This window comes from Methylobacterium persicinum (assembly GCF_022179525.1).
GTDB lineage: Bacteria > Pseudomonadota > Alphaproteobacteria > Rhizobiales > Beijerinckiaceae > Methylobacterium > Methylobacterium persicinum.
On the sequence record NZ_BPQX01000028.1, the window covers coordinates 109,129 to 164,825 of the forward strand.

The window sequence follows — 55,697 nt, forward strand, 5'->3', positions numbered from 1 at the left end:
AGCGGGAGCGCCAGCACATCGGGCTCTCGATGATCTCGTCGCCGATCACGAGGTACGGGTCCCGGGGGCAGGCCACGCAGAAGCCCCGGGAGGACCAGCGCGGCGCCTTGAACTTGCGGGAGAAGTCGACCGTATCCGGCCGGCGTACCTTCACGCCCTCGCCCGCGAGGATCGTGATGAAGTTGTCGAGCTCGGCCTGCGCGAGCTTCTTCATGAACTTGGGATACTTCCAGCCGGAGGCGAGCCGATAGAACGGCTGCGCGGCCCGCGGCAGATTGAAGATCACCGTGAGATGGTGGGTCGGGATCGTCGCGCCGTCGAGCGAGCCGACGATCACCTCCTCCAGGGGATCCCATTCGTTCCACGCCATGACCGGCGAGTTCGGCGAAGGCGCCGCCGGTTCGCGCGAGGAGGAATAGCCCTCGACTCGTGCGCCCTCGTCCACGGCCTCGGCGGCCGTGATCGGTGATTCGCGCTCCATTGACGTGTGCCCCTTCTGCGACGTTTCGCGGTCTCATGTCCGGGACACCTAGCCCGTCCGCCGCTTTGCCCCTCGGTGTAGCAAACGGGTGATAGACACGGCTCATCCGTGCTGCAACGTGACGGAATAGCTTGTCGGGGCCGCTTGGACCTATTTCCGCCGCGACCGTGACCGATTTCCCGCATCAAGCCACTTGCGAGCTTGAAAGACGAAGATGAAGCGTCTCACGACACTGGCCTCGATTGCCGGTCTTTGCACCGTCGTGGGCCTATTCGCGTCCTCGGGGATCGAGGACGTGTCGGCCGCGGTGGTGAGCGCCGGATGGGGCGCGCTCCTTGTCCTGCTGGCTCGGGTCGTCGCCGTGGCTTGGGCCGGGCTCGGCTGGTACGTCGTCTTCCCGAAGGCTCCCCTGCCCCGCCTGCGCGACTGCATCTCCCTGCGCTTCGTGCGTGAGGGCATCAACACGCTACTGCCCGTGGCGACCGTGGGCGGCGACTTCGTCGGCGCCCGCCTGCTCGCCAAGCGAGGCGTGAGCGGCTCCATGGCCGGGGCCAGCATGTTCGTGGACCTGATGACGCAGGCCGTGACGCAATTGCTGTTCACCGTGCTCGGCCTCGGCCTGCTGATCTGGCTCGACGGCGACGGCCCGGTGGCCCGCACGGTCGCCGGCGGGGTCGCCGTGGCCATCCCAGCCCTGGCCGCCTTCTACCTCGTGCAGCGCCGGGCCGGTCACCGGGTGATCCAGGCCCTCCTCACCCGCTTCGCCTCAGGCCGCGAGTGGCGGGCGCTCGGGGCCGTCGATCAACTCTACGACGGCCTGCGCCGTCTCTACGGTGCGCCGGGACGGGTGGGCGCGGCCATCGTCGTCCACTTCGGCGGGTGGATCGTTGGGACTTTCGAAGTCTATCTCTGCCTGCACTTCATGGGTTACCCGGTGGACTTCACGCAGGCACTGGTGATCGAGAGTCTCGCCCAAGCCGTGCGCGGAGCCGCCTTCGCCGTGCCGGGTGCGCTCGGTGCCCAGGAGGGCGGCCTGATCGCCCTGTGCGGCCTGTTCTCCATCCCCGCCGAGGCGGCCCTGGCCCTGTCCCTGGTGAAGCGCTTCGCCGATCTCGGCGTCGGCCTGCCGAGCCTTCTGGCCTGGCACCGGATCGAGGCCTCCCTGCGCGCCAAGGGCGAGGAGGACGAGGCCGAGGCGGAAGTGGAGGCCGACCATGCGGACCGGTCCGTTCGGCGACCGAAGGCGGCCCCCCAGGCGGCCACCCTCGGTCCCTTCTATAGCTACGCTCCGCCGCGAATGGCGTCCCGGCTCGACGAGAAGGACCTGAAACGGTGCGCCTGATCCGCCGCTTCGCCGCCGCCCTCGTCCTGGCGCCGCTCCTCGCCGCCCCCGCCCTGGCGGGGGACGAGGCCGCGATCCAGACCGTGCGCGACCTTTACGCGTCGTTTTCCGCCGCCGTGAAGGACGGTGCCGGCCCCCTCCCCGCCCGGGTCGAGGCCGTGACCCCGGCCATCGACAAGGCGTTCGACTTCCCGGCCATGGCCCGGATCGCCGTCGGCTCGAAATGGTCCGGTTTCACGCCCGAGCAGCAGCAGGCGGTGACCAAGGCCTTCAAGCGCAGCCTGACGGTGACCTATGCCAACCGCCTGAGCCAGGCGGCCGGCGGCAAGTTCGACGTCATGCCGAAGGTCGAGATGCGCGGCGCGCAACGGGTGGTGCCCACCAAGGTCACTGCCAAGGACGGCGACGATTCGGCCGTCGACTTCGTGGTGAATGCGAACGATAGGGTGCAGGACGTGCTCCTCAACGGCGACGTGAGCGAGATCGCTTCCCAGCGGACCATGCTGGCGAAGCCCCTCGCGAGCGGCGGCGCGGATGGGGTCGTCAAGTTCCTCAACGAGCGTGCCGACGGCATGCTCGCCGCCAAGCCTGCCGCGAAGCCCGCGCAGTAAGCCGCCCTTCACGCCGCAGCCGGCGGCCCGACACCTCACGGACCCGACGGATGGATCTGACCACCCTGGCGTCGCAGGCGCTGCTCTGGCTCTCGCCGCTCTGCCTCGTCGTCGCAGGAGCCGGCTGCCTCTACGGGCTCGCCGCCGCTGTCTTCGTCACCCGCTACGGCGCCCGCCGGTCTCCCGGGTTCCCGCCCGGCCAGGAGCGCCCGGCGGTGACGGTGCTGAAGCCCCTCTGCGGGCTGGAGCCGAACCTCTACGAGAACCTCGAGACCGTGCTGCGCCAGGACTATGCCGGCGAAGTGCAGGTGGTGTTCGGCGTCCAGAATGCGGGGGATCCCGCCATCGGCGTCGTGCGGGCCCTGTGCGACGCCTATCCGCAGGCGCGGATCGACCTCGTGATCGACGCCCGCCAGCACGGCTCGAACCGCAAGGTCTCGAACCTCATCAACATGGCCGAGAAGATCGCCCATCCGATGATCGTGCTGGCCGACAGCGACATGGTAGTCGCGCCGGACTATCTCGACCGGATCGTCTCCGAACTCGCCCGGCCGGGCGTCTCCGGGGTGACCTGCCTCTATCACGGCGTCCCGGCCTTCCAGGGGGCGATGGGCCAGCTCTCGGCGCTGGCCATCGACGTCCAGTTCCTGCCGAACGTGGTGATGGGCTTGAGCCTCGGGCTCGCCAGGCCGTGCTTCGGATCGACCGTGGCGTTCACCCGGGAGAACCTGGAGGCCGTCGGCGGCTTCCGCCGCTTCCGCAACGACCTCGCGGACGATTACGCCATCGGTGCGGCCCTGCGCAGCCTCGGTGGGCGTGTCGTCATCCCGAGCTTCACCATCGGCCACACCTGCGTCGATACCGAGCTACCGGGCCTATGGCGCCACGAGCTGCGCTGGAACCGCACGATCCGCACCGTCGATCCGGCGGGCTATGCGGGCTCCGTGGTGACGCATGCCTTCCCGCTCGCGCTCATCGCCGCCATCCTGCCTGGTGCAGGCACGATCGCCCTCGCCGTGGCGGCGAGCGCGCTGGCCTGCCGGATCGTCCTGTGCCGGCAGGTGGAGCGGGCCTTCGGCCTGCCGCCGCACGCCTACTGGCTGTTGCCGATTCGCGACATCCTCTCCTTCATGAACTTCTCCTTCGCCTTCCTCTCGGGGTCGGTGACATGGAAAGGTCATGATTATCACGTGGTTGCGGACGGTACGCTGATCCCCGACGCGGACCTCGGCCGAGACGCCGGGGCGCCGACCGCCTGATCCGCCCGAACCCGACCTTCCGCCCAGCATCGAGGCCTTGAACCCCATGCGCACGCTTTTCCTCCAGGCCCCCACCTTCGACGGGTTCGACGGGGGCGCCGGCTCCCGTTATCAGGCCAAGCGCGAGATCAAGTCGTTCTGGTACCCGACCTGGCTGGCCCAGCCGGCTGCACTGGTGCCGAACTCGAAGCTGATCGACGCCCCGCCGCACAACATCAAGCTTGATGAGATCGTGGCCCAGGCCAACGATTTCGACCTCGTGGTGCTGCACACCTCGGTCCCGTCCTTCAAGTCGGACGTGAAGACCATCGAGGCGCTCAAGGCCGCCAACCCGAAGCTCATCGCCGGCCTGATCGGCGCCAAGGTGGCGGTCGACGCCGCCGGCGCCATGGCCCAGGCCCCAGCGGTCGACTTCTGCGCCCGCAACGAGTTCGACTTCACCGTCAAGGACGTCGCCGACGGCGTGCCGATGGCGGAGATCAAGGGCCTGTCCTACCGCAAGCCCGACGGCACCGTGGTCCATAATGAGGACCGCGAGATCATGACGGACATGGACCAGCTGCCCTTCGTCACCAGCGTCTACAAGCGCGACCTGGAGATGGAGAAGTACTTCATCGGGTACCTGAAGCACCCCTACATCTCGTTCTACTCCGGCCGGGGCTGCAAGAGCCGCTGCACCTTCTGCCTGTGGCCGCAGACGGTCGGCGGCCACACCTACCGCACCCGCTCGGTCGCCCACGTGATCGAGGAGATCAAGTACTGCCTGAAGGAGTTCCCCCAGACCAAGGAGTTCTTCTTCGACGACGACACCTTCACCGATAACCTGCCGCGCGCCGAGGAGATCGCCCGCGAGCTCGGCAAGCTCGGTGTGACGTGGTCGTGCAATGCCAAGGCGAACGTGCCCCGCGAGACCCTGAAGGTCCTCAAGGAGAACGGCCTGCGCCTGCTGCTGGTCGGCTACGAGTCCGGCAACCAGCAGATCCTTCACAACATCAAGAAGGGCATGCGCGTCGAGGTGGCGGAGAAGTTCACCAAGGATTGCCACGAACTCGGCATCGCTATCCACGGCACCTTCATCCTCGGCCTGCCGGGCGAGACGAAGGAGACGATCCAGGAGACGATCGCCTTCGCCAAGCGGATTAACCCGCACACGATCCAGGTCTCCCTGGCAGCGCCGTACCCTGGCACCTTCCTGTACAAGCAGGCGGTGGAGAACGGCTGGCTCGATGTCGAGAACGCCGAACTGGTGGACGAGAACGGCGTGCAGGTCGCGCCCCTGCATTACCCCCACCTGTCGCACACCGAGATCTTCACGTCGGTGGAAGAGTTCTACAAGAAGTTCTACTTCCGTGCGCCGAAGATCGCCTCCATCGTCAGTGAGATGGTGCGCTCGCCCGACATGATGAAGCGCCGCCTGCGCGAGGGCGTGGAGTTCTATCGCTTCCTCAAGGAGCGTCAGGGCACCGCCAAGGCTGCGTAATGAAGGCCGCATAACGACCGGGGGTCCGGGGCCTCAGGCCCCGGCGGGGTATGCGGGGCGGCGCCCCGCATTCTTTCCAGGGCCCTACCCTGGACCCGCGAGAGGGCTCGCCCTCTCGACACCCCTGACGAGGTTTCCGTGAAGCGTCTGGTCGTCACCGCGGATGATTTCGGGCTCAGCACCGAGGTCAACGAAGCCGTCGAGCAGGCCCACCGGGACGGCATTCTCACCGCCGCGAGCCTGATGGTCTCGGCGCCCGGCGCGGCCGATGCCGTAGCGCGGGCCCGGCGCCTGCCGTCCCTGAGGGTCGGGCTGCACCTCGTCCTCGTCGAGGCGTGGCCGACCCTGCCGGCCGCCGAACTGCCCGACCTCGCCGAGCCGGATGGCCTGCTGCGCGCGGACATGGCACGCCTTGGCCTCGATCTGGCCCGCCGACCCGCGGCCCGCCGGCAACTCGCTGCCGAGATCGCCGCGCAGTTCGAAGCCTTTCGGGCCACCGGACTGCCCCTGGACCACGTCAACGCCCACAAGCATTTCCACGTCCACCCGCTGATCGCGGGCGCGGTGCTGGCCATTGGCCGGCGCTACGGTATGCGCGCCCTCAGGGTGCCCCGGGAGCCCCGCGAGATCCTCCGCAGGGCTGAGCCTGGTGCTCGTCCCCGCGCCGCCCTCGATATTGCCCCTTGGGCCGCCTTGCTGGCCGTGCGCGCCCGTCAGGCGGGGCTGCTGATCCCCGATCGCACCCTCGGCCTGGCATGGTCCGGCGCCATGACGCCGCCGCGGGTGGCGGGGCTCCTGGCACATCTCCCCGATGGCCTGACAGAAATGTACACCCATCCGGCAACCGGGTGCGGCTTCCCCTGCGAGGCGGCGGGTTACCTCTACGCCCAGGAGCGCGATGCGCTGATCGCGCCGGCTTCCCTCGCTGCGGCCAAGGGTATCGCGAGGGGCGGGTTTTCAGACTTTTCCTGAGCCCCTCGTCATTGCGAGCGAAGGCGAAGCAATCCAGCGGCGCGACGTCCGGAAACGTCTCGCCACCCTGGATTGCTTCGCTGCGCTCGCGATGGCGGATGCGCGTCGGGCCGCGCCGGCTACTTCACCGGCACCGGCTCGGACCGGCGCTGGCCGAGGATCGGGCTCTTGTTGGCGGCCTCGCCTTCAGGGCGGTCCCGATCCGGCTGGGCCGGCGGCTCGCCCAGCGTCGCGGGCACCACGAAGAACGCCGCGAGCAGGGTGAAGAACAGGGACAGGGCCAGCAACTCGCCCATGCTCGCCGTGCCCGGGTGGCTCGACAGGACGAGTGAGCCAAAGGCGCTGCCCGTGGTCATCGCCGAGAAGAAGATCGCCCGGGTCAGGCTCGAGGCCAGCATGTCGGTCACCCCCGCCCGCCACGCGATGACGTAGTAGATGTGGAAGGCCACACCCACCGCCAGCATCAGTGGCAGCGCGATGATGTTGGCGAAGTTGAGCGGCATGCCGATCACCCGCATCGCCATCAGCGTCCAGAGGGTGGCGATCACCAGCGGACCCAGCGTCATCGCCACGTCCCAGGGCTTCCGCAGCGCCACCGAGAGGATCACGAAGATCAGCACCAGGGCGGTCACGGCGGCCTGCACGAAGGCGCCCAGGATCGTATAGGTCGATTGGGTCGTGGAGACGGGGGCGCCCGTCGCGTGCGGAGCGACCTTAAGGACTTCGTCGGCGAAGTTGCGCAGGACCTTGTCGTCGTTCGAGTTGCCCTTGGGGTGCACCTCGACCCGCGCCCGGCCGTCGGCGGCGACCCAGTCGGCCTTCAACTGCGGCGGGAGATTCTCCAGGGTGATCTTCTCCGGGTGGAGAAGGTCCCGCAGGCCCGAGAGCAGCGGGCCGAGATCCTTGGTCAACGCGACGGACGCCGCCTCACGCTTCTGCACGGGGCCGTCGGCAAGAGTATTGAGGGTGCCGGACAGTTGCTTGGCCGTTCCTGCCCCCGGCGTATCGGCCTTCGCCTCGTCGGCCGTGGTCTTGAGGGCGGCGGCGGCGTCCTTCAACGCTTTGACGTTGTCCGCATCGGTGGGCGGCGGCGGCTTCCGCGCCGGGTTCAACACCGGATCGAGGAGCTGCGCCGTATCGGCGACCTGCGCCAGCTTCTTGTCCTGGTCCGGCGGCACGAAAGTGTCGATGCTGGTGATGGAATCGGTCGCCGGAAGGGCGGCGAGCTTCTTCGTCAGCGCGGGGATGGCGGCGACGTCCGGGGCCAACACGTCGATGACGTTCGGGCTCGTCTCGGGATTCTTGATGAGGTCGAGGTAGGTCGCGATCGATTCCACCTTCGGGCTGCGCAGGTGCATCGGGTTCGAATCGAACGGCAGGGACCACAGCAGCGGCGTGCCGGCGAGGGTCACCAGCCCGACCGCGATGAGGATCGGCTTGCGGTTGCGGATGATCCACGGATCGACGCCCACGAGCCAGCGGGTCTCGACGGCGGCCTTCTCGCCTTTTGGCCGGAACACGGCGATCAGCGCCGGCAGCAACGTCAGCGAGAACAGGTAGGCCACGATCATGCCGACGCCGGCGATCAGGCCGAGTTCGGACACGCCGCGGAAGGCCGTCGGCAGGAAGGCGAAGAACCCGGCCAGCAGGGATACCGCCGCCAGGGTGAGCGACCAGCCCACGCCACGGGCGGCGGCGCGAATTGCACCCTGCAGGGTCGGCTGCTCGTAGCGGTCGGCCCGGTAACGCACGGAGAACTGGATGCCGAAATCGATGCCGAGGCCCACGAACAGGGCGGCGAAGGCCACCGAGATCGGGTTCAACTCGCCGACCAGCAGCAGGCCCAGAGCCGCCGTTACGATCAGGCCGGCGAAGGTCGTGATGATCACCCCGATCACCAGCGGGCCGGAGCGGAGCGCCAGCCACAGGAACAGGACGATCGCTCCGACGATAATGCTGTTGTTCAGCAGCGCATCCTGCGACAGCGTCGCGAACTCTTCGTCCGCGACGGCCACCGGGCCGGTCAGGCGCATCCGCAGGCCGTTCGCGGCATCGATCTTGAGGTCCTTGGCGACCTCCCGAATCATGCGCGTCGCCTCATAGCCCGGCTCCAGGGCGTTGAAGTCCAGCACCGGCTGGATCATCACGAACTTCAGCCGGTCCGTGACCCGGGTCTCGCCGTTGGACAGCAGCGTCTGCCAGGAGAGCCTGGCCGGCTCGCCCTTGAGGACCTTCTGAAGCGTGGCGTCGATCTGCGCCATCGGCTTGTCGAGATCCTCCAGCTTCGCATCACCCGACTTCACGCCGCGGGCGCCGAGGGTCAGGACGCGCATGATACCGCGGAGGGATGGGTCGGCGGCGAGCGGCCCGAGCAGCCCCTGTTGCTGCGTGAGCTGGTCGAGGGTCTTGTCCATCTCGGCCTGGGGCATCAGCAGGAGGCCGTTCTTCTGGAAGAACGGGCCCCCGTCGGGCCGGTAGACCGTCTCGATGAGGTTCTTGCGCTCGGACAGGGCCCGGGTGAGAGACGAGGCGGCCTCTTCGGTCTCCTCCGGCGTCTGACCGTCGATCACCGCCACGATGAGGTTGGACCGTTGCGGAAACGCCTTCTCGAAGGCGATCTCGTCCTGCCGCCACGGCTCCTTCGGATCGATCAGCCGTTCCACATCGGTGTTGATCCGGAACAAGTGGGCGGCGATCCCGAGGCTCGCGACCGTCATCGCCGCGACGAGGGCGATCACGATCCAGCGGAAGCGGACGGAAGACGCGACGAGACCTTCGATCACGAGTACCCTGCCAGTTCGTCCGGTCCGGGGGGCCGATCCTCCCGTTCCGGTAACGCTTTCCGGGCCGAACCGGTCGGAGGACCGTCGGGACCCGGGGTCGTCAGGCGACCACGCGCGGAGCAAGCCCGCAGCCGGTGCGAGGTTCCCGCATCCGGTGCCGACTTGCGGCGCAGTCGCTTGGCTCAGTAAAGACGCGGGCCGTCGATTGCAACGCGAGGGGCCCTGTCCGTCTCTTCCGTGTCACATCGGTGCGTTGTCGCACCGCTTTCTGGCCCCGCCCTTCATCTCCAGGGCGAATGGCCGTAATGCCGTCGCATTGTGCGCGTGGTAGTCGCGCCATCGTCCGGGGTTTCGCCCCGTGGCATCTGCCATGCCTGCCCTGTGGCGCGGTTGCGTCAGCCCTGGACTAAAGAGTTCGCCGCATCCCTGCACACCGTAGTTTGAGAGCAGTTCCAAGCTACGTTGCTGGAAATCGATAACTTATCGCGTTAAGCACCCCGATCATCCGGGGCCGACGAAGCTAAGGAGCCGCAACTTGGGTATCCCCCTCCGGTACGTCGCGAAGATCGGCGGCTACATTCTCAAGCAGCACCTGACGGGCCGCAAACGCTACCCGCTCGTGATGATGATGGAGCCCCTGTTCCGCTGCAATCTGGCCTGCGCCGGCTGCGGCAAGATCGATTATCCCGAGGAGATCCTCAATAAACGGCTGCCCGTGGACGAGGCTCTCGAGTCCGTTCGCGAGTGTGGTGCTCCGGTGGTGGTGATCGCCGGCGGCGAGCCGCTTCTCCACAAGGATCTTCCGCAGATCGTCGAGGGCATCATCGCGCAGAAGAAGTTCGCGATCGTCTGCACCAACGCCCTGCTCCTTGAGAAGAAGATCAAGGAATACAAGCCGAGCCCCTACTTCACCTGGTCGATCCATCTCGATGGCGACAAGGACATGCACGACCAGTCGGTCTGCCAGCGCGGCGTCTATGACAAGGCAGTCGCGGCGATCGCGAAGGCCAAGGAGATGGGCTTCCGCGTCACCATCAACTGCACGTTCTTCAACAACTCGAAGCCGGAGAAGATCGCCGACTTCTTCGACAGCGTGACCCGGATGGGCATCGACGGCATCACCGTCTCCCCCGGCTACGCCTACGAGCGCGCCCCCGATCAGCAGCACTTCCTCAACCGCAAGGCGACGAAGGACCTGTTCCGCGGCGTGTTCCGGCACGGCAAGGAGAAGGGCCGCGAGAAGTGGACCTTCCAGCAGTCGGGTCTGTTCCTCGACTTCCTGGCCGGCAACCAGACCTATCACTGCACCCCGTGGGGCAACCCGACCCGCACCGTCTTCGGTTGGCAGAAGCCCTGCTACCTCCTCGGTGAGGGCTACGCGGCGACCTTCAAGGAGCTGATGGACACCACCGATTGGGATTCCTACGGCACCGGCAACTACGAAAAGTGCGCCGACTGCATGGTCCATTCCGGCTACGAGGCGTCCTCGGTGGTCGATTCGGTCCGCAAGCCGTGGAAGCCGGTCGTCCAGATGCTCCGCGGCATCAAGACCGAGGGTGACATGGCCCCGGACGTGAGCTTGGAGAACCAGCGCCCGGCCGAGTTCGTGTTCTCGCGGAACGTCGCGCAGAAGCTGTCGGAGATCAAAGCCTCCGGCGTCGACACGAAGCAGGAAGCCCGCAAGCGCACCGCTGCCTGAGGGCATTCAAGACGCTGACGACACAACCGCCGCGGGAAACCGCGGCGGCTTTTCTTTGGGCCTGACGGTCGTCATTCACGTCGAAGACTGCGTAAGTCGTAAGGCGCCCTGCCGCACCGCCGTCATTGCGAGCGCAGCGAAGCAGGCCGGTCCCGAAGGTGGCGCTTCCCTGGATTGCTTCGCTGGCGCTCGCAAAGACGAGAGGGGTGACGGCCAGGAGGACGATGCCGGCGGCCCGCGCTCAGGCGGCTTCCGGCGGCTCGTCGTCCTCCGGTCCCCCCGGGGAGTTGAGGAGATCCTCCAACTCGTCCACGAGGCGGTCCGCCTGATCTTCGGTGGCGAGCACCTTCAGCACCTCACCGGTCTCTGCCTCGACGGCCAGCTCGATATGCGGGCCGACCCGCGTGGCGAGAATCCGGGCAAGGATCTTGATGGCACTCATGGGACGACATCCTCCGCGATGAGCCCGACCGCCACGGCCGGGCCACAGGTCGAGATCCAGGACGATACGGAACCGGCAGCTTCGACGCCGGATCGCGCGTGGAGCAATTCGGAGAGGCCCGTCCGCCGCCGGCCGAGCCTTGCGGCCAGCCTGTCGCCGAGGAAGGCCCCTGCGCCGCAGGTGACGAGGGGGGCGTCAGCCGGCAAGTCGGGGCGTGAGAGCAGCACGGCGGCGGCGTCGTGCAGCAGGCGCAATTGTGTCTCGGCGAAGTGGCCCGCCAGCGCCGCCCAGGCCGTACCGTCGCCCTCCCCCCGGTCGCGGCCAACCACACGGGCAAGGCGCGCCTCGCTCTCGGCGACGGACTTGCCCTTGCGGTCGCCGGTCCCCTGCTGGTCGGCGTCTGGCGGGAGGTCGCCCAGGATGCGGTAGACATCCCCGGCATGGGCGAACGTCTCGGTCATCAGCCGGGTGCGGCGGCCCCGGAAGGGCGCATGATCCGTGAGGCCGATGAGGGGCGTGCGTACGACACCGGTATAGACGAGTTCGCCGGTCTCCAGACGCTCGGCGTCGCTGTAGCCCGTGGCCGCCGGACGGCCCGCCAAGACGGGAATCAGGTCGGCGGTGGTCGAGCCGACATCCACGACGAGTGCGTCCGGGACGAAGCGTCCCACGAGGAGGGCGGTGGCGTACCAATTGGCTGAGGCGATGTCCCCGGCGACCCCTGCGGCGTCTGCCGGGGCGACGAAGCCGCCCCTGCCCGCGAAAATCCGCACCGGCCCGGCAAGCCGCGCGGACGCCCAGTCCGCCAGTGCGGCCACACCGGCTGTCCGGTCTGCGAAACAGTCCGTCAGCTCGCCGGTCATGGTGACGGCATGGACGGCGTCCTCCCTCGCCCAATCCGGCAACGCTCGAAGGGCGCCGTCGAGGGCGGAGACGCCTTGCCAGAGGGGGCAGGGAACCTGCACCGCCTCCACGACCCGGCGCCCATGGACCAGAGCGGCCTTGACGTGGACCCCGCCGAGGTCCCACCCGATGGTTTTTGCGATCGACATGCGCGGATGACGGGTTTCGACATCTCAGGGGGCGCGTCCGGCGAGGCCGGTTTCGCGGTGATTCCGGTGCTGGATCTGCGCGGGGGGCGCGTGGTCCGGGCACGCCGGGGCGAGCGCGCTTCCTATGCCCCGATCGAGACCCCCTTGGCAAAGGGATCCGATCCGGCGGCGGTGGCCGCCGGGCTGCTCAGGGCTTGGCCGGCGCGAATCCTGTACGTCGCCGACCTCGACGCGATCATCGACGGTGCCGCGCCCGATCACGGGGCCCTGCGCGCCATCGCCTCGTCCTGCCCAGGAATTGGACTCTGGGTCGATGCCGGCTTTGCCTCGGCGGACACCGTCGAGGCGTTTCTGGCGGCGGGCCTCGGGCGGCCGGTGATCGGAACCGAGAGCCAGCGCGACACCGCCCTCGTCGCCGGCCTGGGCGGACAGGCGGTCCTTTCCCTCGACACCCGGGGCAACGAGCGCCTCGGGCCCGATCCTCTGCACGACGACCCCTCCCTCTGGCCGCCGGACGTGATCGCCATGACTCTCGCCCGGGTCGGAGCCGGGGCCGGGCCCGATCTTGCCGCCCTCGCCGCCGTCCGGGCGCGGGCCGACGGACGGCGGGTCTATGCGGCCGGGGGGGTGCGCGGGCCGGGCGACCTGCTCGACCTCGCACGGGCGGGACTGGCCGGCGCCCTGGTCGCGTCCGCCCTCCATGACGGCACCCTCCGCCGGGAGCATGCCGGGGGTTTCGCCTGAACCTTCCGGGGCGGGCCCGGGGCTGCTACACCGGAGCGATTCCAGAAACCCCGCCGGCTTTCGAAGAGACGATGGACAAGTTCACGACCCTGGAGGGCGTCGCGGCGCCCATGCGGACGATCAATGTCGATACGGACAGGATCATTCCCGCCAAGTACCTCAAGACCATCAAGCGGACCGGGCTCGGCAAGAGCCTGTTCGCGGAGATGCGCTACCGCGAGGACGGCACCGAGAACCCGGACTTCGTCCTGAACCAGCCGGCCTATCGGCAGTCCAAGATCCTCGTGGTCGGCGACAATTTCGGCTGCGGTTCGTCCCGGGAGCATGCGCCCTGGGCCCTGGCCGACTTCGGCATCCGCTGCGTCATCTCGACGAGTTTCGCCGACATCTTCTTCAACAACTGCGCCAAGAACGGCATCCTGGCGATCCAGGTCGCTCAGGAGGATCTGGAGAAACTGTTCGAGGATGCCGAGCGCGGCGCCAACGCCACCCTCACCGTCGATCTTGCGGCGCAGACCATCCGGGGACCGGACGGGGGCACCCTGCATTTCGACATCGAGCCGGGCCGCAAGCATAACCTGCTGAACGGGCTCGACGAGATCGGCACCACCCTCGAACGCGGCGAGGCCATTGACGCCTACGAGAAGAAGCTCGCCGAGCGGGAATGGGCCTGAGGCCGGCGTAGGAGCGAAACGCTCGAGCACCTTTCGCCGAAGCAATCAGTGACGGGAAATTCAGCACAAGCAATGGTCTAGCGCTTTTTTTCTCTAATTCGAAAATTAGAGAAGATGCGCTAGCCGAACAGGTCGGTGACCATGAATCCGCGCGGTGCCAGACGCTCGGCCAAAAGGCGGCGGTGGCAACGCGCTGGGTCGCGCTCGAAGCAAAACAGGCAGGTCGCCGCACGACCCGCCAGGGTGACGAGTTCGTCGAGGGCGGCGATGCCATCGGCGCTTTCCAGGACGTCCTCGCAGTAGATTTTGCGAAGGAGCGCGGCGTCGTCTGCCCGGGCCGCCTCGCGCCCCGCTTTCGGCGTGCCGAGGGCGCGCAGGTGGGTGTAGCCTAGCCCCGCATCCTCCAGCCCCGCCTTCAGCGCGCCTTTCGAGAAGCCGCGCTTGCGTGAATTCGCGACCGCCCGCACGTCCGCCAGCACCGCGACGTCGGCCGCGCGCAAGGCCGCCGTCAGACGCTCCGGGTCGAGGCCTTCGTAGCCGATGGTAAACAGTGTCTTGCCCACGTCGCCCCGATCCAACTCCGCTTGCCCGTCTAGGACTTAGGCGCTTCGCCGCAGCGCTCCAAGCCCGTGGGTCGGGGACGATGTCGCTGAGAAGCAACGCGTCCCGGAATTCCGCCGCAATGTTTGCAAAGGTCCATTAACCGGACTGGGGGCATCGAATACCCCTGTCCTTGGCGCTTTTTTTGAGAAACGGGCGGTAGCGCTGATGTCGCGGGATCAAGTCTCTGCGCCGTATTTCGGTGGCGCCCTGGCGGGCTCGCTCTCGGCCGCGGTGCGCCTGTCGCGCCGGGCGGTGGCCGTCGCCCTCCTCGCCGGCCTCGCCGCCTGCGCGTCCAACAACGATTTTTACCCCACCAAGGGCGATGCCAAGCCCCACCCCGGCGTGGCGAAGGCCAAGCTTCATCCCATCCAGGGGATCGATATCTCCAAGTGGCAGGGGAACGTCGATTGGGCGTCCGTGCGGGCCGCCGGGACCCAGTTCGCGTTCATTAAGGCGACGGAAGGCGGCGACCATGTCGACGAGCGCTTCCGCGCCAATTGGGACGGCGCCGCCGCGGCAGGGATTCCCCGCGGGGCCTACCATTTCGTGTTCTGGTGCCGCTCCGCCCGAGAGCAGATGACCTGGTTCAAGAAGAACGTCCCGAACGATCCCGCCGCCCTCCCGCCAGTTCTGGATGTCGAGTGGAACGGCCATTCGCAGACCTGCCCGCACAAGCTCCCGAAGGATCAGGCCCTCGCTATGGTCCGGGAAATGCTCGAAGACATGGAGCGCTACACCGGCAAGCGCCCGATCATCTACACGGACATCACCTTCCACAAGGACGTCCTCGAGGGGGAGCTGCCCGATTATCCCCATTGGCTCCGGTCCACAGCCGCCGAACCGGAGCAGCGGTTCGTCAACCGCCGCTGGATGCTCTGGCAATTCACCTCGACGGGGCGGGTGCCAGGAGTCCGCGGCGACGTCGACCGCAACGCGTTCTACGGGACCCCGTCCGACTGGGCTTCGTTCCTCTCGACGGACTGTGATCCGCGGGACCATAAACGCCTTTCGGAACAAGGCATTTGTACCGATAAATAGGACCCATGTCTCTTTTCTGACGATTTTCAGAAATATTTTGAAATTTGTGGAACAATGGTCTGATCTTGCACAGACGGCGGCACGTCGATTGAGTAGGGAGATAGGAAGAACAACCCTTGTTTTGCGCCTATGCCCGTCGATCCTGCCGTCAGCCTAGAATCCAACCTCCTGCTCAGAGCTCTTCGCGGTGCAGACCGGGATCTCCTGAAACCGCATCTTGAGCCGATCACCTACGCCAAGGGCGCCACGATCTTCGAGGCCGGCGCGGCGGTGACCCATGTGACCTTTCCCTGCGAACACGCCGTCGCGACTCTGGTGATCACTACGAGCGACGGACGAAGTGCAGAGACGGCGACCATCGGGCATGAGGGCGCCGTCGGCGGTATCGTCAGCCAGGGCCACGTACCCGCCTCGACCCACGCCATCGTCCAGATCGCCGGGCCGATGCTTCGGATCGACGCGTATGCCCTGCAGGATGTGAAGCGGCAGTCGCCCTACGTCCGCGACCTCTTCGCCCGGTACTCGGATTGCCTGCTCGCGCAGGTGCTCCAATCCTCTGCTTGCAACGCGTTGCATCCCATCGAGCAGCGCTGCCTGCGCTGGCTGCAGACCCTCCACGACCGGATCGGCTCGCCCGTCCTGCCGATCACCCACGAGTTGCTGGCATCGATGCTCGGTGTGCAGCGCACTTACCTGACGCGGATCCTGCGGATCCTACAGGATCAGGGCCTAATCCGGGTGGGACGGGGGCGAATCACAGTCCTGGACAGGGCGAAAATGGAAATCGCATCCTGCGATTGCCATGCCCGCGTGCGGGATCACTACACCACTGTTCTGGGTGCAGTGTACGGCGATGGCGGCCTGGAGCGGATCGAGCCGCACAGCCTGTCGCGGTTCGCCGCGGTCGAAGTGCCATTCGACGAGCCGGGCGGGAAGAGGGCCAGCGAGATGGCTAAAGCCGGCCGCTAAGGAGGACGGCCGCTGACCCTAGTGTAAGACGTTCCGCCGGCCCGGATTGCGCCTAGCTGGATCGGCGTTCGAGCAACTCGATCAGCGCGCCGTCCGGTCCCTCGACAAAGGCGATGCGCAGGCCGGGGCCGCGCTCGGTGATGCCCGTCTTCACCGTGACACCCCGTGCTGTCAGGTCGGCAAGGGCTTCTTCGATATTCGGGACGGCGAGCCCGACATGCTCGATCCCGAGACAGGGGGTCGCCGCCGCCGGATGCGTGTCGGCCGGAGCCTGTTCAATGAAGACCGTGAGGCCGCCGAGATCCAGGATCACCCGCTGCACCGGGTTTTCCCCGACGCGGCCGGTTTCCCGGGCGCCGAACATCGTGGAATAGAAGGCCGCTGCCGCGACGGCATCTCGGCTGCGCAGATGAAGGTGGTCGCACAAATAGGTCATGGCATTTGGCTTACCCCGTGAGGCCGGGCTTGCAAGTCCCGGCTCTCGCCGTCCGTCAATAGACCGCCGTGAACTAGGCAGAATACGGGAGCCGGGCGGGTGCGCGTGGGGACCGCTTGACGCAAGCCGTGTTCGCGCGGACTTTCCGTGCTATGATCGTTGCAGAGATGCAACAGGCTTCCCACATGGGAGGCATCCCCGCTTCGCCGAAAGCTTCAGACGACCGATGCGCAACCCCTACGACGTGCTGGGCGTGCCCAAGGGTGCGAGCGAGGCCGATATCAAGAAGGCCTATCGCAAGCTCGCCAAGGAGTTTCACCCCGACCGCAATAAGAATGACGTGAAGGCCAAGGACCGCTTCTCGGAAGTGAACTCGGCCTATGAGATCCTCGGCGATGCCGACAAGCGTAAGCAGTTCGACCGGGGCGAGATCGACGCCGAGGGCAAGCCCCGGGCGGCCGGTTTCGAAGGGTTCGGAGGCTTCGGTGGCGGCGGCGCCCGGGGCTTCGATTTCGAGTCGATGGCCCGGAACCGCGGCCCCATGGGGGGCGCCGCCGGCGGCATGGGCGAGGACATCTTCTCGCACATCTTCGGCGAGGCGTTCCGCGCCGGGGGAGCCGGGCCCGGCGCCGGCCGCCAGCCGCACCGGGGCGAGGACGTCGCCGCCGAGCTGATCGTCACCCTGGAGCAGGTCGGTGGGGAGGAGAAGCTCCGCCTCAACTTGCCCACCGGCCGCGAGGTCGATGTGATGATCCCTAAGGGCGTCGTCGATGGTCAGACCATCCGTCTGCGGGGCCTCGGTCATCCTGGCGGTCCACGCTCCGAGCCCGGAGACGCGCTGCTCACCATCCGCATCCAGCCCCATCCCCGCTTCAAGGTGGAGGGAGCCGACCTGCGGGTGAGCGTGGATGTGCCGCTCGACGATGCCATCCTCGGCGGGACGATCCGGGTGCCGACCCTCACCGGTGCCGTCGAGATGAAGATGCCGCCCATGACGAGTTCGGGCCGGACCTTCCGCCTCCGCGGCAAGGGCCTTCCGAAAAAGGACGGCAGCCGGGGCGACCTGCTTGCCACTACGGCAATCATGCTGCCGGCGGGTGACGACGAGGCCCTGGCCGAGTTCGCCCGGGCCCGGCGGGCCGCACGGGTCGGCTGAACAAGTCGAAAGACCGTCAATCCGGCCCGGTTGCCCCGGGCCGGACTTTCGTCCCCGTCGCGCCTCCGCTAAGGAACCCCCGGCGCTACCGGCGCCGCGTTACTCCGGGAAGCGACATGGCGGAACACGGGCACGGGATTCTTGCGGGAAAGCGGGGGGTGATCCTCGGGGTCGCCAACAACCGCTCCATCGCGTGGGGGATCGCCCGGAGTGCCCGCGCCCACGGCGCCGAGCTGGCTTTCACCTATCAGGGCGATGCGTTGCGCAAGCGCGTGGAGCCGCTGGCCAAGGAACTCGACGCCCACGTCATCGGCCATTGCGACGTGACGGATGCCGCCTCCATCGACGCGGTGTTCGAGGAAGCGGGGCGGCTCTTCCCGGAGGGGATCGATTTCGTCGTCCACTGCATCGCCTTTTCCGACAAGGACGAGCTGACGGGGCGCTACATCGAGACGAGCGAGGAGAATTTCAGCAAGTCGCTGCTGATCTCTTGCTACTCGTTCACCGCGGTGGCCCAGCGGGCCGAGAAGATCCTGCGGCCCGGCGGCTCCCTTCTCACACTCACCTATTACGGCGCCGAGAAGTGGATGCCGCACTACAACGTGATGGGCGTGGCCAAGGCGGCCCTCGAAGCGTCGGTGCGCTACCTCGCCGCCGACCTCGGCCCGAAGAACATCCGCGTCAACGCGATCTCGGCGGGCCCGATCAAGACCCTGGCCGCCTCAGGCATCGGCGACTTCCGCTACATTCTGAAGTGGAACGAATACAACGCGCCGCTCCGCCGGACCGTGACGATCAGCGAGGTGGGCGAGACGGCGGCCTACCTCCTCTCCGACATGGCCGCGGGCATGACCGGCGAGATCCTCCACGTCGACGCGGGCTACCACGTGGTGGGCATGAAGAACCCCGAGGCGCCGGACCTCAGCCTCGACCGGGATTAAGCCGGCCTCTTGGGCCAGGATCCCTCGCGAAGACGGACGCTAAGCCGGCACGATCGAGATGCGAAAAAGGGCTGCCCCGGGGACGGGGCAGCCCTTTTTCTTGCTGTGGACGACCCGCGCCGGGATCGGCGCGGGGCCCGGCCTATTCGTCTGCGGCGGGGGCGGCCGGGGCTGCGCCGGCGGCAGGCGCCGCGGGCTTGCCGGAGGCCTTGGCGCCCGGCTTCGGCGCAGCGGGTGGCTTGCCCATGTATTCGGGATCCGTGCGTGGGCCGTTCGGCCCGTTGGTCGGTCCGCCGAGCTGGCCGGGGACGAGGTCGGACACCTTCGTCCAGGTCTGCGACTTGCAGAGGAAGGCGATCAGGCAACCCTTGACGGTCAGTTCGCCCGGCGCGTCGGTCCAGATCGTGACCTTGTAGAACTTTCCGTCCTCGGAATTGTAGATCTGGCCCTCGTAATGGGCGTCGTCGTTGGGCTTCAGCCCCATGATGAGCTGGTGACCCAGCGATGGACGTGCCTGCTTTTTCGGATCTGGGTTCTTGAAGTCTGTCCTTGGCTCGCCCTTGTCGTTGAGGGGTACCTTCAGCCAGACCACGTAGCCGCACAGGCGGTCATTTGCTGCTCCGCACCGTTCCAGGCGAACGCGGGCGCGCCCATCCTCGGTGAGATAGGTGCCGGAGGGATCCGTCGGCGTGGCGGCGCGTGCCGGCGCTGCGATGGCGGCGAGGGCAAGCAACGCGAAAGGCGCGGCGCGGCGACCGAGCGTACGAAACATCATCCCTGAACTCTCCTCCATCGCGAGCCGCGGACCGTGATGGGTCCTGCCGAAGGCCGGCACGCGGCACCGATGCTGCCGGCAGCCGTCTCACGCGCGAAGTTGGCCGGATGATGACACTCCCCCACCCACGTGTTCCATCCGGGATGCCAGTGACGAGATCTTGCCGGAGGATACGCAGGCGGGGAGGCGACGCCTCAATAAAAAAAGGCCGGTGCGATGCACCGGCCCCCTGAACGATCGTATGGGCCGCTCTTACTCGGCGGCGGTCATCTCGGCGGTGAAGTGGCCGCACCAATCGCTGGTCGCCACGACGGGCCACAGGCCCTTCGAGTCGGGACCCGGCTGGCTGATCGGCGGGTTGAAGCGGCAGAGGCCTTCGTCGGCCTTCAGCGAGGCGCCATTGCCCATGTGCTCGTCGTAGAAGCGGCAGCTTTCGCAGGACGCGTTCGCGGTACCGGCCATGCCCATTCTCCTTCAGGACGCTCGACGGTGCCGTAACCGGCATCCGCCCTTAGTTCTTAATTAGAACAGCTCTAATGATGGGTCAATGCGGATTGGCGCGGAGGGTTCCGGGAAAGCTGCGACGTTTGTGCACGGCATGAAAAAGGGCCCGGTGCGTCTCTGCCCCGGACCCCAACGATCACCGATTTCCCTACCGGGATCCGGCTGCGAATGCTCAGCCCTGCTTGGCCTTCTTGTTCGCGTTGTGGTGTCCGACGGCGCAGCCAGCGGCAGCGCCCATCTTCCCATGGCCAGCCATATGGCCGGCCACACCGCCGACCACGGCGCCCTTCAGGCAGCCCTTGGCCTCGGCCGGCTCTCCGCCCGCCAGGGCGGCCAGGGCGAAGGCGGACAGAACGAGTGCGGTACGCTTCATGGCAATCTCCAACTTTGCCATCAAACGACCCACGGCTCGGCTACGTTCCAGTCTCTCGTCGTTGTGTGAACGGTTTTGGCCTTTGCCGGCTACGGAAGATCAGGCGGCGGGCCGTGCCATGTCCTGAGGCGGATCCCGGAACAGAGCCGTACAACCGGAGCCGCGATGCATGCTCAGGATCGAGGCGCGGTCGATATCCGAGTGCACGGCGAGAACCCTGCGGACGCAGGACAGCACCTTGTCGTACTGGACCGGGTCGAAGTTCGGCTCAAGCGGGCTGACCGCGATGTAGGTCTCGACCACGAGCACGCGCTCCGCACGCTCCCGGCCGACCTCGACGGCGATCCACGAGGATTTGATGAGGGCCGTGCTGTTCAGCATGGGAACTCCCTAGACCTGCACCGCTGTGCCGCTCGCCTGTGTGCGCTTCGGCACTTGCGGCAATAGTACGCCGATGACGCCGCATGCCAAGGCCGGTCGGTGCAAGGCTACTCCCAGAAGGTGGGACGGCTCTCTTCAAGGTTCGGCCCGAGCCGGACGGCGGCGACCTTCGTGGCCAACCCGTTGCCGCCGATCTCGACGGCGAGGCCGGACAGGGTGCCCTCGCCGGTGGCGACTTCCCAGCGGGAGCCCGGCGTCTTCTGGATCATGCGGCGGATCGGCTCGTGCTTCTGCATGCCGATGACCGAATCGTAGTCGCCGCACATCCCCGCGTCGGACATGTAGGCCGTGCCACCGGGAAGGATGCGGTGGTCGGCGGTGGGCGTGTGAGTATGGGTGCCGACGACGAGGCTGACCCGGCCGTCGAGATAGTGGCCCATCGCCTGCTTCTCGCTCGTCGCCTCGGCATGTACATCGACGACGACGGCGTCCGCCGCCGCGCCCAGCGGACAGGCCGAGATCTCCCGCTCGACGGCGGCAAAGGGGTCGTCCATGGGGTCGAGGAACACACGGCCCATCACGTTGACGACGAGCACCCGTGCCCCGTCCCGCGTCTCGATGACGGTGGCGCCCCGGCCCGGCGTGCCGGGCGGATAGTTGGCCGGGCGCACGAGGCGCGGCTGGCGCGCGATGAACACCATCGCCTCCCGTTGGTCGAAGCTGTGATTGCCGAGCGTCACCGCATCCGCCCCGGCGCCGATCAACTCGTCGCAGATCGATTCGGAGATGCCGAAGCCGCCCGCGGCGTTCTCACCGTTCACCACCACGCAGTCGAGGCGCCATCTTTCGCGCAATCCCGGCAACTGTTCGATCACCGCAACCCGTCCGGGCCGCCCGACCACGTCGCCGAGGAACAGCAATCTCATCCGTGGGAATCCTCCAGCGCGAGGGAGCCGGCCTCGGTGACGATCGCGGATAAGGACCGGTCATGGGGCTCCACCGGCACTTCAGGCACTTCCTGGGCGGCGAAGCAAATCCCCACCGTCAACAGGGTACGGCCTTCGGACAGGCGAGCGATCGCCCCATCATAGTAGCCTCGTCCATAGCCGAGGCGCCGCCCGGAGCGGTCGAAGGCGGCGAGCGGAACGAGGAGCGCGTCGGGCGCGACCTCCGGCAGGGCCGGATCGGGCTCGCTCAGGCCGAAATTCCCGCGGACGAGGGGCGCACCAGGCGTCCATTCGCGGAACACCAAGCCGTCGGGCGTGACATGGGGGAGAGCGAGCCGCGCGCCGCTTGCCGCTAGTTCCGTCATCGCCGGTCGCGGATCGACCTCGCTGCGGATCGGCCAGTAGCCGGCGACAAGCTTCGCTGCGCGAAGCTGCGGCATCGCGAGCAGCGCCTGGGCGATGGAAGCCGAAGCCTCCCCACGCGTGTCGGGATCGAGCAGGTCCCGGGCGGAGAGGGCCGTGCGGCGGATCTCGGCCTTGCGCGCGGCAAGGGTAGACATAGGGTGCGGAGCCACGTGAGCCGTTGGAGGATCGATCCCGGGAAACCTACAGAGTAGGTGGGCGCCGTGTTGGCCAAGTCCACGGACGAGGCCAGTGACAGCTCCCGAGGGAGTCGATAAGGCCCCGGGGATAGTGCTCCTGACGAACTCTGCAGCCCCGCTCCCACTATGTAGCCCCGCACATAGTCCGGCGCCAGAGCGCTCGAGAGAAAAGGTGGTGGCGAAGACCACCGCATGCGCGACCCACCGGGAAAACCCCTAAAGGCGCCGTTCCGTAAGCAGGTCTCCAAGAACCGCGAGGCAGCGGTCCACATCGCCTTCGTCCGCCCAGACATGGGGGCTGAGGCGCAGGGCGCCCGCCCGTTCGCTGGCATGGACCTGCCGCGCGGCGAGCGACGCGATCAGATCGTGGGGCAAGCCGCCGGGACACCGCACACCGAGAACATGGGGCACGCGGAGGGCGCACGCAGGCACCTCAAGGCCAAGGCGTTCGCATCCCCGAGCCAGATGCTCCGTGAGGTGGGCGAGGCGATCGGAAATTGCCGCCACGCCCCATTGCGCGATCAGTTCGAGGCCGGCGGCTGCCATGGGCAGGGCGACGGGATCGCGCAATTCGCCCCGGTCGTAGCGCCTCGCCCCCTTGGGTGGCGGCGTATTCCCGACATTCTCCTCCAAGGGCCGCCCATCCTGCCGGTGGGGCGCCGCGTAGAGGAAGGCGAGCCCGTAGGGGCCCAGCGCCCATTTGTAGGTGGGAAAGGTCAGGAAATCGGGCTTCCAGCGGGACACGTCCACCGGCATGGCCCCAACCGCCTGGGTCGCATCGATGACCAGAACCGCGCCTACGGCCCGCACGGCGGGGGCGATGCGGTCGAGATCGATGGCGGTGCCGTCGGTCCAATGGGACGGCGTCAGGGTCGCCACAGCGAGGGGCGGCGCGCCCGGCCGGGCTATCGCGGCGAGGATTGCGGCGGTCCAGTCACCGTCGCCCGGCCGGTCCACCGTCTCCACCGTGAGCTCCCGCTGTGCCGCGAGGCGGTCGAAGGCGAAGCACAACGAGGGGAACTCATCTGCGACGCGGAGGATGCGCCCACCGGGGGGCGGTGCGAGGTTGAGGGCCACCGTCGCCATCGCATGGCTGACAGAGCCGACGATGGCGATGTCGTCGGCGGTGGCGCCGATCAGCGCCGCGGCGGCGGTCCGAGCCCGTTCCGTCTGATGGGCGAAATCGCTGCGCGGATGCGCCCAGGGCCGGCTCTTGGCACGGATGCCGGCCTCCCCCGCCTCGCGGACCACCTGTGGCAGGGGAGACCACGCGGCGGCGTCGAGATAGCTGACATCTTCGGGGATCTCGAAATGCCGGCGCTGACAGGCGAGGGGCGAGGCGGCGATCATGAGGCCAGGGTACGGGAACGCCGGTCCCCGTCCAAACGGCTGGTTTGCCCGGCGCGGACTTGATCCACCGGAGAGCTTGCCCCACTCCGTCATTGTCGTTCACCACGACGCCGTATCGAACTCCCCTCGCCTCCCCGCTTTGTCTGCATGCCATGACCCGGAGCTGCGACGCCCCCGCGATCGAGCCCGCCCCGATGCGGATCGCCGACGCCCTCGCGCTGATACGCGGGCGATTGCAGGTCCTCGCCCGCGTCGAGACGGTGTCTCTCGCGTACAGTCCCGGCCGTATCCTGGCGCAGGACGTTCTCGCGCCCATGGCCCTGCCGCCCTTCGATAACTCTGCGGTCGATGGGTATGCCTGCCGCTTCGACGACCTCGCCGCGCAAGGGCCGACGGTGCTGCCCGTGGCCGGGCGCGTGGCAGCCGGCGCTGCGGCTTCCGAAATTCCGCGGGCCGCAGCGGTGCGGATCTTCACCGGGGCTCCCCTCCCGGCGGGGGCGGACACGGTCGTGATGCAGGAAGACGCCCGCGTTGCAGCCGGGATGGTGACCCTCCCCCCGGGGATCGCCTTGGGCGCCAACCGGCGTCGGGCGGGGGAGGACGTCGCCCTCGGCGCCCTAGCGCTCCCGGCGGGACGGAAGATCGGTGCCCGCGATCTTGCCCTGGCGGCCTCCCTCGGCCTTCGGGACCTGCCGGTTCGTGCGCCGCTCACGGTCGGTCTCTTTTCCACGGGTGACGAGGTGACGGCCATCGGCCACGGCCTCCCGACGGCCGGGATCCACGATGCGAACGGACCGATGCTCTCGGCGCTGATCGCCCAGTTCGGTGCGCAGGCGCATCACCTGGGTATCCTCCGCGACGACCCGGCCAACCTCGGCAAGCGCCTCGCCACCGCAGCCGCCCAACACGACTTGATCGTCACATCAGGCGGTGTTTCGGTGGGCGAGGAAGATCACGTCCGCTCGGCCGTCCGGGCCAACGGCGAGATCGCCCTGTGGCGGCTCGCCATCAAGCCCGGCCGGCCCCTCGCCTTCGGCCATATCGGTGGGACGCCCTTCGTCGGCCTGCCCGGCAATCCCGGGGCGGCCTACGTGACCGCCCTGGCGATCCTGATCCCGGTGCTCCGGCAGATGTCGGGCGCGTCCGAGGAGCCGCCACTCCCCCTGGTTCGCAGCGGCTTCAGCCTCAACAAGCGGGCGGGTCGGCTTGAATACCTGCGGGTGTGCCTCCGGCCCTCAGGCGACGGGCTGTCCGAGGTGGTCCCCGCACCGGGGGGGGCCCTCTCCAGCCTCTCGGCCAGCGACGGGCTCGCCGAACTCGCCGAGGATATCGAGGCGATCCGGCCGGGGGATCTGCTGCCGTACCGGGCTCACCCCCTCGCCTGACCGCGCCTTGCCGCGGGTCGATCCGGCCTGTAGGCCCGGCTCCGCTCGACAACGACCCGGCGGACCCTCCGTGACTCTTCTGACCGACCGCGCGCCCGCCAAGGTGAACCTCACGTTGCATGTCCTCGGGCGTCGTCCGGCGGATGGGTATCACGTCCTAGAAAGCCTCGTCGCCTTCGCGGGCACCGCCGACCGTCTGACCCTCCGACCCGAAGCCGCCCTGTCCTTGACGGTGAGCGGGCCGACCGCGGGGCCCGCCGGACCGGACGACGACAACCTCGTTCTTCGGGCGGCGCGAGGGCTGGCCGAGCGGGTGCCCGGTCTGAAGTTCGGAGCGTTCCATCTCGTCAAGCGGCTGCCGGTGGCGGCGGGGATCGGCGGCGGATCGTCGGATGCGGCGGCGGCCCTGCGCTTGCTGGCCCGCCTCAACGCCCTCGCCATCGATCATCCCGCCGTCGTGGCAGCGGCCCGAGACACCGGAGCGGACGTTCCGGTCTGCCTCGATCCGCGGGCGAGGATGATGTGCGGCGCGGGGGAGGATGTCGGCCCTGCCCTCGGCCTTGCGCCGCTCCCGGCGATCCTCATCAATCCCGGCGTTCCAGTGCCGACGGCGCCGGTCTTCAAGGCCCTCGGCCTCGGTGTGGGCCAGACCCTGCCCGGCGCGGGCCATCCCGCCATTCCCGCCGGCTCGGAGAATGACGAGGTGCTTGCGGTGCTTGCCCCCGCCCGCAACGATCTCGAAGGGCCGGCGCAGATGGTGGCGCCGGTGATCGGAGATTGTCTCGCTGCTCTCCGGCGGGAGAATTGCCGCCTCGCCCGGATGTCCGGTTCAGGGGCGACGGTCTTTGGTTTGTTCGGCGACAGGCACGAAGCGGTCGCGGCCGCACGGCGCCTGAGGGCGGCTCATCCGGAGTGGTGGATCGCCCCGACGTACCTCCGTTAGAGCATTTTCCGCCGAAGTGGACGCCAGTCCGGCGTCAGAAAAAGGTCTAGCTCAGCGGTTGGCAGTGGTGACGGGCGAGGACGCGCCGCCCAGGGACACCCAAGCCGTCGTATCCTGGCTCTCGCGCTTGATGAACACGTAGCCCGTGCGGTGCCAAGGCAGGATCGTGTTGGTCTTGTTGTCGAGCACGAGGTCGCCCCGGTCGGTGATCAGCGTCAGGACCGCGTGGCCCTCGCCCTTCTCGTCGATGACGACCGTCATGCGCATGGCACGGCGCGGCAGCCCGGCCTCGGCGAGGATATGACGCTTGAGAAGCTGGAAATCCTCGCAATCGCCGATTCCATCCTCAGCGAGGTCCCACCGGTCGGCGACGTGGAGATGCTCCATATCGGTCATGGGCTCGACCGACTTGTTGATGCGCCGGTTCACCGCGACGATCGTGTTCCAGATGGCGGGGGTCAGGGTAATCTTCGAAGGCTCGCTCCGGTCCACGTCGCACTCAGCCGCATAGTCCTGGCAGAAGGTCGTCCAGGCCGCGATCGGCTTTGCATCACCGCGGATGCGGGCGCCGACATCGGCGGACAGGCTGGCCAGGGTCTGAGCGCTGGCGGCGCCGGTGAAGGCGGCCGTCGCCACGGCGAAGATGGCAAGTCCGCGCCGCAGCGCCGAGACCGCATCCCGCTTCTTGTTCGCTGCGACCAGCATCGCCGTGACCCAACCGTTTAGCTCTCGTTAACGAAAGCTCTCACGCCGGGGCCCGGACCGCAATCGGCCGATTAACAAAAGGTTAATGCTGTGAGCAGTGGGTAGGGTGTGGGACCAATCTGGCCGTCGGGTGACCAATCATGTTTTGTGGTTAACAAGTGATTGATGCCGGAAAGTTCGCCTCGCCAAAGACTTAAGGCCGCGCAGAACATCGAAGGCCGCGAAACGCGGGTCTGCCGGGACTTGCATCTCGGCGGCTTTGCGCGGTTGCGAAGCCCCCGCTGCCGAGGGGGTGGCGCGCAGTCCGCCTCCGCACCGAACCCTCGCCTGCGGCGTCTTGGCAGCGTACAGACGGACGAACCCCTATCGCTTGGAGCCGAGAGCGCGTGCGCCTGACCCAGATCACCCATCACGACCTCGACGGATACGGCGCATCCACCGTCGCCGCCGCCTGCGCCGAGGTCGACCGCGTCATCCACGTGCCCCGCTACAGCGACGTCGGCCCAATCTTCGACGAGGAAGTGAAGCGGCTCACAAAGGCCGCGGCGGCGGAGACGCTGCTGATGACGGATCTCGGCCTGGAGGAGCAGACCATCGCCGGCCTCAAGCGCTTCGCCGCAATGAATCGGAAGCGGGAGGGCGAGAAGCACCGTCTCGTCGTCCTCGATCACCACGCCTCGTCGGCGGACCAGCTCGGCCGTCTCGGCCTTGAGCCCCAGCCCGTGGCCGACAGAGCCGGCCTGTTCCAGTCCGACTTCGGTGATCCGGAGATTACCCTGCTGATCGACGAGAATTCCTGCGCCACGGCCATGACGATGGCCCACCAGGCCCTCTTCGCCACGCATGAGCCGGAAAGGGCCGAAGACCTCGCGGCCATGATCACCGCCGTCGATGCCCTCGACCTCTGGCGCAAGGAATCGCCGGCCTTCCCCGGCGGTACGGCGCTCGACGAGATCTTCTGGGACAACGCGACGAACCTGATCCCACCGGGCCACCCCTGGCACGACCGTTTCGTCTCGGCCCTGCTCCTCGCCGCCGGAGCCCGGTTGCGGGAGGGCGCCAGCCCGGCCGAGCTCGAACGGGATGCCGTCGGCATCCGCACGCGCATCGTGGACGAACTCCTCGCCGATGCCCCGGACGACGATTCTCGCATGACCACGCGCTCCCGCCTCGCCCGGGCGCTGGCGCGGTCGGATACCCTGTTCCGTCCCCTGAAGGACGGTACTCTCCTCTCCTTCGGCCTGGATTCGGGGATGTTCCAGCGGGTGTCCGACCGGATCATGGAAGCGGGCCGGACGAAGCGGGTCGTCAACGTTCAGCGGGTCGGCACCCTGTCGTTCCGTTCGGTGGATGGGACCGCCCTCGACGGCGCGCGTCTGTTCCGGGGCGGCGGGCACCGGGATGCGGCCGGGGGGCGGCTGCAGAGCGGCTCCGCCTTCTCCCTCGCCGATGCCATCGCCCAGGTCGAGCCGGTCCTCAATCCGGAAAAGCCGGCGGGGTCGGACAGCCCCTTCGCCGCCCTCAAGAACTGGAAGGGCTGAGGGGCCCTCCCGGGCGTCTGTTAAAGGCGGAAGTCTTCGCCGAGATACAGGCGCCGCGCCTCGGGGTTCGCCACGATTTCCTCCGGCGTGCCCTCGGTGAGGATGCGGCCGGAATGGGCGATGTAGGCCCGGTCGATCAGCCCTAGCGTCTCGCGGACGTTGTGATCGGTGATCAGCACGCCGATGCCGCGCTGTTTCAGGTGCTTCACGAGATCCTGGATGTCGCCCACGGCGATGGGGTCGATGCCGGCGAAGGGCTCGTCGAGGAGCATGAAGGTCGGCGAGGAGGCAAGCGCCCGGGCGATCTCGCAGCGCCGCCGCTCACCCCCCGACAGGGCGATCGAGGGCGACTTGCGCAGGCGGGCGATATCGAACTCTTCGAGCAACGACTCGAGTTTGCGCGCCCGCTCGTGCCGGTTCGGCTCCGCGACCTCCAACACCGCCTTGATGTTGTCCTCGACCGAGAGGCCCCGGAAGATCGAGGCTTCCTGCGGCAGGTAACCGATGCCGAGGCGCGCCCGCTGGTACATGGGAAGGTGGGTGATGGGCAGGCCGTCGAGGGAGATCTCGCCGCGGTCGGCCACCACAAGGCCGGTGATCATGTAGAAGATGGTCGTCTTGCCGGCGCCGTTCGGCCCGAGCAGACCCACCGCCTCACCGGTACGGACCGTCAGCCCGGCCTCGTGCACGACGGTGCGCGCGCCGTAGCTCTTGCGCAGGCCGCGGACGCTGAGGATTCCCGTGCCCCCCTCAGCCGCCGGCTCGGCCATGCCGGCCTGGGGTACCGCCGTTGGCACCCCGCCCTTGCGGCCGAACAGCCGCCCGAGTAGCGGCGGGCGGCGGGCGGCCGCCGTCCCGGCCTCGAATGCCACGGCGCTGCTCAATTGGCCTGCGCCCGCGGCTTCGCCGGCGGTGCGGAGCAGCCCTTGCTCTTGGTGTCCTTGCCGTCGGACTTCTCCCCCGGCACGAACATGGCCGAGACACGCCCGCCGGCCACCGGGTCCATGTTCGCCCGGCCGGACGCCATGTCGTAGACGAGGCGCTGTCCGCGGGTCACGTTCTGGCACTGGCTCAGGACCACGTTGCCGGTCAGGACGATGCGCTTCGCGTCCTGGTCGAACACCGCGTTGTCGCCCGTGGCGACCTGATCCTTCTGCGTCACCGTCACGGGGCCGGCACAGTCGACCTTCTTGATGCCGTTTTCGGCCGGGTTCTTCGGGGCGGCCTCATCGGCCGCATCCTTCGCCCCCGCCTCCTTGGCGCCCTGCTCCTTGCCGCGCTTGTAGTAGACGGTCATGGTCGAGCAGCGGATGGTGCTTTCACCCTGCACGGCTACGACGTTGCCGGCGAAGATCGCCTTGTTCTCCTTGTCGAACACGTCCAGCCGGTCGGCGTCGATCTTGATCGGTTCCTTGCCGCCGCCGCCGATGTTGCCGAAGGCCGAATCGGTTTTGCCGGCGGACTTTTCGGCGAAGGCGGGCGCCGCGAACGTCAGACAGACGGCCAATGCCGCGCAGTGGCGCAGGGCCCTCATGGCCGGCGCTCCACCGGATCCGCGTCAGAGGTGAGGATCGGACCCTTGAGCTTATCCTCCTTCGGCTTGTCCGCGCTGTCGGGATGAATGTTCACGTGCACGTTGCCGATGAATGAAATGACCTTGCCGTTCTCCACCACGTCGAGGCCATCCGCATCGACGGTGCCCTTGGCGGTCGTGACCGTAACGGGATCCTTTGAGACGATCGAGCCGGTCTTGAAGGCGATGGCGGCCGTGCGCAGCTTGGCCTCTTCGCCCTTGTCTGTCCAAACCCGGATGTCGTCCTTGAGGTCGAGGGCCTCACGGGCGCTGTCGAACAGGCCTGACACCGCCGACAGGCGGGCGATGCCCCCCTGCTCGTCCGTCGCGATATGGCCGCGCATCTGCTGCAATTCGATCTGGCTCGGCTTGCGCACGTCCTGCAACGCGGCCTCCGCCGTCACCTCGTAGGCGCGGTTGCCCTTCCGGAAACCGGACAGGCGCGGATTCTCCATCTTCACCTTCGAGCCCGCCACCGTGACCGGGCCGACGGAGATACCGGAGACACCGGCCGCGAAGGGATTGAACAGATAGGCGAGCAGGACGGCCGTAGAGCCGCCGGCCACGATGGGAATCAGTCGCCGGAGCCGCCGCACGCGGCTGCTATGGCGGTAGGCGTGGGCATGCACACGGCTGCGCGCTGCCGCGACAGCCTGTCCATTGCCGGCTTCAGCCTCGACGAGTTTCATGCCGCGTCCGATGGGCCGGATCGAGATCCGCGCCGTGGAGTGAGAATGCGCCTGCGGCCCCCACCGCGCCCGCGCGTTCGACCGGGATGATCCCGACCAGTGGCGAAGTTATGGCTCCCACGTTTCCGAATGATCAATCGTGACGGGCCGCGGAAGGTGCGCCCCGTCACGCGATCTCGGTAGTCAGGCCCCGTGAGGACGGGTCGCCAGGGCGGAAGCGACCTTTCGGGCGAAGGCCGCCGGATCCCGGGGGCTGTCGCCGTCCTGGATCCGCGCGAGGTCCAAGAGCATTCCGGCGGCCTCGGTCACATCTGATTCGGACGAGGCGGCCAGGGAGCGGATCAGCGCGTGGCGCGGGTTGATCTCCAGGGCCGGCTTGCCCATGCCAGCCCGACCCGCCCGCCGGAGGAGCCGTTGCATCTGAAGGTCAGGCCCGGCGCCGCCCGCCGAGAGGACCACGGCGCTGTCGACCAGCCGGTCGGTCACCCGCACGCCGGACACCTCGTCGGCCAACGCCGTCTTCAGGGCCGCCACGAAGGCATCGATGCCTTCCACCGGCTCCAAGTCGCTGCCTTCGGGGGCGAACTTCGACAGGTCGAGATTGCCCTTCGTCACCGATTGCAGGGCCTTGCCCTCGAACGTGCCCAGCTGGTCCGGCCAGAAGGCATCGACATGGTCGGACAACAGCAGCACTTCGAGCCCCCGTGCCCGGAAGCCTTCGAGCTGGGCGGAGGATTTCAGGGCCTCCTGGTCGTCGGCAACGAGATAGTAGATCGCCTCCTGCCCATCCTTCATCCGCGAGACGTAATCGGCCAGCGAGGTCCAGCCTTCGACCGACGAAGAACGGAAGCGCAGCAGCGGCGCGATCTCGGCGCGGCGCTCGAAATCCTCGTAGAGGCCCTCCTTGAGCACCGGGCCGAAATTCTCCCAGAAGCTCTCGTAGTCCTCGCCCTTCTTGGCGCGGTTGGTCAGTTCCGTGATGACGCGGCCGGTCACGGCCTTGCGGATCCGCGCCAGGGCCGGCGTGGTCTGCAGCATCTCGCGGGAGACGTTCAGGGGTAGGTCCTCGGTGTCGACCACGCCCTGCACGAATCGCAGCCAGGACGGCAGAAGCTCGGCCTCATCGGTGATGAACATGCGCCGGACGTGCAGGCGCACCTTGCTCTGGCGATCGTTCTCCAGGGGCTGGAACGGCTTCATCCCCGGCACGAACAGCAGCGCGGAGAATTCGAGCTGACCCTCGGCCCGCCAGTGCAGCGTCGCCCAGGGCTTGTCGAAGTTCATGCCGATCGTCCGGTAGAACTCGGCGTACTGTTCCTCGGTGATCTCTGATTTCGGCTTGCGCCAAAGGGCGGTGCCCTGGTTGGCCGCTTCATCTTGACCGTCCCGGACGATGGCCACGGGGACGGTGATGAAGTCCGCCCATTTCCGCACGAGGTGATCGAGCCGGTGGGGCTCGAGATACTCCTCCGCGTCCTCCTTCAGATGGAGGACGATGTCGGTCCCCGGCTCGGCGCGGGTGCCCGGCTCCAGGGTGTAGCTGCCCTGGCCCTCGGACGCCCAGGTCCAGGCCTCGTCGGTACCGACCTTGCGGGAGGTGACGGTGACCCGGTCGGCCACCATGAAGGCCGAGTAGAAGCCGACGCCGAACTGGCCGATCAGGCTCGGCCGGTCCTCGGCCTTGGCAGCCTCAAGGGTCTGGGAGAAGACGCGGGTGCCCGACCGGGCGATGGTGCCGAGGCTCGACGCAAGGTCGTCCTTGCCCATGCCGATGCCGGCGTCGGAGATCGTCAGGGTGCGGGTGGCCTTGTCGGGATTGATCCGGACCTTGGCGTCTGCCGGCAGGGCGCTCGCCGCACTGGTCAGGGCCTCGAAACGCCGCCGGTCCATCGCGTCAGCGGCATTGGCGACGAGTTCACGCAGGAAGATCTCGCGGTCGGAGTAGAGCGCGTGCACGACGAGGTCGAGGAGGCGCCCGACCTCCGCGCCGAATTCATGCCGCTCGATCGTCTCGCTCACGGGAAGAACCTCCAGTTGGTTTGAAGAAAATGCGCCGGGCATATGCGCGCGGGCGTGGCGGTTTTCAATGCCGTGCTCCGCACCCGTCATTGCGGCACGGCACCGTCATCGCGAGGCGGAGCCGAAGCAACCCAGGGCGCCCCCCATCCGGGTGAGACAGTGCCCGCTGGATTGCTTGGCTGACGCTCGCAATGACGACAGTGGCCTTGTCAGGCCGCGTCCAAGCCCAGGTCGATGATCGCGGCGCTGTGGGTGATCCAGCCGCAGGAGATCAGGTCCACCCCGGAGGCCGCCACGGCGCCCACCGTCTCCCGGGTGATCCGGCCGGACGCCTCGGTGAGGGCGCGGCCGTCGATCATGGTCACGGCCCGGGCGAGGGTCGCCGGATCCATGTTGTCGAGGAGCACCGCATCGACACCCACGGACAGCGCCTCTTCAAGCTGGTTGAGGGTGTCCACCTCGCATTCGATCTTCACGAGATGGCCCGCCCGGCTCTTCGCCCGCTCGATGGCGGCGCGGACGCCCCCGGCTACGGCGATGTGGTTGTCCTTGATGAGCACCGCGTCGTCGAGGCCGAACCGGTGGTTCGAGCCGCCGCCGGCGCGCACCGCGTGCTTTTCCAGGGAGCGGAGGCCGGGCGTGGTCTTGCGGGTACACACGATGGCCGCCTTGCCGTGCGGCCGCGCCGCCTCCACGAGGCCGTTCGTGGCGGTGGCGACGCCGGACATCCGGCAGAGCAGGTTCAGTGCGACCCGTTCGGCGGTGAGGATCGCCCGCGCTGGGCCATCGAGGCGCAGGACGACGTCCCCCGGCGCGACGCGGGTCCCGTCGCCGCGCTCGACCTCGACGCTCACCGCAGGGTCGATGAGGGCGAAGGCGATGGCCGCCGCATCGGTGCCGGAGATGACCCCCGGCTGCCGGGCGGCGATGACGCCCTTCATCCGGGCGCCGGGCGGCACGATGGCGTCCGTGGTGATATCGCCGGCCCGGCCGAGATCCTCGACGAGGGCCGCGCGGACGATCGGCTCCACGAGGAGCCGCGGCAGGGGCAGGATCTCGGTCACGTGAAGCCTCTCACTCTGCGAGCGCGGGGATGCCGGCGCGGTCGAGGACGGTCTCGGTATGGCGGGCGGGTGCCTGATGGGGATAGTCGCTGCGCCAGTGGCCACCCCGGCTTTCCTGACGGGCGAGTGCCCCCTTCGCGATGAGGGACGCCACGAGGGCCGCATCGCAGGTCGCGGCAAGGGGCGCGAGCTGCGCCTCCGCTGCCGCGAGCCCGTCCGCCTCGCGGACCACGCCGACATGGGTCTCCATCAGTGCGCGGATCCCGGGGAGATCGGAGCCGACGCGCGGCGCGGCGGTCTCGGGCACGATCCGGGAAGGAGGCGGCGCCTCGAGCCCGTCCGCGATGAACCCGGCATAGGCGAGCCCTTCGAGCAGCGAGTTGCTGGCGAGGCGGTTCGCCCCGTGCAGCCCCGTCGAGGAGACTTCGCCGCAGGCGTACAGGCCCGGGACGCTGGAAGCGCCGACGGAATCCACCTTCACGCCGCCCATGTGGTAGTGGGCCGCCGGCCGCACCGGGATCGGCTGCACGGCCGGGTCGATGCCGGCGGCGGCGCAGAGGGCCGCCACCGTCGGAAACCGGGTCGGCATCGCGGCGCCCAGGGCGCCCCTGGTATCGAGATAGACCGTCCGCCCCCGCTGCAGGGCCTGGAAGATCCCCCGTGCCACGACGTCCCGGGGGGCAAGGTCGCCCCCGGCGATGCCGGCCATCACGGCGGCGCCGGTTTCATCGATGAGCCGTGCGCCCTCCCCCCGCAGGGCTTCGGTGGCCAGCGGCATCGGGTCCCGGCCGGCGGCAATGGCGGTGGGGTGGAACTGTACGAACTCCATGTCACGCATGACCGCGCCGGCGCGAGCCGCCAGGGCGAGCCCGCGGCCGGTGGCGCCCGGCGGGTTCGTCGTCGAGGCGTAGAGGCCCCCGAGGCCACCCGTGGCCAGGACCACCGCCCGGGCCAGGATGCGAAAACGCGCCCCGTCGCTTTCCGCCACGACGCCGGCGACGGCGCCGTGTTCGTCGCGAAGCAGATCGGTCACGCCTGCGGTGACGACCTCGATCCATGGGGCGGTCTGGACCGCCCGCACCAGGGTTTCGAGCACCCGGGCGCCGGTCGAGTCCCCGCCGGCGCGCACGATCCGGCGTCGGCTGTGGGCCGCCTCAAGACCGAGCGCCAAGGCGCCGTCCTCGGTGCGATCGAACGGCGCGCCGAGGCCGACGAGCCAATCAATCAGCCGGGGACCCTCCGCGGCGATGCGCAGGGCGACGTCCGGCTCGGTCAGGCCGGCGCCCGCGACGCCGGTATCGGCGGCGTGCAGGGCGGGCGAATCGTCCTCGGCCATGGCGGAGGCGATGCCCCCCTGCGCCCAGCCCGTCGCGGTGCCGAGGCCGAGGGACGCTGCGGTCACGAGGGTGACCGGGCGCGGAGCGAGGCGCAGGGCAGTGCTGAGGCCGGCGACGCCGCCTCCGACGACGACGACCCGGTCCGCCGGGTTGCGGGAGAAGGCGTTCATCGCGTCCTCACTGCCAGCATGCGCTCCACCGCCGCCCGGGCCCGGTCGGCCAGGGCGGGATCGACGGTGACCTCGTGGGTCAAGGTCTCGAGCGAGCGACGGATGTTGCGCAGGCTCATCCGCTTCATGTGCGGGCACATGTTGCAGGGCTTGATGAACTCGATATCCGGGTTCTGCGCCGCGATATTGTCGGCCATCGAACATTCGGTGACGAGGACGACCTGCGACGGCCGCTTCTGGACGACGAAATCCATCATCATCGCCGTCGAGCCGGAGAAGTCGGATTCCGCTACGACATCCGGCGGACATTCCGGATGGGCGATGACGGTGACGCCGGGATAGCTCTCGCGTACGTCGCGGATATCGGCCGGCGTGAAGCGCTCATGCACCTCGCAGTGCCCGGCCCAGGTCAGGATCTCGACCTCCGGCACCTCGGCCTGGACGTTTTGCGCCAGGAACTCGTCCGGGATCATCAGGACACGCGGGGCATTCAGCGAGCGCACCACCTGCACGGCATTGCCGCTGGTGCAGCACAGGTCCGACTCCGCCTTCACGGCAGCGGAGGTGTTGACGTAGGTCACGACCGGCACGCCAGGGTACTTCCGGCGGAGCGCGCGCACGTCTTCGGCGGTGATGGAATCGGCGAGCGAGCAGCCTGCGCCCATGTCCGGGATCAGCACCGTCTTCGACGGGTTCAGGAGCTTGGCCGTCTCGGCCATGAAGTGGACGCCGGCCAGCACGATGACGTCCGCATTGACGTTCACCGCCTCGCGGGCCAGGGCGAGGCTGTCGCCGACGATGTCCGCCACCGTGTGGAAGATCTCCGGCGCCTGATAGTTGTGCGCCAGGATCACCGCATTCCGTTCCCGCTTCAGGCGCAGGATGGCCTCGATGTCGGGCGCCAGGGCCGGCCACTCGATCGCCGGGACATGACGGCTCACCCGCGCATACAGGTCGGGCAGAGGAAGGGCCCCCGGCATCCGGGAGACAGGCGCGATGGTCGCCGACATGGCGTCCTCCAATTATGCTCACTTTGAGCATTGTGCCGTCTAACTTATGAGCCCGGATCGCCCCTGTCTAGATATGCTAGACTTGAGCATAAATGTTTTGCGGTGCGTTTGTCAGGGTGCGCTGCGGCATGGCGGACATTCCAGCGGACGGCGTGCGGCCCCGGATCGCTTCGCTTCATTCACGGTGGCGCCAGGGTTTTTCCTGGCATCTCGAACCGTCTTTGCGAGCGAAGCGAAGCAACCCAAAGACACGCGCGGACGTCAGACAATCTGCAATGGCGGGAACTTCAGCAGAAGGTCGCTGGGTCCGGCCCGATGCGACCGTCATCCCTGTCGAGCGCGTCGATTTTCTTCATATCATCGTCGCTCAACTCAAAATCGAACAGCGAAATGTTTTCGACGATGCGATGGGGGTTCGCCGATTTGGGGATCACCACGCAGCCGATCTGAACGTGCCAGCGAAGCACCACCTGAGCCGGCGTCCTGCCATGCGCCTTCGCAATCGCGTCGATGACCGGATCCTTCAGTTCCTGGCCGCGACCGAGGGGACTCCACGATTCGGTCACGATGCCGCGAGTCTTGTCCGTGGCGCGGGCATCCGTCCGCTGGAAGTAGGGATGAAGCTCGATCTGGTTCACCGTCGGCGTCACGCCCGTCTCCCCGACGAGGATGGCCAGATGCTCGTCGGTGAAGTTCGAGACGCCGATGGATCTCACCTTGCCCTCCTCCCGGAGCGCGATCATCGCCTTCCAGGTCTCCACGAACAGCCGCCGCTGCGGACAGGGCCAGTGGATGAGGTACAGGTCGATGTAATCGAGCCCGAGCTTCAGCCGGCTTTCCTCGAAGGCCTTGGCGGCATCGGGACCCTGCCGGTCGTTCCAGATCTTGGTGGTCAGGAAGATGTCTTCCCGGGGCAGGCCGGATTCCCGCAGGCCTTTGCCGACGCCGACTTCGTTGCCGTAGGCGGCCGCCGTGTCGATCAGCCGGTAACCCGCCTTGAGGGCCTGGCCGACGAGGTCGGGAGCCTGCTCGTCGGGGATCTGCCAGCAGCCGTAGCCCACCTGCGGGATCGCGCGTCCATCGTTCAAGGTCAGCGTCGGGTTCGAAGCCATACGGTGTGTCTCCGGGGATCGGTGCGATCACCCTCACCTGTGGCACGGCGCCGGCCACACCAGGGCCTCTGGCCATCCGCCGCGCCGACCCTTCGCGTGGGTTGACGGGAAAGCCGGCCACGCGGAACACGGGAGCAAAACCGCCCTCACGAGGGAACGAACGTTGTCCGACACCCGCCATCCGCCCGCCCGCTTCAATGCGGCCCGCTACTGCATCGGCGAGAATGCCCGCCTGCGGCCAGAGAAGACCGCGCTGATCCTGGTCGGCGATGGGACGGAGGCCCGCCTGACCTTCGGCGAGGTCGACCGGGCGGTACGGAGCATCGCGGCCGGCCTTCTCCGGCTCGGCCTGAGGCCGGGGGACCGGGTGATGATCCGCATGGGCAACGATGCGGATTATGCGCTGCTGCATTTCGGGGCGATGGCCGCCGGCCTGATCTCCCTGCCCTCCTCGCCGCAGCTGACCGAGGGTGAGGCGGCCTTCCTCATGGAGAATTCCGGCACGGCAGCGGTGGCCCTGGCGGGCGGGTGCGCCGTCGATCCGGGCGCCCTCGGTGGGCGGATCGTGCTCGACGGGGCCGCCATCGCGGCGCTGAAGGCGGGCGAGCCCCTGGCGGATTACGCCGACACCGCCGCCGACGACCCGGCGATGCTGATCTACACCTCCGGCACGACGAGCCGCCCCAAGGGTGTTCTCCACGGCCACCGGGCGACATACGGGCGCCGACCGATGCTGGACCACTGGATCGGCATCACCGAGCAGGACGTGATGCTGCATGCCGGCACCATGAACTGGACCTACACCCTCGGCGTCGGCCTGTCCGACCCCTGGGCGGTGGGGGCGACGGCGGTGCTCTATAACGGCTCGCGGGATCCCGGCGTCTGGCCCCGACTCATCGGTCGCTACGGTGCGACGATCTTCGCCGCGGTGCCGACCCTCTACCGGCAGATCCTGAAATACGGCGACCTGCCCTCCCACGACCTGCGCAGCCTCCGGCATGGCTGTACCGCCGGCGAGCCGCTCTCCGTCGAGTTGCTGGACGCCTGGACGGCGGCCACCGGCAAGCCGCTCTACGAAGCCCTCGGGATGAGCGAGATCTCCACCTACATCTCCAGCGGGCCGACGATCCCGGTCCGGCCGGGCTCGCCGGGCCAGCCCCAGCCGGGCCGCCGGGTGGCGATCCTGCCGGTCGAAGGTCCCCCCGAACCCCTGCCGGCCGGCGAGAGCGGGCTGCTCGCCGTCCACCGGTCCGAGCCGGCACTGATGCTCGGCTACTGGAACCGTCCCGAGGAGGAGGCCGAGGTGCTGCGAGGCGAGTGGTTCGTCGGCGGCGACCTCGCCCGGTTCGATGCGGATGGCTACCTCTGGTTCGAGGGGCGCAACAACGATCTGATGAAGGCGATGGGCTACCGGGTCTCGCCCAACGAGGTCGAGGTGGTCCTCGGCGCGCATCCGTCGGTGGCGGAAGTCGGCGTGGCCGAACTGCCGGTCCGGGCCGACGTGTCGGTGATCTGCGGCTTCGTCGTACTGCAGGCCGGCGCCACCCCCGATGCGGAGGCGCTGCTGACATGGTGCGCCGAGCGCCTCGCCGCCTACAAACGCCCGCGGGAGATCCGCTTCCTCGACGCCCTGCCCCGCACGGCGAACGGCAAGGTGCAGCGCAAGCGGCTGGCGGAGGCGGTGTAATCCCGCCTCGCCGGGGGCCAGCCTACAGCAGCGTACCCCGCAGGATCAGCAGCGCCACCGAGAAGTAGATGACGAGCCCGGTGACATCCACGAGCGTCGCCACGAAGGGCGCCGAGGCCGTCGCGGGGTCGAAGCCGATGCGCTGGAGCAGGAAGGGCAGCATCGAGCCGGCGAGGGAGCCGAAGGTCACGATCCCCACCAGCGCCGCGCCGACCGTGGCCGCCACCAGCGGCCAGTGCTCGCCGTAATCGTAGAGGCCGAGTTTCTGCCACGCCACGATGCGGATGACGGCGATGACCCCGAGGATCGCGCCGAGGACCAAGCCTGTGGGAAGCTCGCGAAGAGCCACCTTCCACCAGTCGCGCAGGCGCACCTGCTGAAGCGCGAGGGCGCGGATCAGGAGGGAGGTCGCCTGCGAACCGGAGTTGCCGCCGGAGCTCATGATCAGCGGGATGAACAGGGTCAGGACGATGGCCTTCTCCAGCTCTCCCTCGAATCCCTGCATGGCCGAGGCGGTGAGCATCTCCGACAGGAACAGGGCGCAGAGCCAGCCGGCGCGCTTCCGGATCATCGTGAGGAAGCCGATATCCATGTACGGCTCGGGCAGGGCTTCCATGCCGCCGAAGCGCTGCACCTCCTGCGTCTGCTTCTCGACCATCGCGTCGATCATGTCGTCCACGGTGACGATGCCGATGACGTGGCCGACCGCGTCCACCACGGGCAGGGCGAGGAGATCGTATTTGGAGATCAGTCGGGCGGCCTCGTCGCGGCTCGCCGTTGGCGAGACGGCGAGCGGTGCCCGCCCCGGCGCCACCGTGAGGACGTTGTCCTCGGGATTTCCGGAGAGCAGCCGGCGCAGGGGCACCGCCTTGGTCAGGGCCCGGGTGCGGGGATCGAGCACGAAGATCGAGTAGATCGTCTCGCGGGTCTTCTCCACGTGGCGGCAGTATTCGAGGGTCTGCCCGACGGTCCAGGTGCCCGGCACCGTGACGAACTCCGTCGTCATGAGCGAGCCCACCGTTTCCTCGCCATAGGCCGAGAGACGATCGACGGCGCCGCGGGTCTCGGCATCGAGCCTGGCGCGGAGGTCCGACCGGCCTGGCTCCTCGATCTCGCGGAACATGTCGGTCACCCGGTCGGCCGACATGCCCGACAGGAACGAGGCGACCCGGTCCCGGGGCAGCATCTCGATGATCTCGCTGGCGCATTCCAGCTCGGGCTGATCGAGCACTTCGATCGCCCGCTCCATCGGCAAACCGAGGAGGATCGCCGTGGCCACTTCGGGCGCCTCGGCGTTCAGCGCCTCGACGATGTCGGGCGCACGCTCGTCGGCCAAGCGCGCGGCCAAAGCTGCAGGTTCGACGCGGGTGTCGAAGGGAGCCATCTCGTTCATGACGCGCCTCATGGGACGAGGCGGCGCGCCGCTGGATGTCAGGCCGCTCCCGAGCCGCGGATCGATCCCGCGGGGCCGGCCCTTCGGCGGCTCAGAGGGAGCGACGGCGCATTGCCGGGTGCGGCAGGCACGATCGGTCGGGCACGTCGCTTCACTGGTCTGAGCTGGTGGGAGCGCAGCCCCGCCGGAGCGTCGCTGCACGGGTGCGTCGTGCGCCGGTCGATTGCATCCGTCAAGCGTAAACCCACCGCCGGTGGCGATGTCGCGGGAGGCTGCGGCTTTTGCGGAACGCCGCCTCCAACCGTGTCCCGGCAAATCGCCACGGTCCCTTGTCGAGACGGCTGTGCTATGAGAAATATAAGCATAGCGCCCGCTTGTATTGCGCCCCAACAAACGGTTATATCTTGCATATCGCAGGGCACGGAGACGGACGGCCGGTTGCACCGGACCGGACGCCCACCGAGGTCCGACAGCGAGTTCATCCGGTCCTCGGCGCCGATCGGCGTGTCTGGCCGGTAGGTTCAATTGCAGGAGATGGTTCAGATGGCTTGGTCTGCCCCCGTTGTGTCCGAGATCTGCGTCGGCATGGAAGTCACCAGCTACGAGTCGGCCGAGATCGACACCTTCAACTGAGCGGACTGCGATCCCCGGATCGCCCGTAAGTTGTCGACATTCACCCCACCCGAAGTCTTCTAGGAGGAATTACAATGGCTTGGTCTGCTCCCGTCGTGTCCGAGATCTGCGTCGGCATGGAAGTCACCAGCTACGAGTCCGCTGAGATCGACACCTTCAACTAAGTCGACCGCGACCGTCTGGTCTCTGGGCGCCGCCTCCTTCAGGGGGGCGGCGTTTTTCGTATGTGCGCCGCCGGGCGCGTTCGGCTATCACCCCCCGCAACCGGCAAAGCCGGACGAAGTCCAGGGGTGGAATTTGGCCGAGAAGTTCCGGTTGGCGGGAGGCGTCGCCCTTGTCACGGGTGCCGCGAGCGGGATCGGTGCGGCCCTGGCCGCTGCCCTGGCCGGCCGGGGCTGCTCCCTCGTTCTCGTCGACCGCGATGCCGAGGGCCTCTCGGCCGTCGCGGCCAGGACCGCCGCCGCCGGCGCCGCCACGGATCACCACGTCGTTGACCTTGCGGATGCGGATGCCATCGCCGCCTTGCCCGCCGCCGTCGCCGAAAGGTTCGGACGCCTCGATCTCCTCGTCAACAATGCAGGCGTCGCCCTCGGCGGGCGGTTCGACGAGACTCATCTCGATGATTTCGAATGGGTCCTGGACGTCAACCTGCGGGCGGTGGTGAGGATGTGCCACGCCTTCCTGCCGATGCTGAGGGCGCGCCCGGCGGCGCAGATCGTCAATATCTCCAGCCTGTTCGGCCTGATCGCCCCGCCGGGGCAGGCGGCCTACTGCACCAGCAAGTTCGCGGTACGCGGCTTCACCGAATCCCTGCGCCATGAATTTGCGGGGACGGGTCTGGGGGTCAGCGTCGTCCATCCCGGAGGGGTAGCGACCTCCATCGCCCGCAACGCGCGCAACCCGCGCCTCCCCGACGACCCGGAGGTGGCCGAAACGATGCGCCATGCCGCCGAGACGGGCCGGATCGCATTCGAGAAACTGCTGACCCTCCCTCCGGAAAAGGCGGCGGCGGCGATCGTCCAGGGCATCGAGCGCCGGGCACCGCGGATCGTCATCGGCAAGGATGCCCGCAACGCGGCGTTCATCCAGAGACTCATGCCGGCCGCCTACTGGTCGGCGATCACCCGGTTGTCCGGCGGAAAGGTGTGAGATGGCGAGCCTTCGCGCGCATATAGGGGCCTGGATGGTCCGTCGCCGGGTGAAGGCGCCCCTGGCGGCGGCGGGGGGCGTCGAGGACGTGCGCCGCATCCTTGGGGGTGCCACCTTCCCCGACCCAAAGGACGCGACCTTCGAGCCCGGCAGCCTCGGCGGCATACCGGGGGAGTGGGTGCGCCCCGTTTCCGGGAATGCGCCGCACCGGTTGCTCTATGTCCACGGCGGAGGCTTCGTCGCCTGCTCGCCGAAGACCCACCGTCCTGTCACGGGCGCCTTCGCGCGGCGGGGCTTCACGGTCTTCGCCCCGGATTATCGGCTGGCGCCGGAACATCCCTTCCCGGCGGGACTGAACGATGTCGTGGCAGCCTGGACTGCGTTCCGTGCCGCGGGCCCGGCCTGCCTCGCCGGCGAATCGGCGGGTGGGAATCTCGCCCTGGCGCTGATGCTCGCCGCCCGGGACAAGGGCGTTCCCCTTCCCGTCGCCGCCTGCCTGTTCTCACCCGTGACGGACCTTACGACGGTCGATGGATCGCGGGTCTCGAACGGATGGCGCGATGCCATGTTCACCTCCCGCTCGATCCCGGACGTCGCGCCGCTCTACGTCGGCGGGGGCGATCCGCGGGTCCCCCTCGCCTCCCCGGTCTATGGCGATCCCACGGGCCTCCCGCCCCTCCTGTTTCACGTGGGCGACCGGGAAGTGCTCCGTGACGATTCGGTCCGTATGGTCGAACGCGCGAAGGCCGCGGGCGTCGAGGCGAGCCTGCGGGTGTTCCCGGTGGTGGCCCATGCGTGGCAGTTTGCCGACCGCCTCCTGCCCGAGGCCACGGCCTCCCTCGACGAGGCCGCAGCCTTCCTCAGGCGGCACGCGGACCAGCGGGAGGTTGCGCCATAAGCCCAGCGGACGCCGAGGGCAGCGCGGTGGCCGGCGGATGCCGGAGCCGGTACCCCGACGCCGAGGGTCGCAACACGACCCTGTGGTCGGATTCGGTCCAGGCTAATCGGCGGAGCGCCCGCCGGGCACGGCGGTTGGACGACAGCGTCCGCTGAAGCGGGACGCGCCTTCAGGCGACCTTGAGGATCGTCGGCGCCACGGCGTCCAGGACGTCGTCCGCGCGCATGGGGAGGCCAAGGTGGTAGCCCTGTGCGAAGGGGCAATCCATGGCACGCAGGGCAGTGAGATCGGATTGCGTCTCGACGCCCTCGGCCACGACTTCGAGCTTCAGCGCCCGGCCGAGATCAATCACCGCTTGCACGAGCCCCCGCTTGTCGGCGGCCTCGCCCAGGCCCGTGACAAGGCTGCGGTCGATCTTCACACGGTTGACCCGCAGCTGGCGCAGGCGTGACAGGGACGAATAGCCCACGCCGAAATCGTCGATGGCGATGCTGATCCCCGCCGCGGAGAGATTGGCCAGCTTCTCGGAGACCGCGGCGACATCCAGGGCCGTGTCCTCCGTGACTTCGATCTCCAGCCCGTCCGCGGGAAGGCCGAAGGCTCTGAGCTTGCCGAGTATGATCTCATCCAGGGGGGCCTGGGCCAGTTCCCGTGGGCACACGTTCAGGGCGATACGGACTGCGTCGGCGCCCCGCTCGCACAGGGCGAGCTTCATCTGGCACACGCGATCGAGGATGAAGCCGAGCAATTGCTCCGACAGGCCGGTGACGGCCGCCGCGGCGATCAGTTCCGGCGGCGGCACCCAGCCGTGCCGCGGGTGTTTCCAGCGGATCAAGGCTTCGAGCCCCGCCATCTCCCCGTCATGGACCCGGTAGATCGGCTGGAACCACAGCTCGACCGCCCCTTCCATGAGGGCGTCGGGCAAGTCCCGCTCCGCGTCCCGGCGCATATCGAGGCGGTCACGCAGGGTGTCGTCGAAGGTGTGGAAGCGATTGCGGCCGGTGGACTTCGCCACATAGAGAGCTTCGTCGGCACAGACGAGGCGTTCGGTCAGGCTCTCCGTGCCGCCGAGGTGAATGCCGATGCTGACGCCGACCCGACCGGACTCGAATGTGTCGAAAGGCTCCGCGATCGCCGCGATCACGGTCTCGGCCAGGGCGCGAACGGGGATCCCCGTCAGGGCGGGATCGTAGAGGATCGCGAATTCGTCGCCCCCCAGGCGTCCGACGAGGCCGGCGGTGGGCCTATGGGCCAGCAGCCGCCGTCCGACCTCGCCCAGGACCTCATCCCCCTTCTTGTGCCCGAAGATGTCGTTGACGGATTTGAATCCGTCGAGGTCCAGCATCATCAGGCAGGGGGCGGGGTTCAGCTCCGCCTGCTCCGCGAAGCCGGCCCGGTTGAGGAGCCCCGTCAGCTGATCGTTGGTGGCGCGATCGGCCATCCGCTCCGCCAGGGCGTTGGCCGCGTTCTTCAGGCGGCTCGTCCTGCAGAAGTTTGCTTCCGTCTCCCGGCAGGTCCGCGCCAGGGCCAGGAGGTAGATCAGCACCGTGAAGGCGAGGCAGACATGATCGAAGCCCCCGACCGCAAGGAGGCAACCGGTCGGCGACAGCAGCGGCGGCGTGATGAAGGCGATGGGGATCCGGGAAAAGGAGATCACATAGCCGACCGCGCCGGCTGTGATTCCGCAGGTCACGGTCAGGTAGAACAGCGTCTGGGGCGACGTGTAGCCGCCGCAGAGAAACGGCAGGCCTGCCCAGACGGACCCCGACGCCAGGGCGGCGATGGTCGACCAACGCAGCCTCCGGTTGATCGCTCCGATAGCGCTTCCCTGGCTAGGCGAGGTCCCGTCATCGAGCCCATGACAGGTGGCACGGCAAAGGTAGACCCGCCACAGGTTGGCGCAGGCCGACAGGGCGAACCATACGCCGCCGATCATTCCCTGCTCGGCCTGAAAGGCGACGGCGAAGCATGCGAGGCCCAGAAGGCAATTGATGGCGAGGGCGCAAAGGATGCTGTGGCGTGCCGCCTCCAGTTGATCCCGGCGGATGGCGCCATCCAATGCTGCGTCCGTCGTCACCGGCTCGGACCCATACCCGACCGGCGGCGTGGAGGTGGTGCGTGCATCCGCGGCCATCACCCAGTCCCTTTCTCAAACGGTCTATTGCATGGGGCGGGTAAAGAAATTGACCGCAATCTCGGGCGGAGTGCGGCGTCGCGGCCCGTATCGCCGAAGCCGAGACTGGCCTTATCCTGTGACCGCGTATCAAGGTAGCCTATGCCGCTCCCCAGAGAACTGATCTCGATCGAGCGGATTTTCTACGAACCGGCCGTGGAGACTTTCCCGTACGGTCAGACAATGCTTGCGCGCTATCGATCTGCCGAACGGATCGTCGTTCCGTCGCATTGGAAAATTCCGGAACTTCACGGCAATGAAGGTTCCGTCGAAGATTGGATTCGTATCAAGCGCTCGACTCTGGTGTTGGGCGTGAAGAAAAGCCTATCCATGCGCCCGAATGGACGCAGCGCCCATTTCATCGCGCCATCGACATCCAACGGATGCGCGATGGCCTGTGCGTATTGCTATGTTCCCCGCCGCAAGGGCTTTGCGAACCCGGTAACGCTATTCGTGAATACCGAACAGGCTTGCGGTGCCATCCGACGGCATGCCCTGCGCCAAGGCCCGCTGCCGGAGCCCGACAGCATCGATCCGCAGGCATGGGTTTACGATATCGGCGAGAATGGAGATCTCTCCGTCGATGCCTCGCTCTACGACGGTGTACGTGATTTCGTGCACCTGTTCCGCGAGATTCCCAACGCCAAGGCGTCCTTTGCCACCAAAGCGGTGAACCGCGACCTCCTTACCTACGAGCCCCGCGGCCGGACGCGGATCCGCTTCTCATTGATGCCCGAGCGGATCGCGAAACTCGTCGATGTCCGCACCTCGCCGATTCATGAGCGGATCGCCGCCATCGATGACTTCGTAGCGGCGGGCTACGAGGTCCATGCCAACTTCTCGCCGGTGATCCTCTACGAAGGCTGGGAGGACGAATGGCGTGAACTCTTCAGGCAGATCGACGGCACGATCTCGGCGGCCTCGAAGGCACAACTGCGCTGCGAAGTGATCATGCTCACGCACAATGCCGGACTGCACGATGTCAATCTCGGCTGGCATCCCCGCGCGGAAGACCTTCTGTGGCGGCCGGATATCCAGGAGATCAAGGTGTCCGAGGGCGGCCAGACCAACCTTCGCTACCGCAGCGGGTGGAAAGGCCGCTGGCTCGCCCGGTTCAAGGATCTGCTCGCGGCGGAGATGCCCTACTGCACCGTCCGCTACGCCTTCTGAACCCCGCCTCCGCTCCCGCGTTCGGCCTGAGCGACACCGGAGCGAAGGGCACGATGGCAGACCACAAAACGTACATGGCCGAGGCGGTGGCCATCGCGCAGGCAAACATCGCCGAAGGGGGCACGCCCTATGGGGCAGTCATCGTGCGCGACGGCCACGTGGTCGCCCGGGCGGCCAACACCGTCCATCTCACGAAGGATGCGACCGACCATGCCGAGATGGTCGCCATCCATGAGGCAAGCCGGATACTTGGCCGGAAGGACCTCTCGGATTGCGTGATGTACGCCAGCGGCCGCCCCTGCCCGATGTGCCATGCGGCCATGCGCCTCGCCGGGTTCAAGCGGGGCTTTTTCGCCTTCAGCGCCGAGGAGGCCCAGGAATACGGGGTCGGCAGCGCGGACCTCTACGGTGAACTGTGCCGTCCCCTCGCCGAGCAGCCCATGCGGCTGGAGCAGATCCGGCCGGAGGGCCCTTCCCCCTACCCGGACTGGAAGGCCCGGAAGAGCGGGTAACGGCCGCTCCGCCCGTCGACCGAGCGGACGGCGGCTCCAGACCAAGGCTGACAGGCGCTCAGTGCGTCCAGGGGGCCGTGCGGTTGAACTTGAAGTTGTCCGAGTAGGAGAGGCCCTTGCGCGCCGTCTCCTTGCCCGGCTCCTCGACCCGGTAGGTGATGCCTTCGCGCTGGGCGTAGGCGACCGCCTCTTCCTTCGTGTCGAACTCCAGGCGCACCTGCTGCAGCATGTCCTTCGAGCCGTACCAGCCCATCAGCGGGTCCGTCTCGCGGGGGCTGGTCTGGTCGAAAACCAGGACCCATAGCTTCGTCCGGGCAAGACCCGATTGGGACGCATCCTTGGCGGGGCGATAGATGCGGGCGCTCGGCATGGGTGTCTGAAAGCTCCTGGCACTGTGCGCTGCGGCGGATGGTCGGGGCGATAGGATTCGAACCTACGACCCCCTGGTCCCAAACCAGGTGCGCTACCAGACTGCGCCACACCCCGACGGCCATCCACGGCGCCAGATCCGTACCCCGTCGCCAGGCCGACGGCAAGGCGGCGGGGCAAGGCTTCCTCTTTGTCCCGGCCACCCGGGAGAGATTCACCCGGAACTTAAGTCAAATTCGGCCATTGCTCTGACGCTTACAAACTTGGAGGAACGTCTGATGCAGGTGAATCGTGTAATTGCGACGGCTGCCATTCTTGCCATGACCGCGGGCACTGCGTTTGCCTCCCCGTGCAGCACCGGCACCGCCATGCCGAAGTCGCCGGATCAGCAGGCATCGAACCCGAAGAGCTCTGACATGGACCGGTCGAGCGCGAACCTCGCGGGCGGCAATCAGCCGGCCTCGCCGGGCACTGTCGGCGCCATGAACAATGCGGGCGCGACCCAGGCTCCGACCAAGACCGACGGGACGTCGGCCGCTGACAAGGCCGATCCGGGCTCGAAGAACATGGCCGGTGGCAACCAGCCGGCTTCGCCCGGCACTGTCGGCGCGATGAACAATGCCGCTGCTGCCGGTTCCACCACCAAGATGTCCGACAAGGACTGCTGATCCAGTCCGACGCACTGTCGGAGAGACCCGCCCGGCTTCCCGCCGTGGCGGGTTTCTTTTTGGCGTAGCGGTGGCCCCTGTTGAATCGCCGCGGCGTTCGGTGCACGCACCGGCCGATGCGTGTGGACCTCTTCGATTTCGATCTGCCCGAAGCGAGTATCGCCCTCCGGCCGGCAGAACCCCGCGATGCGTCACGCCTGCTCGTCGTCGCACCGGGCTCGCAACCGGCCGACCGCGTGATTCGCGATCTCCCCGGGCTTCTGCGGCGCGGGGACACCCTCGTCTTCAACGATACCCGCGTCATTCCCGCGCGACTCCGCGGCATCAGGACCCGGCCCGGGGCACCGGGGCAGCGGACGGAGGTCATGCTGCACCTGCGCGAGGCGCCGGACCGATGGCGGGCCTTCGCCCGCCCGGCCAAGCGCCTGTCCCCCGGCGATGTCATCACCTTCGGCGACGCACCGGACGGCGTTCCCTGCGAAGCGAGTTTTCTGCGGGCGAGCGTGGTCGAGAAGGGCGAGGCCGGCGAGGTCATCCTGAGCTTCGACGTGGCCGGGCCCGTCCTCGACGAGCGTATCGCGGCGCTCGGTGAACTGCCCCTGCCCCCTTACATCGCCGGCAAGCGGCCGGCCGATGCCCGCGATGCCAGCGATTACCAGACGGTCTACGCCCGCGATCCCGGCGCCGTGGCAGCGCCCACGGCCGGGCTGCACTTCTCGGCCGAGCTCTTGGCCGCCATCGACGCAGCCGGTATCGGCCGGCATCACCTCACCTTGCACGTGGGCGCGGGGACCTTCCTGCCGGTGAAGGCCGACGACACCGAGGGTCATCGGATGCACAGCGAGGTCGGCCACCTCGACTCCGCCACGGCCGAAGCCCTGAACGCCGTGCGGGATGCCGGCGGACGGATCGTCGCCGTCGGCACCACGGCGATGCGGCTCCTCGAAAGCGCCGCGGGCGAGGACGGCTGGATCGCCCCGTTCTCCGGCCCCACCGACATCTTCATCACGCCGGGCTACCGCTTCCGGGCAGTCGATGCCCTCGTGACGAACTTCCACCTGCCGCGCTCGACGCTGTTCATGCTGGTTTCGGCCTTCTCCGGCCTCGACACGATGCGCGCCGCCTACGCCCACGCCATCGCGACGGGCTACCGATTCTACTCCTACGGCGATGCGAGCCTGCTCTTCCCAGCCGCACCCGGAGATGCCCCATGACTGCAACCGCCTTCGGCTTCTCCCTGCACGGGCGGGACGGCGCCGCCCGGACCGGCGAGATCACCATGCCGCGGGGGACGATCCGCACGCCGGCCTTCATGCCGGTGGGCACCGCCGCGACGGTGAAGGCCATGTATGCGGACCAAGTCCGCGACCTCGGCGCCGACGTGGTCCTGGGCAACACCTACCATCTGATGCTCCGACCCGGAGCCGAGCGGATGGCCCGCCTCGGAGGGTTGCACGCCTTCATGCAATGGAACGGGCCGATCCTCACCGATTCGGGCGGCTTCCAGGTGATGTCGCTGTCGGCCCTGCGGAAGATCGACGAGGACGGCGTGACGTTCCGCTCGCATATCGACGGCACCGCCTATGAGATGAGCCCGGAGCGATCCATCGAGATCCAGGGATTGCTCGGGTCGGACATCCAGATGCAGCTCGACGAGTGTGTGCGCCTGCCCGCCGAGCGGACCGAGATCGAGAAGGCCATGCACCTGTCCCTGCGCTGGGCCGAGCGCTGCCGGGTCGCCTTCGGCGAGCAGCTGGGCAAGGCGATGTTCGGCATCGTGCAGGGCGGCGATCTGCCGGATCTGCGCGTCGAGAGCGCCCGCGCCCTCGCGGACCTCGACCTCAAGGGCTACGCCATCGGCGGCCTCGCGGTGGGTGAGCCGCAGGCTGTGATGTTCGCGATGATCGAGGCCACCGCGCCGCACCTGCCCGAGGGCAAGCCGCGCTACCTGATGGGCGTCGGCACACCGGATGACATCCTGGGCGCCGTCGCCCGGGGTATCGACATGTTCGATTGCGTGATGCCGACGCGCGCCGGCCGGCACGGCCTCGCCTACACGCGCCACGGACGGGTGAATTTGCGCAACGCCCGCTGGGCCGAGGCGAAGGAACCGCTGGACGAGGCATCGACCTGTCCGGCCGCCCGCGACTACTCCCGTGCCTATCTCCACCACCTCGTCCGCTCCAACGAGATCCTGGGGATGATGCTGCTGACGTGGAACAACCTCGCCTACTATCAGGACCTCATGGCCGGTGCCCGCGCCGCCATCCGCGACGGACGCTATGCCGACTACTGCGCCGAGACCCGCGAGGGTTGGGCCCGCGCGGAGCGGTCCACGGCGGAGGCTTAGGCCGTCTTCTTAGACTGTCGCGCTCCTTTTCCGCCGCTCACCCGTCATTGCGAGCGTAGCGAAGCAATCCAGTCGGCACTGCCTCGTCCGGATGCGGCGCGCCATGGATTGCTTCGGCTCTGCCTCGCAATGACCGCGGCGGATGACAATGGTGGCGGTGGTGGTGAAAGACCGTGCCGACCGCGCTACCGGGCCAGTACCCGGTAGAAGCCATCGGAATCGTCGGCGCCGGTGATCGCGGCGGCCTTCAGGCCGGCGACGATCCGCGCCGCGATCGGCAGGCGGTAGTGCAGCGCATCCCAGTAATTCGTGTCTGCCGTCGTCACTGGGGACGCGCGGCGGAAGTCGACCACCAGGGCCTTCCGCGCCGCGCCGATGGCCGCCGCTTTCGCCTTGCAAGCCGCCTCGCGAAGACCGGTCGCCGTGCCGGGCTGGCCCTGGGCGCGGGCATGGACGGGCATGAAGGCAATGAGTTTCAACGTCCCGGGCGGCAGGGAGGCCAGGGCTGCTTCGAGGCGGTCGAGGGCCGGGAACGGAGCATTGGGCGGGTCGGCGGAGGCATTCGGATCGCCGCTGCCGGCCGCAATATGGGCCCGGGCGCGGGTGAGGTCGTAACTCGCCTCCGGGGGCGTGAAGACGGCATAGCCGTCCTGGCGGATGCGCGGCCTCCCCTGGCCGAAGCGCATCCGCACGGCGTTCACCGCCGCGATGAGCCCCCTGGTGTTGGCCTGCCGGAAGACCCCCCAGGGGGTACCCGGCTCGTAGAGCCAATCGGGGAAGGCATGCTCCGTCCGGGGCGCCGGATTCGCCGCACACCAGGGCGCATCGAGAGCGAACAGCACCGCCCTGATCGGCCTGCGGGCGAGGAAAAGGCTTGCGAGGCGCAACTGCTCATCGGGTGTCGCCGCGTTCACTGCCAGATTGGCGAAGTTCGCGCCGAAGGCCGCGTCGAGGGCGGTGGGATCAAGGAGACGCGCCGTCGAAGTGCCGAAGACAGCCGCATCGAAGGCACCGCCCCGGGCGATGGCCGGGTAGGAAAGCCGCTGGTTCGCATCGATGATCGGCCCGGGCGGATGCCCCGGTGAGGCGCGCAACCCGTAGGGGTCCGCGAATGCAATGAACGCAATGATCGCGAGGCCGGCCATCGTTCCGGCTACGATCGTATCGCGGGCAAAGCGCCGCCAAGCATCGGCAGAGGTGATCGATAGGCTCACGCTCGGGTCGTCGGCGGCGATTGCGTCGGTTTTTCGGCCGCTCCCGTCAAAGCAGCACCCAGCGCCCCGACGAGTGCCGGCCCGAGGTCGCGTAACTCGCGCAAATGTGCCGCGGTCAGATCGTGGAGGAGTGCGGATGCACGGGGTGTCAGGCTGAGTTCGGTGCGACGGCGATCCTCCACGCCGCGCGCCTTGGTCAGGAGACCGCCATCGACCATGCGTGCCACCAGTTCGGCGGCGGTGTGGGGCGCGATGAGCAACTGTTCGGCGAGCAACCCCACCGTGGCGGGGCGGCTTCCGGCATGTCCCGCAAGGGTCAACAACGCCTGATGCTGCTGGCTTGGAAGACCGGCCCTGGCGGCCTCTCCTTCGCTGAAGGCCTGGAACCGGCGGAGGCAGTAGCGGAAGGCGGCAAGCGACGCGTATTGCGCCTGCGAGAGGCCGTCGTCCTCCCCGTTTCGTGTTGCGCTCATGCCAGCCTCCCCCTCTGCGGCACTGGAATATATCGTAATACGATATATCTGCCTCATCAGGAGGTAGGAATGGACGATATGACCGTGAAAGTGACCGGGAGCCGCCCGGTTCGAAGAACTCTGTCCGATTTCAGGGTGGATCGGCGGATCCTGCTGCTGACCGGCATGGCGGTGATCGTCGGATCGGCTGCGGTCGTTGCGGCTTGGGTACTGCTCGCTTTGATCGGCCTGACGACGAACCTCGTATGGTTTGGGCGGTTCGATACGGCTCTCACGTCTCACGCGGCGGCGCACCGCGGCCCGTGGATGGTCGCGATTCCCGTCATAGGGGCGGTCATCGTCGGGGTGATGGCGCGGTACGGGTCTGAGAAGATCAGGGGCCACGGCATCCCGGAGGCAATGGAGGCGATCCTGATCGGGGGCAGCCGCATGTCACCCAAGGTGGCGGTCCTGAAGCCCCTGTCGTCGGCCATCGCCATCGGGAGCGGTGGCCCGTTCGGCGCGGAGGGTCCGATCATCGTCACCGGTGGCGCGATAGGCTCCCTCTACGCGCAGTTCTTCCGGTTGAGTGCCGTCGAACGTCGGACACTCCTCGTCTCGGGCGCAGCCGCGGGCATGACAGCGATCTTCGCCACCCCCGTGGCGGCGGTGCTCCTCGCCTTGGAGGTGCTGCTGTTCGAGTGGCGCCCGCGTAGCCTCGTGCCCGTGGCGGCGGCCGCGGCGACGGCCATGATCTGGCGCCCGTTCCTGTTCGAGACCGGCCCGTTGTTTCCGTTCTCGGACAACCCGGTTCTGCCCGCATGGGGCCTTCCGGCCTGCATCCTGCTCGGCGTTGCCTGCGGGTTGCTGTCAGGCCTTCTCACCCGTTTGCTCTACGGCCTGGAAGATGCCTTCCGGCGGCTTCCTGTCCATTGGATGTGGTGGCCTGCCATCGGCGCCGTCGTGGTCGGCTTCGGCGGGCTGATCGAGCCCCGGGCGCTCGGCGTCGGCTACGACGTGATCCGCAGTCTCCTCGACGGCCATTTGGCGGTCGCCGCCGTCGCCACGATCCTCGCGGTGAAGGCGGTGATCTGGCTCGTGGCGCTGGCGTCCGGCACGTCCGGCGGCGTGCTCGCGCCGCTGTTGATCCTCGGCGGCGCGTTCGGCTCCCTCGCCGGCTTGTGGCTGCCCGGGGCACATGGGTTCTGGGCGATGCTCGGCATGGCGGCCATGCTCGGCGGCACCCTGCCCGCGCCGCTTACGGGCATCGTCTTCGCCGTCGAAGCCACGGGCGATGCGGCCGCGCTGGCGCCGCTTCTTGCAGCCACGATGGCGGCCTACGCCGTGAGCGTCCTTCTGCTGAAGCGGTCGATCCTGACTGAGAAGATCGCCCGGCGCGGGCTGCACGTCACCCGTGAATACGGGATCGACGCCTACGAACTCACCCGCGTCAATGCCGTCATGACGGTGCGGGTCGAGACCCTCGCCGGGAACCTGACGATCGCGGAGGCCGCTGCTGCGATCCAGGCCGGCGCGCATCACGCCTATCCCGTGACCGATGCCGCCGGCCGGCCTGTCGCCATCGTCTCACGGGCCGATGTCCTGCTCTGGATGGCGGGAGACGACGAGGCGGCGGCGGGAGAAACCCTGTCTGCGCGCGTGACCGATGCCGACCTTTCGGTCGTCCATCCCGACGACGTGGTGTCCCACGCCCTCGATGTGATGCTGGCCGATGGAAGCGGGCGCCTTGCGGTCACCGATCCAGCGAGCGGTGCCCTGGTGGGCTTGCTGACGCAACGGGACCTGCTGCGAATCCGAGCCGAAGCCCTGCGGGCGGAGGGCGAGCGCCAGGCATTCCTGCGCAGGCGAAGATAAGACGCGACCTCTCTCGGAGAGAACAGGTCGCCGTCATATGGCAGGATCATCTCCTCGAGAGTGGACCACCCCTCCACCCTCGTTCTGAGGTGCCCGCGTCAGCCGCGATCTCGACCAACTCAAAAAAACGGCGCGGCGCCCGGAGGCGTCGCGCCGTTCTAGCGCTTAGTTCAGAGTGGCATCGGCCGGCCGGCGCTCGGCACCGACGGAGACGTCGCCGATCATCAGGCCCAGGGGGCCGAGATGGACCGGCACATGCTCTCCATCGTGGATCGACCCGGAGAGTAACTGTTCGGCCAGGGGGTCCTGCACGTTCTTCTGGATGACCCGCTTCAGCGGCCTGGCCCCGTAGGCGGGATCATAGCCCTTGTCGGCGAGCCAGTTCCGGGCATCCGCATCCACGTCGAGGGTGATCTTGCGCTCTTCGAGCAGCTTCTGCAGCCGTCCGAGCTGGATCTCCACGATCGCCCCCATCTCTTCCCGCTTGAGGCGATGGAACAGGATGATCTCATCCACCCGGTTGAGGAATTCCGGCCGGAAGTGCGAGCGCACCACGCCCATCACCTCGTCCCGGACCGCTTCCGTGTCCTGCCCGGCGGGCTGGTTCACGAGGTATTCGGCCCCAAGGTTCGAGGTCATGATCAGCAGCGTGTTGCGGAAGTCGACCGTCCGCCCCTGCCCGTCCGTCAGGCGCCCATCGTCGAGCACTTGCAGGAGGACGTTGAACACGTCCGGATGCGCCTTCTCGACCTCGTCGAACAGCACGACCTGGTAGGGCCGCCGCCGCACCGCCTCTGTCAGCGCCCCGCCCTCCTCGTAGCCGACATAGCCGGGTGGGGCACCGATAAGCCGGGCCACCGCGTGCTTCTCCATGTACTCGGACATGTCGATGCGCACGAGGGCCGTGTCGTCGTCGAACAGGAAGCCGGCCAACGCCTTGGTCAGCTCTGTCTTCCCAACGCCCGTGGGGCCGAGGAACATGAACGAGCCGATGGGCCGGTTCGGGTCCTGCAACCCGGCGCGGGCACGCCGCACGGCGGTCGAGACCGCCTCCACCGCCTCGCGCTGGCCGACGACGCGCTTGGCCAGCGCCGTTTCCATCGCGAGCAGCTTCTCACGCTCGCCCTCCAGCATCTTGTCGACGGGCACGCCGGTCCAGCGGGAGACGACGCCCGCGATGTGGGTTGGGCTGACCGCCTCCTCCATCATCGCGCCGCTCTCGCTCTCGGTCTCGGCGAGTTGTTTCTCCAGACCGGGTATGACGCCGTAGGCGAGTTCGCCCGCGCGCTGATACTGGCCCTGCCGCTGGGCGGAGGCCAGTTCGTTGCGTGCCTCGTCGAGCTTCTTCTTCAGGTCGGCGGCCGCGCCGAGCTTGTCCTTCTCGGCCTTCCACCGGGCGGTGATTGCCGCCGAGCGCTCTTCCAGGTCGCCGAGTTCCTTCTCCAGCCGCACGAGGCGGTCGCGGGAGGCGGAATCGGTCTCCTTCTTCAGGGCCTCGGCCTCGATCTTCAGGCGGACGATCTCGCGATCGACCGAGTCGAGCTCCTCTGGCTTGGAATCGACCTGCATCCGCAGCCGGGACCCGGCCTCGTCCATGAGGTCGATGGCCTTGTCCGGCAGGAAGCGGTCGGTGATGTAGCGGTTCGAGAGAGTCGCCGCGGCGACAAGGGCCGCATCCTGGATGCGCACGCCGTGGTGCTGCTCGTACTTCTCCTTCAGGCCGCGGAGGATCGAGACGGTATCCTCCACCGTCGGCTCCGACACGAAGACCGGCTGGAAGCGCCGGGCCAGGGCCGCGTCCTTCTCGACGTGCTTGCGGTATTCGTCGAGCGTCGTCGCGCCGACACAGTGGAGTTCGCCCCGGGCCAGCGCCGGCTTCAAGAGGTTCGAGGCGTCCATCGCCCCGTCCGCCTTGCCCGCTCCCACCAAGGTGTGCATCTCGTCGATGAACAGGATGATGCCGCCCTCGGCCGCGGTGACCTCGGAGAGAAC

General features: G+C 68.0%; 54 protein-coding genes, 1 tRNA gene and 1 other RNA gene (2 of these 56 only partly in view). 26 read left to right on the top strand and 30 right to left on the bottom strand.

The features are described 5' to 3' along the window. Positions 1-481: the 5' portion of an amidinotransferase gene (locus MFF22_RS12425; RefSeq protein WP_238249277.1), read on the bottom strand. Its footprint begins 695 nt before the window's first position; only the first 481 of its 1,176 coding nucleotides appear in the window; its start codon is at positions 479-481; the stop codon falls past the left edge of the window. A gap of 214 nt (positions 482-695) precedes the next feature. On the opposite strand from MFF22_RS12425, the gene MFF22_RS12430 reads away from it, so the two are divergent. From MFF22_RS12430 to hpnK, 5 genes are all read left to right on the top strand, one after another. Beyond that, positions 696-1,823 (top strand): HpnL family protein, encoded by a 1,128-nt coding sequence (locus MFF22_RS12430; protein WP_238249278.1) that lies wholly within the window; start codon positions 696-698, stop codon positions 1,821-1,823. Beyond that, on the top strand, positions 1,814-2,434 hold the full coding sequence (locus MFF22_RS12435) for an MlaC/ttg2D family ABC transporter substrate-binding protein (RefSeq protein ID WP_238249279.1): 621 nt from the start codon (positions 1,814-1,816) through the stop codon (positions 2,432-2,434). The genes MFF22_RS12430 and MFF22_RS12435 overlap by 10 nt, the downstream gene beginning before the upstream one ends. A 50-nt stretch (positions 2,435-2,484) precedes the next feature. Then, a complete protein-coding gene (hpnI, locus tag MFF22_RS12440) occupies positions 2,485-3,693 on the top strand; it encodes a bacteriohopanetetrol glucosamine biosynthesis glycosyltransferase HpnI (protein ID WP_238249280.1) in 1,209 nt (402 codons plus the stop codon). Positions 3,694-3,739: 46 nt separating this feature from the next. Continuing rightward, positions 3,740-5,173, top strand: coding sequence for a hopanoid biosynthesis associated radical SAM protein HpnJ (hpnJ, locus tag MFF22_RS12445; protein ID WP_238249281.1), 1,434 nt, complete (start codon positions 3,740-3,742; stop codon positions 5,171-5,173). Positions 5,174-5,311: 138 nt separating this feature from the next. Continuing rightward, complete coding sequence (gene hpnK / locus MFF22_RS12450) at positions 5,312-6,145, top strand: hopanoid biosynthesis-associated protein HpnK (RefSeq protein ID WP_238249282.1); 834 nt, start codon at positions 5,312-5,314, stop codon at positions 6,143-6,145. Between the two features lie 119 nt (positions 6,146-6,264). Here hpnK and MFF22_RS12455 read toward each other — a convergent pair whose 3' ends face one another. Then, positions 6,265-8,928 (bottom strand): MMPL family transporter, encoded by a 2,664-nt coding sequence (locus MFF22_RS12455; RefSeq protein WP_238249283.1) that lies wholly within the window; start codon positions 8,926-8,928, stop codon positions 6,265-6,267. 535 nt (positions 8,929-9,463) lie between these two features. Between MFF22_RS12455 and hpnH the strand changes: the two genes are divergently transcribed. Continuing rightward, positions 9,464-10,627 carry an adenosyl-hopene transferase HpnH gene (gene hpnH / locus MFF22_RS12460; RefSeq protein WP_238249284.1) on the top strand — a complete coding sequence of 388 codons (1,164 nt, stop codon included), beginning with the start codon at positions 9,464-9,466 and terminating at the stop codon, positions 10,625-10,627. 241 nt (positions 10,628-10,868) lie between these two features. On the opposite strand, the gene MFF22_RS12465 is transcribed toward hpnH, so the two are convergent. Continuing rightward, entirely contained in the window at positions 10,869-11,069 is a 201-nt protein-coding gene (locus tag MFF22_RS12465) for a hypothetical protein (protein WP_238249285.1), read from the bottom strand. Beyond that, on the bottom strand, positions 11,066-12,121 hold the full coding sequence (locus MFF22_RS12470) for a hydantoinase/oxoprolinase family protein (protein ID WP_238249286.1): 1,056 nt from the start codon (positions 12,119-12,121) through the stop codon (positions 11,066-11,068). The genes MFF22_RS12465 and MFF22_RS12470 overlap by 4 nt, the downstream gene beginning before the upstream one ends. A 6-nt stretch (positions 12,122-12,127) precedes the next feature. Here MFF22_RS12470 and MFF22_RS12475 point away from each other — a divergent pair, with 6 nt between their 5' ends. Both MFF22_RS12475 and leuD read left to right on the top strand, forming a co-directional pair. Beyond that, on the top strand, positions 12,128-12,865 hold the full coding sequence (locus MFF22_RS12475) for a HisA/HisF-related TIM barrel protein (protein ID WP_238249287.1): 738 nt from the start codon (positions 12,128-12,130) through the stop codon (positions 12,863-12,865). Between the two features lie 71 nt (positions 12,866-12,936). Next, on the top strand, positions 12,937-13,539 hold the full coding sequence (gene leuD / locus MFF22_RS12480) for a 3-isopropylmalate dehydratase small subunit (protein WP_238249288.1): 603 nt from the start codon (positions 12,937-12,939) through the stop codon (positions 13,537-13,539). Between the two features lie 119 nt (positions 13,540-13,658). Here the strand turns inward: leuD and MFF22_RS12485 are convergent, their stop codons facing one another. After that, positions 13,659-14,102, bottom strand: coding sequence for a DUF488 domain-containing protein (locus MFF22_RS12485; protein WP_238249289.1), 444 nt, complete (start codon positions 14,100-14,102; stop codon positions 13,659-13,661). Positions 14,103-14,307: 205 nt separating this feature from the next. Between MFF22_RS12485 and MFF22_RS12490 the strand changes: the two genes are divergently transcribed. Together MFF22_RS12490 and MFF22_RS12495 are read left to right on the top strand one after the other, a co-directional pair. Further along, the gene (locus MFF22_RS12490) at positions 14,308-15,180 is read left to right on the top strand and encodes a glycoside hydrolase family 25 protein (protein ID WP_238249290.1); all 873 of its coding nucleotides are present in this window, start codon (positions 14,308-14,310) and stop codon (positions 15,178-15,180) included. A 129-nt stretch (positions 15,181-15,309) separates the two neighbouring features. Next, positions 15,310-16,149, top strand: coding sequence for a Crp/Fnr family transcriptional regulator (locus MFF22_RS12495; RefSeq protein ID WP_238249291.1), 840 nt, complete (start codon positions 15,310-15,312; stop codon positions 16,147-16,149). Between the two features lie 52 nt (positions 16,150-16,201). Here the strand turns inward: MFF22_RS12495 and MFF22_RS12500 are convergent, their stop codons facing one another. Further along, positions 16,202-16,585: a VOC family protein gene (locus tag MFF22_RS12500; protein ID WP_238249292.1), complete on the bottom strand. Its 384-nt coding sequence runs from the start codon at positions 16,583-16,585 to the stop codon at positions 16,202-16,204. A gap of 226 nt (positions 16,586-16,811) precedes the next feature. On the opposite strand from MFF22_RS12500, the gene MFF22_RS12505 reads away from it, so the two are divergent. Then, positions 16,812-17,741: a DnaJ C-terminal domain-containing protein gene (locus tag MFF22_RS12505; protein WP_238249293.1), complete on the top strand. Its 930-nt coding sequence runs from the start codon at positions 16,812-16,814 to the stop codon at positions 17,739-17,741. Between the two features lie 116 nt (positions 17,742-17,857). Next, positions 17,858-18,682, top strand: a complete 825-nt coding sequence (fabI, locus tag MFF22_RS12510; RefSeq protein WP_238249294.1) for an enoyl-ACP reductase FabI — start codon at positions 17,858-17,860, stop codon at positions 18,680-18,682. 142 nt (positions 18,683-18,824) lie between these two features. On the opposite strand, the gene MFF22_RS12515 is transcribed toward fabI, so the two are convergent. The 8 genes from MFF22_RS12515 to MFF22_RS12550 form a co-directional block, all read right to left on the bottom strand. Further along, positions 18,825-19,457, bottom strand: a complete 633-nt coding sequence (locus MFF22_RS12515; RefSeq protein WP_238249295.1) for a DUF2147 domain-containing protein — start codon at positions 19,455-19,457, stop codon at positions 18,825-18,827. A gap of 252 nt (positions 19,458-19,709) precedes the next feature. Then, entirely contained in the window at positions 19,710-19,919 is a 210-nt protein-coding gene (locus tag MFF22_RS12520) for a hypothetical protein (RefSeq protein ID WP_238249296.1), read from the bottom strand. A 214-nt stretch (positions 19,920-20,133) separates the two neighbouring features. Further along, the gene (locus MFF22_RS12525; protein WP_238249297.1) at positions 20,134-20,334 is read right to left on the bottom strand and encodes a hypothetical protein; all 201 of its coding nucleotides are present in this window, start codon (positions 20,332-20,334) and stop codon (positions 20,134-20,136) included. 99 nt (positions 20,335-20,433) lie between these two features. Beyond that, on the bottom strand, positions 20,434-20,715 hold the full coding sequence (locus MFF22_RS12530; protein WP_238249298.1) for a hypothetical protein: 282 nt from the start codon (positions 20,713-20,715) through the stop codon (positions 20,434-20,436). 107 nt (positions 20,716-20,822) lie between these two features. Continuing rightward, positions 20,823-21,641 carry a TIGR00282 family metallophosphoesterase gene (locus MFF22_RS12535; RefSeq protein ID WP_238249299.1) on the bottom strand — a complete coding sequence of 273 codons (819 nt, stop codon included), beginning with the start codon at positions 21,639-21,641 and terminating at the stop codon, positions 20,823-20,825. After that, positions 21,638-22,222 carry a 5-formyltetrahydrofolate cyclo-ligase gene (locus MFF22_RS12540; protein ID WP_238249300.1) on the bottom strand — a complete coding sequence of 195 codons (585 nt, stop codon included), beginning with the start codon at positions 22,220-22,222 and terminating at the stop codon, positions 21,638-21,640. Before MFF22_RS12540 ends, MFF22_RS12535 begins: the two co-directional genes overlap by 4 nt. Before the next feature lie 4 nt (positions 22,223-22,226). Continuing rightward, positions 22,227-22,383: non-coding RNA, 6S RNA (ssrS, locus tag MFF22_RS12545), on the bottom strand. Positions 22,384-22,480: 97 nt separating this feature from the next. Further along, positions 22,481-23,614, bottom strand: a complete 1,134-nt coding sequence (locus tag MFF22_RS12550; protein ID WP_238249301.1) for an aminotransferase class V-fold PLP-dependent enzyme — start codon at positions 23,612-23,614, stop codon at positions 22,481-22,483. A 194-nt stretch (positions 23,615-23,808) separates the two neighbouring features. Between MFF22_RS12550 and MFF22_RS12555 the strand changes: the two genes are divergently transcribed. Continuing rightward, the gene (locus MFF22_RS12555; RefSeq protein ID WP_238249302.1) at positions 23,809-24,999 is read left to right on the top strand and encodes a molybdopterin molybdotransferase MoeA; all 1,191 of its coding nucleotides are present in this window, start codon (positions 23,809-23,811) and stop codon (positions 24,997-24,999) included. Between the two features lie 70 nt (positions 25,000-25,069). After that, positions 25,070-25,942 carry a 4-(cytidine 5'-diphospho)-2-C-methyl-D-erythritol kinase gene (locus MFF22_RS12560; RefSeq protein ID WP_238249303.1) on the top strand — a complete coding sequence of 291 codons (873 nt, stop codon included), beginning with the start codon at positions 25,070-25,072 and terminating at the stop codon, positions 25,940-25,942. Positions 25,943-25,993: 51 nt separating this feature from the next. Here the strand turns inward: MFF22_RS12560 and MFF22_RS12565 are convergent, their stop codons facing one another. After that, entirely contained in the window at positions 25,994-26,647 is a 654-nt protein-coding gene (locus tag MFF22_RS12565) for a transglutaminase-like cysteine peptidase (protein WP_238249304.1), read from the bottom strand. Between the two features lie 386 nt (positions 26,648-27,033). Between MFF22_RS12565 and MFF22_RS12570 the strand changes: the two genes are divergently transcribed. Beyond that, positions 27,034-28,188 carry a dimethylmenaquinone methyltransferase gene (locus tag MFF22_RS12570; protein WP_238249305.1) on the top strand — a complete coding sequence of 385 codons (1,155 nt, stop codon included), beginning with the start codon at positions 27,034-27,036 and terminating at the stop codon, positions 28,186-28,188. A gap of 20 nt (positions 28,189-28,208) precedes the next feature. Here MFF22_RS12570 and lptB read toward each other — a convergent pair whose 3' ends face one another. The 8 genes from lptB to MFF22_RS12610 all read right to left on the bottom strand — a co-directional run bounded on the left by lptB (position 28,209) and on the right by MFF22_RS12610 (position 37,162). After that, the gene (gene lptB / locus MFF22_RS12575) at positions 28,209-29,072 is read right to left on the bottom strand and encodes an LPS export ABC transporter ATP-binding protein (protein ID WP_370877587.1); all 864 of its coding nucleotides are present in this window, start codon (positions 29,070-29,072) and stop codon (positions 28,209-28,211) included. Next, a complete protein-coding gene (locus tag MFF22_RS12580; protein WP_238249307.1) occupies positions 29,069-29,722 on the bottom strand; it encodes an LptA/OstA family protein in 654 nt (217 codons plus the stop codon). The genes lptB and MFF22_RS12580 overlap by 4 nt, the downstream gene beginning before the upstream one ends. Beyond that, positions 29,719-30,450, bottom strand: coding sequence for an LPS export ABC transporter periplasmic protein LptC (gene lptC, locus MFF22_RS12585; protein WP_238249308.1), 732 nt, complete (start codon positions 30,448-30,450; stop codon positions 29,719-29,721). Before lptC ends, MFF22_RS12580 begins: the two co-directional genes overlap by 4 nt. A gap of 183 nt (positions 30,451-30,633) precedes the next feature. Beyond that, positions 30,634-32,469 (bottom strand): molecular chaperone HtpG, encoded by a 1,836-nt coding sequence (htpG, locus tag MFF22_RS12590; protein WP_238249309.1) that lies wholly within the window; start codon positions 32,467-32,469, stop codon positions 30,634-30,636. Positions 32,470-32,678: 209 nt separating this feature from the next. After that, on the bottom strand, positions 32,679-33,533 hold the full coding sequence (nadC, locus tag MFF22_RS12595; protein ID WP_238249310.1) for a carboxylating nicotinate-nucleotide diphosphorylase: 855 nt from the start codon (positions 33,531-33,533) through the stop codon (positions 32,679-32,681). A gap of 10 nt (positions 33,534-33,543) precedes the next feature. Continuing rightward, positions 33,544-35,040 (bottom strand): L-aspartate oxidase, encoded by a 1,497-nt coding sequence (locus tag MFF22_RS12600; RefSeq protein ID WP_238249311.1) that lies wholly within the window; start codon positions 35,038-35,040, stop codon positions 33,544-33,546. Then, positions 35,037-36,050, bottom strand: a complete 1,014-nt coding sequence (nadA, locus tag MFF22_RS12605; protein ID WP_238249312.1) for a quinolinate synthase NadA — start codon at positions 36,048-36,050, stop codon at positions 35,037-35,039. The genes MFF22_RS12600 and nadA overlap by 4 nt, the downstream gene beginning before the upstream one ends. A gap of 287 nt (positions 36,051-36,337) precedes the next feature. Beyond that, a complete protein-coding gene (locus MFF22_RS12610) occupies positions 36,338-37,162 on the bottom strand; it encodes an aldo/keto reductase (protein WP_238249313.1) in 825 nt (274 codons plus the stop codon). Positions 37,163-37,325: 163 nt separating this feature from the next. Here MFF22_RS12610 and MFF22_RS12615 point away from each other — a divergent pair, with 163 nt between their 5' ends. After that, on the top strand, positions 37,326-38,849 hold the full coding sequence (locus MFF22_RS12615; RefSeq protein ID WP_238249314.1) for a class I adenylate-forming enzyme family protein: 1,524 nt from the start codon (positions 37,326-37,328) through the stop codon (positions 38,847-38,849). Between the two features lie 22 nt (positions 38,850-38,871). Here MFF22_RS12615 and mgtE read toward each other — a convergent pair whose 3' ends face one another. After that, positions 38,872-40,242 carry a magnesium transporter gene (gene mgtE, locus MFF22_RS12620; protein ID WP_238249315.1) on the bottom strand — a complete coding sequence of 457 codons (1,371 nt, stop codon included), beginning with the start codon at positions 40,240-40,242 and terminating at the stop codon, positions 38,872-38,874. Positions 40,243-40,785: 543 nt separating this feature from the next. Here mgtE and pqqA (MFF22_RS12625) point away from each other — a divergent pair. From pqqA (MFF22_RS12625) to MFF22_RS12640, 4 genes are all read left to right on the top strand, one after another. Further along, the gene (gene pqqA / locus MFF22_RS12625) at positions 40,786-40,875 is read left to right on the top strand and encodes a pyrroloquinoline quinone precursor peptide PqqA (protein ID WP_007559225.1); all 90 of its coding nucleotides are present in this window, start codon (positions 40,786-40,788) and stop codon (positions 40,873-40,875) included. Positions 40,876-40,949: 74 nt separating this feature from the next. Then, positions 40,950-41,039, top strand: a complete 90-nt coding sequence (pqqA, locus tag MFF22_RS12630; RefSeq protein ID WP_007559225.1) for a pyrroloquinoline quinone precursor peptide PqqA — start codon at positions 40,950-40,952, stop codon at positions 41,037-41,039. 133 nt (positions 41,040-41,172) lie between these two features. Continuing rightward, a complete protein-coding gene (locus MFF22_RS12635; RefSeq protein WP_238249316.1) occupies positions 41,173-42,024 on the top strand; it encodes an SDR family NAD(P)-dependent oxidoreductase in 852 nt (283 codons plus the stop codon). A gap of 1 nt (position 42,025) precedes the next feature. After that, positions 42,026-42,922, top strand: a complete 897-nt coding sequence (locus tag MFF22_RS12640) for an alpha/beta hydrolase (RefSeq protein ID WP_238249317.1) — start codon at positions 42,026-42,028, stop codon at positions 42,920-42,922. A 169-nt stretch (positions 42,923-43,091) separates the two neighbouring features. Here MFF22_RS12640 and MFF22_RS12645 read toward each other — a convergent pair whose 3' ends face one another. Then, positions 43,092-45,056, bottom strand: a complete 1,965-nt coding sequence (locus MFF22_RS12645; RefSeq protein WP_238249318.1) for a putative bifunctional diguanylate cyclase/phosphodiesterase — start codon at positions 45,054-45,056, stop codon at positions 43,092-43,094. A gap of 141 nt (positions 45,057-45,197) precedes the next feature. Between MFF22_RS12645 and MFF22_RS12650 the strand changes: the two genes are divergently transcribed. Both MFF22_RS12650 and MFF22_RS12655 read left to right on the top strand, forming a co-directional pair. Then, positions 45,198-46,265, top strand: a complete 1,068-nt coding sequence (locus MFF22_RS12650; RefSeq protein WP_238249319.1) for a spore photoproduct lyase family protein — start codon at positions 45,198-45,200, stop codon at positions 46,263-46,265. A 53-nt stretch (positions 46,266-46,318) separates the two neighbouring features. Continuing rightward, the gene (locus MFF22_RS12655) at positions 46,319-46,777 is read left to right on the top strand and encodes a nucleoside deaminase (protein WP_238249320.1); all 459 of its coding nucleotides are present in this window, start codon (positions 46,319-46,321) and stop codon (positions 46,775-46,777) included. A gap of 58 nt (positions 46,778-46,835) precedes the next feature. Here MFF22_RS12655 and MFF22_RS12660 read toward each other — a convergent pair whose 3' ends face one another. Continuing rightward, positions 46,836-47,147 carry an ETC complex I subunit gene (locus tag MFF22_RS12660; protein ID WP_238249321.1) on the bottom strand — a complete coding sequence of 104 codons (312 nt, stop codon included), beginning with the start codon at positions 47,145-47,147 and terminating at the stop codon, positions 46,836-46,838. A gap of 39 nt (positions 47,148-47,186) precedes the next feature. Then, positions 47,187-47,263: transfer RNA gene (locus MFF22_RS12665), tRNA-Pro, on the bottom strand. A 161-nt stretch (positions 47,264-47,424) separates the two neighbouring features. Here MFF22_RS12665 and MFF22_RS12670 point away from each other — a divergent pair. The 3 genes from MFF22_RS12670 to tgt all read left to right on the top strand — a co-directional run bounded on the left by MFF22_RS12670 (position 47,425) and on the right by tgt (position 50,164). Then, positions 47,425-47,814: an exopolysaccharide production protein YjbE gene (locus MFF22_RS12670; RefSeq protein ID WP_238249322.1), complete on the top strand. Its 390-nt coding sequence runs from the start codon at positions 47,425-47,427 to the stop codon at positions 47,812-47,814. A 116-nt stretch (positions 47,815-47,930) separates the two neighbouring features. Beyond that, positions 47,931-49,028, top strand: coding sequence for a tRNA preQ1(34) S-adenosylmethionine ribosyltransferase-isomerase QueA (gene queA, locus MFF22_RS12675; protein ID WP_238249323.1), 1,098 nt, complete (start codon positions 47,931-47,933; stop codon positions 49,026-49,028). Then, positions 49,025-50,164 carry a tRNA guanosine(34) transglycosylase Tgt gene (gene tgt / locus MFF22_RS12680; protein WP_238249324.1) on the top strand — a complete coding sequence of 380 codons (1,140 nt, stop codon included), beginning with the start codon at positions 49,025-49,027 and terminating at the stop codon, positions 50,162-50,164. Before queA ends, tgt begins: the two co-directional genes overlap by 4 nt. A 185-nt stretch (positions 50,165-50,349) precedes the next feature. Here the strand turns inward: tgt and MFF22_RS12685 are convergent, their stop codons facing one another. Both MFF22_RS12685 and MFF22_RS12690 read right to left on the bottom strand, forming a co-directional pair. After that, positions 50,350-51,309, bottom strand: a complete 960-nt coding sequence (locus tag MFF22_RS12685) for a hypothetical protein (RefSeq protein WP_370877592.1) — start codon at positions 51,307-51,309, stop codon at positions 50,350-50,352. A 65-nt stretch (positions 51,310-51,374) separates the two neighbouring features. Continuing rightward, positions 51,375-51,851 carry a MarR family winged helix-turn-helix transcriptional regulator gene (locus tag MFF22_RS12690; RefSeq protein WP_238249326.1) on the bottom strand — a complete coding sequence of 159 codons (477 nt, stop codon included), beginning with the start codon at positions 51,849-51,851 and terminating at the stop codon, positions 51,375-51,377. Positions 51,852-51,920: 69 nt separating this feature from the next. Here MFF22_RS12690 and MFF22_RS12695 point away from each other — a divergent pair, with 69 nt between their 5' ends. Further along, the gene (locus MFF22_RS12695) at positions 51,921-53,705 is read left to right on the top strand and encodes a chloride channel protein (protein WP_238249327.1); all 1,785 of its coding nucleotides are present in this window, start codon (positions 51,921-51,923) and stop codon (positions 53,703-53,705) included. A gap of 165 nt (positions 53,706-53,870) precedes the next feature. Here the strand turns inward: MFF22_RS12695 and clpB are convergent, their stop codons facing one another. Further along, on the bottom strand, positions 53,871-55,697 hold the 3' portion of the coding sequence (gene clpB, locus MFF22_RS12700; RefSeq protein ID WP_238249328.1) for an ATP-dependent chaperone ClpB. The gene runs 786 nt beyond the window's last position; only the last 1,827 of its 2,613 coding nucleotides appear in the window; the start codon falls outside the window, past its right edge; it ends in the stop codon at positions 53,871-53,873.

Bases quoted from the DNA above. Each gene is read 5' to 3' on its own strand.
- hpnJ (WP_238249281.1), top strand. From the start codon at position 3,740: ATGCGCACGCTTTTCCTCCAGGCCCCCACCTTCGACGGGTTCGACGGG.
- queA (WP_238249323.1), top strand. From the start codon at position 47,931: ATGCGTGTGGACCTCTTCGATTTCGATCTGCCCGAAGCGAGTATCGCC.
- pqqA (WP_007559225.1), top strand. From the start codon at position 40,786: ATGGCTTGGTCTGCCCCCGTTGTGTCCGAGATCTGCGTCGGCATGGAA.
- leuD (WP_238249288.1), top strand. From the start codon at position 12,937: ATGGACAAGTTCACGACCCTGGAGGGCGTCGCGGCGCCCATGCGGACG.
- MFF22_RS12580 (WP_238249307.1), bottom strand. From the start codon at position 29,722: ATGAGGGCCCTGCGCCACTGCGCGGCATTGGCCGTCTGTCTGACGTTC.
- MFF22_RS12610 (WP_238249313.1), bottom strand. From the start codon at position 37,162: ATGGCTTCGAACCCGACGCTGACCTTGAACGATGGACGCGCGATCCCG.
- MFF22_RS12600 (WP_238249311.1), bottom strand. From the start codon at position 35,040: ATGAACGCCTTCTCCCGCAACCCGGCGGACCGGGTCGTCGTCGTCGGA.
- MFF22_RS12640 (WP_238249317.1), top strand. From the start codon at position 42,026: ATGGCGAGCCTTCGCGCGCATATAGGGGCCTGGATGGTCCGTCGCCGG.
- MFF22_RS12645 (WP_238249318.1), bottom strand. From the start codon at position 45,056: ATGGCCGCGGATGCACGCACCACCTCCACGCCGCCGGTCGGGTATGGG.
- MFF22_RS12650 (WP_238249319.1), top strand. From the start codon at position 45,198: ATGCCGCTCCCCAGAGAACTGATCTCGATCGAGCGGATTTTCTACGAA.
- MFF22_RS12495 (WP_238249291.1), top strand. From the start codon at position 15,310: ATGCCCGTCGATCCTGCCGTCAGCCTAGAATCCAACCTCCTGCTCAGA.
- MFF22_RS12555 (WP_238249302.1), top strand. From the start codon at position 23,809: ATGCGGATCGCCGACGCCCTCGCGCTGATACGCGGGCGATTGCAGGTC.
- MFF22_RS12475 (WP_238249287.1), top strand. From the start codon at position 12,128: ATGACGGGTTTCGACATCTCAGGGGGCGCGTCCGGCGAGGCCGGTTTC.
- nadA (WP_238249312.1), bottom strand. From the start codon at position 36,050: ATGTCGGCGACCATCGCGCCTGTCTCCCGGATGCCGGGGGCCCTTCCT.
- MFF22_RS12525 (WP_238249297.1), bottom strand. From the start codon at position 20,334: ATGAAGCGTACCGCACTCGTTCTGTCCGCCTTCGCCCTGGCCGCCCTG.
- MFF22_RS12685 (WP_370877592.1), bottom strand. From the start codon at position 51,309: ATGGCCGGCCTCGCGATCATTGCGTTCATTGCATTCGCGGACCCCTAC.
- MFF22_RS12690 (WP_238249326.1), bottom strand. From the start codon at position 51,851: ATGAGCGCAACACGAAACGGGGAGGACGACGGCCTCTCGCAGGCGCAA.
- MFF22_RS12490 (WP_238249290.1), top strand. From the start codon at position 14,308: ATGTCGCGGGATCAAGTCTCTGCGCCGTATTTCGGTGGCGCCCTGGCG.
- MFF22_RS12565 (WP_238249304.1), bottom strand. From the start codon at position 26,647: ATGCTGGTCGCAGCGAACAAGAAGCGGGATGCGGTCTCGGCGCTGCGG.
- lptC (WP_238249308.1), bottom strand. From the start codon at position 30,450: ATGAAACTCGTCGAGGCTGAAGCCGGCAATGGACAGGCTGTCGCGGCA.
- MFF22_RS12530 (WP_238249298.1), bottom strand. From the start codon at position 20,715: ATGCTGAACAGCACGGCCCTCATCAAATCCTCGTGGATCGCCGTCGAG.
- MFF22_RS12655 (WP_238249320.1), top strand. From the start codon at position 46,319: ATGGCAGACCACAAAACGTACATGGCCGAGGCGGTGGCCATCGCGCAG.
- MFF22_RS12670 (WP_238249322.1), top strand. From the start codon at position 47,425: ATGCAGGTGAATCGTGTAATTGCGACGGCTGCCATTCTTGCCATGACC.
- MFF22_RS12465 (WP_238249285.1), bottom strand. From the start codon at position 11,069: ATGAGTGCCATCAAGATCCTTGCCCGGATTCTCGCCACGCGGGTCGGC.
- fabI (WP_238249294.1), top strand. From the start codon at position 17,858: ATGGCGGAACACGGGCACGGGATTCTTGCGGGAAAGCGGGGGGTGATC.
- MFF22_RS12520 (WP_238249296.1), bottom strand. From the start codon at position 19,919: ATGGCCGGTACCGCGAACGCGTCCTGCGAAAGCTGCCGCTTCTACGAC.
- hpnI (WP_238249280.1), top strand. From the start codon at position 2,485: ATGGATCTGACCACCCTGGCGTCGCAGGCGCTGCTCTGGCTCTCGCCG.
- MFF22_RS12500 (WP_238249292.1), bottom strand. From the start codon at position 16,585: ATGACCTATTTGTGCGACCACCTTCATCTGCGCAGCCGAGATGCCGTC.
- MFF22_RS12430 (WP_238249278.1), top strand. From the start codon at position 696: ATGAAGCGTCTCACGACACTGGCCTCGATTGCCGGTCTTTGCACCGTC.
- MFF22_RS12535 (WP_238249299.1), bottom strand. From the start codon at position 21,641: ATGAGATTGCTGTTCCTCGGCGACGTGGTCGGGCGGCCCGGACGGGTT.
- MFF22_RS12470 (WP_238249286.1), bottom strand. From the start codon at position 12,121: ATGTCGATCGCAAAAACCATCGGGTGGGACCTCGGCGGGGTCCACGTC.
- MFF22_RS12660 (WP_238249321.1), bottom strand. From the start codon at position 47,147: ATGCCGAGCGCCCGCATCTATCGCCCCGCCAAGGATGCGTCCCAATCG.
- tgt (WP_238249324.1), top strand. From the start codon at position 49,025: ATGACTGCAACCGCCTTCGGCTTCTCCCTGCACGGGCGGGACGGCGCC.
- MFF22_RS12550 (WP_238249301.1), bottom strand. From the start codon at position 23,614: ATGATCGCCGCCTCGCCCCTCGCCTGTCAGCGCCGGCATTTCGAGATC.
- MFF22_RS12540 (WP_238249300.1), bottom strand. From the start codon at position 22,222: ATGTCTACCCTTGCCGCGCGCAAGGCCGAGATCCGCCGCACGGCCCTC.
- MFF22_RS12515 (WP_238249295.1), bottom strand. From the start codon at position 19,457: ATGATGTTTCGTACGCTCGGTCGCCGCGCCGCGCCTTTCGCGTTGCTT.
- mgtE (WP_238249315.1), bottom strand. From the start codon at position 40,242: ATGAACGAGATGGCTCCCTTCGACACCCGCGTCGAACCTGCAGCTTTG.
- MFF22_RS12505 (WP_238249293.1), top strand. From the start codon at position 16,812: ATGCGCAACCCCTACGACGTGCTGGGCGTGCCCAAGGGTGCGAGCGAG.
- pqqA (WP_007559225.1), top strand. From the start codon at position 40,950: ATGGCTTGGTCTGCTCCCGTCGTGTCCGAGATCTGCGTCGGCATGGAA.
- MFF22_RS12695 (WP_238249327.1), top strand. From the start codon at position 51,921: ATGGACGATATGACCGTGAAAGTGACCGGGAGCCGCCCGGTTCGAAGA.